This window comes from Aureimonas sp. AU22 (assembly GCF_001463745.1).
Classification (GTDB): Bacteria; Pseudomonadota; Alphaproteobacteria; order Rhizobiales; family Rhizobiaceae; genus Aureimonas.
Window position 1 is genome coordinate 1 of record NZ_BBWJ01000003.1, and the last position, 57671, is coordinate 57671.

The 57671-nt window shown below is 68.3% G+C and carries 51 protein-coding genes, 1 other RNA gene and 1 other annotated feature (1 of these 53 running past the window's edge); of the genes, 11 read left to right on the top strand and 41 right to left on the bottom strand.

Features of this window, described 5'->3' with window-relative positions:
- The coding region (locus tag AUL34_RS00215) for a helix-turn-helix domain-containing protein (protein WP_244492396.1) at positions 1-628 on the bottom strand (628 nt) is incomplete at its 3' end.
- Positions 629-734: 106 nt separating this feature from the next.
- Between AUL34_RS00215 and AUL34_RS00220 the strand changes: the two genes are divergently transcribed.
- Positions 735-1163, top strand: coding sequence for a VOC family protein (locus AUL34_RS00220; protein WP_061929425.1), 429 nt, complete (start codon positions 735-737; stop codon positions 1161-1163).
- 30 nt (positions 1164-1193) lie between these two features.
- Positions 1194-1553 (top strand): DUF1428 domain-containing protein, encoded by a 360-nt coding sequence (locus AUL34_RS00225; RefSeq protein WP_061929428.1) that lies wholly within the window; start codon positions 1194-1196, stop codon positions 1551-1553.
- A 4-nt stretch (positions 1554-1557) separates the two neighbouring features.
- Here the strand turns inward: AUL34_RS00225 and AUL34_RS00230 are convergent, their stop codons facing one another.
- Positions 1558-2589, bottom strand: coding sequence for a ligase-associated DNA damage response exonuclease (locus AUL34_RS00230; RefSeq protein WP_061929431.1), 1032 nt, complete (start codon positions 2587-2589; stop codon positions 1558-1560).
- A gap of 97 nt (positions 2590-2686) precedes the next feature.
- Between AUL34_RS00230 and AUL34_RS00235 the strand changes: the two genes are divergently transcribed.
- From AUL34_RS00235 to AUL34_RS00245, 3 genes are all read left to right on the top strand, one after another.
- The gene (locus AUL34_RS00235) at positions 2687-3601 is read left to right on the top strand and encodes a class I SAM-dependent methyltransferase (RefSeq protein WP_192845664.1); all 915 of its coding nucleotides are present in this window, start codon (positions 2687-2689) and stop codon (positions 3599-3601) included.
- Between the two features lie 89 nt (positions 3602-3690).
- Positions 3691-4368, top strand: a complete 678-nt coding sequence (locus tag AUL34_RS00240; protein ID WP_061929435.1) for a YitT family protein — start codon at positions 3691-3693, stop codon at positions 4366-4368.
- Positions 4369-4571: 203 nt separating this feature from the next.
- Positions 4572-7133 carry a ligase-associated DNA damage response DEXH box helicase gene (locus tag AUL34_RS00245; protein WP_061929437.1) on the top strand — a complete coding sequence of 854 codons (2562 nt, stop codon included), beginning with the start codon at positions 4572-4574 and terminating at the stop codon, positions 7131-7133.
- A gap of 123 nt (positions 7134-7256) precedes the next feature.
- Here the strand turns inward: AUL34_RS00245 and AUL34_RS00250 are convergent, their stop codons facing one another.
- Positions 7257-7643, bottom strand: a complete 387-nt coding sequence (locus tag AUL34_RS00250) for a helix-turn-helix domain-containing protein (protein WP_061929439.1) — start codon at positions 7641-7643, stop codon at positions 7257-7259.
- A gap of 71 nt (positions 7644-7714) precedes the next feature.
- Between AUL34_RS00250 and AUL34_RS00255 the strand changes: the two genes are divergently transcribed.
- Positions 7715-8698, top strand: coding sequence for an aldehyde reductase (locus AUL34_RS00255; protein ID WP_061929441.1), 984 nt, complete (start codon positions 7715-7717; stop codon positions 8696-8698).
- A 102-nt stretch (positions 8699-8800) separates the two neighbouring features.
- Here the strand turns inward: AUL34_RS00255 and AUL34_RS00260 are convergent, their stop codons facing one another.
- From AUL34_RS00260 to AUL34_RS00270, 3 genes are all read right to left on the bottom strand, one after another.
- Entirely contained in the window at positions 8801-10342 is a 1542-nt protein-coding gene (locus AUL34_RS00260) for a cryptochrome/photolyase family protein (RefSeq protein ID WP_061929444.1), read from the bottom strand.
- A 201-nt stretch (positions 10343-10543) separates the two neighbouring features.
- The gene (locus tag AUL34_RS00265; RefSeq protein ID WP_061929447.1) at positions 10544-11218 is read right to left on the bottom strand and encodes a hypothetical protein; all 675 of its coding nucleotides are present in this window, start codon (positions 11216-11218) and stop codon (positions 10544-10546) included.
- Between the two features lie 225 nt (positions 11219-11443).
- Entirely contained in the window at positions 11444-12928 is a 1485-nt protein-coding gene (locus AUL34_RS00270; protein ID WP_061929450.1) for a SulP family inorganic anion transporter, read from the bottom strand.
- Between the two features lie 238 nt (positions 12929-13166).
- Positions 13167-13219, bottom strand: a sequence feature (sul1 is cis-regulatory element that is thought to sense ions involved in sulfur or methionine metabolism; They are found in Alphaproteobacteria).
- 102 nt (positions 13220-13321) lie between these two features.
- Here AUL34_RS00270 and pdeM point away from each other — a divergent pair.
- Positions 13322-14059: a ligase-associated DNA damage response endonuclease PdeM gene (pdeM, locus tag AUL34_RS00275; RefSeq protein WP_244492397.1), complete on the top strand. Its 738-nt coding sequence runs from the start codon at positions 13322-13324 to the stop codon at positions 14057-14059.
- Between the two features lie 4 nt (positions 14060-14063).
- Here pdeM and AUL34_RS00280 read toward each other — a convergent pair whose 3' ends face one another.
- The 4 genes from AUL34_RS00280 to AUL34_RS00295 form a co-directional block, all read right to left on the bottom strand.
- Entirely contained in the window at positions 14064-14558 is a 495-nt protein-coding gene (locus AUL34_RS00280; protein ID WP_082653041.1) for a DUF3429 domain-containing protein, read from the bottom strand.
- Between the two features lie 6 nt (positions 14559-14564).
- Positions 14565-15368: a TIGR02186 family protein gene (locus AUL34_RS00285; RefSeq protein WP_082653042.1), complete on the bottom strand. Its 804-nt coding sequence runs from the start codon at positions 15366-15368 to the stop codon at positions 14565-14567.
- Positions 15365-16297, bottom strand: coding sequence for a sulfite exporter TauE/SafE family protein (locus AUL34_RS00290; protein WP_061929456.1), 933 nt, complete (start codon positions 16295-16297; stop codon positions 15365-15367). The genes AUL34_RS00285 and AUL34_RS00290 overlap by 4 nt, the downstream gene beginning before the upstream one ends.
- A 97-nt stretch (positions 16298-16394) precedes the next feature.
- Entirely contained in the window at positions 16395-20384 is a 3990-nt protein-coding gene (locus AUL34_RS00295; protein ID WP_061929459.1) for a peptidoglycan-binding protein, read from the bottom strand.
- Positions 20385-20649: 265 nt separating this feature from the next.
- Here AUL34_RS00295 and AUL34_RS00300 point away from each other — a divergent pair, with 265 nt between their 5' ends.
- Positions 20650-21132 (top strand): MerR family DNA-binding transcriptional regulator, encoded by a 483-nt coding sequence (locus AUL34_RS00300; protein WP_082653043.1) that lies wholly within the window; start codon positions 20650-20652, stop codon positions 21130-21132.
- Between the two features lie 183 nt (positions 21133-21315).
- Positions 21316-21522 carry a hypothetical protein gene (locus AUL34_RS22090; protein ID WP_061929463.1) on the top strand — a complete coding sequence of 69 codons (207 nt, stop codon included), beginning with the start codon at positions 21316-21318 and terminating at the stop codon, positions 21520-21522.
- 102 nt (positions 21523-21624) lie between these two features.
- Here the strand turns inward: AUL34_RS22090 and AUL34_RS00310 are convergent, their stop codons facing one another.
- Both AUL34_RS00310 and AUL34_RS00315 read right to left on the bottom strand, forming a co-directional pair.
- Complete coding sequence (locus tag AUL34_RS00310) at positions 21625-22503, bottom strand: 50S ribosomal protein L11 methyltransferase (protein ID WP_061929466.1); 879 nt, start codon at positions 22501-22503, stop codon at positions 21625-21627.
- Positions 22504-22552: 49 nt separating this feature from the next.
- On the bottom strand, positions 22553-23182 hold the full coding sequence (locus AUL34_RS00315; RefSeq protein WP_061929469.1) for an SCO family protein: 630 nt from the start codon (positions 23180-23182) through the stop codon (positions 22553-22555).
- 84 nt (positions 23183-23266) lie between these two features.
- Here AUL34_RS00315 and AUL34_RS00320 point away from each other — a divergent pair, with 84 nt between their 5' ends.
- On the top strand, positions 23267-23920 hold the full coding sequence (locus AUL34_RS00320) for a DapH/DapD/GlmU-related protein (RefSeq protein ID WP_061929472.1): 654 nt from the start codon (positions 23267-23269) through the stop codon (positions 23918-23920).
- A 184-nt stretch (positions 23921-24104) separates the two neighbouring features.
- Positions 24105-25106 carry a Tim44 domain-containing protein gene (locus AUL34_RS00325; RefSeq protein ID WP_061929475.1) on the top strand — a complete coding sequence of 334 codons (1002 nt, stop codon included), beginning with the start codon at positions 24105-24107 and terminating at the stop codon, positions 25104-25106.
- A 68-nt stretch (positions 25107-25174) separates the two neighbouring features.
- Here the strand turns inward: AUL34_RS00325 and AUL34_RS21720 are convergent, their stop codons facing one another.
- The 29 genes from AUL34_RS21720 to AUL34_RS00470 form a co-directional block, all read right to left on the bottom strand.
- Positions 25175-26032, bottom strand: a complete 858-nt coding sequence (locus AUL34_RS21720) for a 3'-5' exonuclease (protein ID WP_082653050.1) — start codon at positions 26030-26032, stop codon at positions 25175-25177.
- A gap of 135 nt (positions 26033-26167) precedes the next feature.
- Entirely contained in the window at positions 26168-28654 is a 2487-nt protein-coding gene (gene ligA, locus AUL34_RS00335; protein WP_061929478.1) for an NAD-dependent DNA ligase LigA, read from the bottom strand.
- A gap of 85 nt (positions 28655-28739) precedes the next feature.
- On the bottom strand, positions 28740-30413 hold the full coding sequence (gene recN, locus AUL34_RS00340; RefSeq protein WP_061929480.1) for a DNA repair protein RecN: 1674 nt from the start codon (positions 30411-30413) through the stop codon (positions 28740-28742).
- A gap of 148 nt (positions 30414-30561) precedes the next feature.
- Positions 30562-31497 (bottom strand): outer membrane protein assembly factor BamD, encoded by a 936-nt coding sequence (locus AUL34_RS00345; RefSeq protein ID WP_061929483.1) that lies wholly within the window; start codon positions 31495-31497, stop codon positions 30562-30564.
- Between the two features lie 140 nt (positions 31498-31637).
- A complete protein-coding gene (gene lpxC / locus AUL34_RS00350; RefSeq protein ID WP_061929488.1) occupies positions 31638-32579 on the bottom strand; it encodes a UDP-3-O-acyl-N-acetylglucosamine deacetylase in 942 nt (313 codons plus the stop codon).
- Positions 32580-32874: 295 nt separating this feature from the next.
- Positions 32875-34458, bottom strand: coding sequence for a cell division protein FtsZ (ftsZ, locus tag AUL34_RS00355; RefSeq protein ID WP_061929491.1), 1584 nt, complete (start codon positions 34456-34458; stop codon positions 32875-32877).
- 117 nt (positions 34459-34575) lie between these two features.
- The gene (gene ftsA / locus AUL34_RS00360) at positions 34576-35904 is read right to left on the bottom strand and encodes a cell division protein FtsA (RefSeq protein ID WP_061929493.1); all 1329 of its coding nucleotides are present in this window, start codon (positions 35902-35904) and stop codon (positions 34576-34578) included.
- The gene (locus AUL34_RS00365) at positions 35901-36800 is read right to left on the bottom strand and encodes a cell division protein FtsQ/DivIB (RefSeq protein WP_061929496.1); all 900 of its coding nucleotides are present in this window, start codon (positions 36798-36800) and stop codon (positions 35901-35903) included. Before AUL34_RS00365 ends, ftsA begins: the two co-directional genes overlap by 4 nt.
- A complete protein-coding gene (locus AUL34_RS00370) occupies positions 36788-37711 on the bottom strand; it encodes a D-alanine--D-alanine ligase (protein ID WP_061929499.1) in 924 nt (307 codons plus the stop codon). Before AUL34_RS00370 ends, AUL34_RS00365 begins: the two co-directional genes overlap by 13 nt.
- A 151-nt stretch (positions 37712-37862) precedes the next feature.
- Entirely contained in the window at positions 37863-38147 is a 285-nt protein-coding gene (locus AUL34_RS00375) for a PTS sugar transporter subunit IIB (protein ID WP_061929502.1), read from the bottom strand.
- Positions 38148-38163: 16 nt separating this feature from the next.
- Complete coding sequence (locus tag AUL34_RS00380) at positions 38164-38625, bottom strand: PTS sugar transporter subunit IIA (RefSeq protein ID WP_061929505.1); 462 nt, start codon at positions 38623-38625, stop codon at positions 38164-38166.
- Entirely contained in the window at positions 38622-40058 is a 1437-nt protein-coding gene (locus tag AUL34_RS00385) for a PTS galactitol transporter subunit IIC (RefSeq protein WP_061929508.1), read from the bottom strand. Before AUL34_RS00385 ends, AUL34_RS00380 begins: the two co-directional genes overlap by 4 nt.
- Positions 40059-40226: 168 nt before the next feature.
- The gene (locus AUL34_RS00390; RefSeq protein ID WP_061929580.1) at positions 40227-41135 is read right to left on the bottom strand and encodes a cation diffusion facilitator family transporter; all 909 of its coding nucleotides are present in this window, start codon (positions 41133-41135) and stop codon (positions 40227-40229) included.
- 61 nt (positions 41136-41196) lie between these two features.
- Positions 41197-42144, bottom strand: a complete 948-nt coding sequence (gene murB, locus AUL34_RS00395) for a UDP-N-acetylmuramate dehydrogenase (protein ID WP_061929511.1) — start codon at positions 42142-42144, stop codon at positions 41197-41199.
- A complete protein-coding gene (murC, locus tag AUL34_RS00400; RefSeq protein ID WP_061929514.1) occupies positions 42141-43553 on the bottom strand; it encodes a UDP-N-acetylmuramate--L-alanine ligase in 1413 nt (470 codons plus the stop codon). The genes murB and murC overlap by 4 nt, the downstream gene beginning before the upstream one ends.
- A gap of 31 nt (positions 43554-43584) precedes the next feature.
- Entirely contained in the window at positions 43585-44685 is a 1101-nt protein-coding gene (gene murG / locus AUL34_RS00405; RefSeq protein WP_061929517.1) for an undecaprenyldiphospho-muramoylpentapeptide beta-N-acetylglucosaminyltransferase, read from the bottom strand.
- A gap of 10 nt (positions 44686-44695) precedes the next feature.
- Positions 44696-45862, bottom strand: a complete 1167-nt coding sequence (gene ftsW, locus AUL34_RS00410; protein ID WP_061929520.1) for a putative lipid II flippase FtsW — start codon at positions 45860-45862, stop codon at positions 44696-44698.
- Between the two features lie 3 nt (positions 45863-45865).
- Complete coding sequence (gene murD / locus AUL34_RS00415; protein ID WP_061929523.1) at positions 45866-47260, bottom strand: UDP-N-acetylmuramoyl-L-alanine--D-glutamate ligase; 1395 nt, start codon at positions 47258-47260, stop codon at positions 45866-45868.
- A gap of 10 nt (positions 47261-47270) precedes the next feature.
- On the bottom strand, positions 47271-48353 hold the full coding sequence (gene mraY, locus AUL34_RS00420; RefSeq protein WP_061929526.1) for a phospho-N-acetylmuramoyl-pentapeptide-transferase: 1083 nt from the start codon (positions 48351-48353) through the stop codon (positions 47271-47273).
- 3 nt (positions 48354-48356) lie between these two features.
- Positions 48357-49829: a UDP-N-acetylmuramoylalanyl-D-glutamyl-2,6-diaminopimelate--D-alanyl-D-alanine ligase gene (locus AUL34_RS00425; RefSeq protein WP_061929529.1), complete on the bottom strand. Its 1473-nt coding sequence runs from the start codon at positions 49827-49829 to the stop codon at positions 48357-48359.
- Positions 49826-51274 (bottom strand): UDP-N-acetylmuramoyl-L-alanyl-D-glutamate--2,6-diaminopimelate ligase, encoded by a 1449-nt coding sequence (locus AUL34_RS00430; protein ID WP_061929532.1) that lies wholly within the window; start codon positions 51272-51274, stop codon positions 49826-49828. Before AUL34_RS00430 ends, AUL34_RS00425 begins: the two co-directional genes overlap by 4 nt.
- Positions 51275-51389: 115 nt before the next feature.
- The gene (locus AUL34_RS00435; RefSeq protein ID WP_061929535.1) at positions 51390-53114 is read right to left on the bottom strand and encodes a penicillin-binding protein 2; all 1725 of its coding nucleotides are present in this window, start codon (positions 53112-53114) and stop codon (positions 51390-51392) included.
- Positions 53111-53467 (bottom strand): hypothetical protein, encoded by a 357-nt coding sequence (locus AUL34_RS00440; RefSeq protein ID WP_061929538.1) that lies wholly within the window; start codon positions 53465-53467, stop codon positions 53111-53113. Before AUL34_RS00440 ends, AUL34_RS00435 begins: the two co-directional genes overlap by 4 nt.
- Positions 53468-53470: 3 nt before the next feature.
- Positions 53471-54508, bottom strand: coding sequence for a 16S rRNA (cytosine(1402)-N(4))-methyltransferase RsmH (gene rsmH, locus AUL34_RS00445; RefSeq protein ID WP_061929541.1), 1038 nt, complete (start codon positions 54506-54508; stop codon positions 53471-53473).
- Entirely contained in the window at positions 54505-54966 is a 462-nt protein-coding gene (gene mraZ, locus AUL34_RS00450; RefSeq protein ID WP_061929544.1) for a division/cell wall cluster transcriptional repressor MraZ, read from the bottom strand. Before mraZ ends, rsmH begins: the two co-directional genes overlap by 4 nt.
- A gap of 508 nt (positions 54967-55474) precedes the next feature.
- An RNA gene (gene rnpB, locus AUL34_RS00455) (RNase P RNA component class A) lies at positions 55475-55867 on the bottom strand.
- Positions 55868-55916: 49 nt separating this feature from the next.
- On the bottom strand, positions 55917-56459 hold the full coding sequence (locus tag AUL34_RS00460) for a lytic transglycosylase domain-containing protein (protein WP_082653046.1): 543 nt from the start codon (positions 56457-56459) through the stop codon (positions 55917-55919).
- Between the two features lie 191 nt (positions 56460-56650).
- Entirely contained in the window at positions 56651-57406 is a 756-nt protein-coding gene (locus AUL34_RS00465) for an N-acetylmuramoyl-L-alanine amidase (protein ID WP_061929548.1), read from the bottom strand.
- Positions 57403-57671: the end of a DnaJ family molecular chaperone gene (locus AUL34_RS00470; protein ID WP_061929552.1), read on the bottom strand. 448 nt of this gene lie beyond the right edge of the window; 269 of the gene's 717 nt are visible here — the last part of the coding sequence; its start codon lies off the right edge, out of view; the stop codon is at positions 57403-57405. Before AUL34_RS00470 ends, AUL34_RS00465 begins: the two co-directional genes overlap by 4 nt.

Sequence of the window (57671 nt, forward strand, 5' to 3'; positions counted from 1 at the left end):
CCTCGCGGTCGCCCTCCACCGCCAGCATGCCGGCATCGATCAGCGCCTCGAGATCCTGCCCGCCGTAGATCGCGGCTGCGACGGCTCGCGGCTCGCCCGCGAGCACGACGTCCGCTCCCTCAACCGATCCGGCATCGACCGTGATGCCACCCCCGTCGACGACCGCAAGAACCGTGTCGCGGCCGAGCCGGAAGCCGACGCGTGCCGCATATCCTTTCGCGCGCGCTCCGTCGAACATGGTCCGCAGCGACAGCATGAGCGAGGCCGCCGAAAAGCTGGCGCCCGGATCGTGGAACGGCGAGCGCGCGCCCCACCGCCCGACGACGCGGAAGATCGGCTCGGCCTCGTATCCCCATTCCGTCAACTCGTAGACCCGAGCGGCGGAGGGGGGCGGCAGTTCCCGGCGGACGAGAACGCCCGTCTCCTCCAGCCATTCGAGGCGCTGTGTCAGGACATTGGCGCTGATGCCCGGCAGGCCGGCCCGCAAGTCGCTGAACCGGCGGGGACCCGGCATCAGCTCGCGCATCACAAGAAGGGTCCATCGCTCGCCGAGGAGTTCGAGTGCATGAGCGGCCGCGCAGGCGTCGCGGTAGGGCCAGCGGCGGTCGGCGACGGACGCGGAGGGCATTCTAGTTATTTTTTCTGACTTCATGGTTGCAATTAATAACTCACTAGGTCAGGCTGGGTCAATCGAAACCGCATCGAGGGGATGCGGTCAGCCACGGAGCCGAGCCATGTCCACCCTGATCTTCGTCAACCTTCCGGTGAGCGACCTCGACCGCGCCGTCGCCTTCTACGAAGCGATCGGGGGCCGGAAGAACCCGCAGTTCTCCGACGACACGGCCGCCTGCATCGTCGTGTCCGAGACGATCCACGTCATGCTCCTGACGCACGCGAAGTTCATGCAGTTCTCGCCCCGCCCGATCGCCGATGTCCGAAGCGCGGTGCAGGCGCTGTTCTGCCTGTCGGCGGACAGCCGCGAGGCGGTGGACGCGCTGGTCGGCAAGGTGGACGCGGCCGGAGGCAAGGCGGATCCGACCCCGGCGGACGACTACGGCTTCATGTACGGCCGCTCCTACGAGGATCCCGACGGCCATCTCTGGCAGGTTATGTGGATGGACGTCGCCGCCATGCCCGCGAAACCCGAGATGGCCTCAGCCTGACGCCGCGCCATCCGACGAGAGGAGACCATCATGGCCTATGTCGAGGGATTCCTGGTTCCGGTTCCGGAAGCCAACCGCCAAGCCTATCTGGAGCTCGCCGCCCGCGCCGCGCCGCTGTTTCGCGAGTACGGCGCGCTGGAGGTCGTCGAATGCTGGGGTGCCGACATTCCGGACGGAAAGGTGACGGACTTCCGCCGTGCCGTGAAGGCGGAAGCGGGCGAGACCGTGGTCTTCTCCTGGATCATCTATCCATCCAAATCGGTGCGCGACGAGGCCGTGGAGAAGGTCTTCAAGGACCCGCGCATGGATATGGACGAGGCGACGATGCCGTTCTCCGGCCAGCGCATGGTCTTCGGCGGGTTCGACATGATCCTGAAGGACGCGGGCTGACGGCTCAGTCTCCCTCGTCCTCGTAGCCGACGAGGTGCAGCGGTCGGGCGCGCACGCCCTTCAGCGCGCACCAGCGCACGAGCGCTTCCTCGCGCCCGTGCGTCACCCAGACCTCCTGCGGCGCGATCTCGGCGATGGTCTCGACGAGCTCGTCCCAGTCGCAATGGTCCGACAGGATCAGCGGCAGTTCGACGCCGCGCTGGCGCGCCCGTCCGCGCACCCGCATCCAGCCGGACGCGAAGCACGAGACCGGATCGGGAAAGCGCCGGGCCCACTTGTCGGCGAAGGCGGAAGGCGGACCGACGATGACGGCCCCGGCGAACTCCGCCTTGGCGGCCCCTTCGGCGTCCTTGCCGCGCGCGATCGTGGCCGGGCGCAGCTCGCCGAGATCGATGCCCTCATCCTGATAGAACTCGCAGAGCCGCTTCAGCGCGCCGTGGATGTAGATCGGCTCGCCGTAGCCTTCCTCCCGCAGCATGCGGATGACGCGCTGCGCCTTGCCGAGCGCATAGGCGCCAACGAGATGGGCGCGCTCGGGAAACTGCTTTGTCGAGGCGATCAGCTTGCGCACTTCGCCCCGCGAATCGGGATGCCGGAAGACGGGAAGCGCGAATGTCGCCTCCGTGATGAAGACGTCGCAGGGCACCGGCTCGAAGGGCTCGGCGGTCGGGTCCTCGCGCCGCTTGTAGTCGCCCGAGGCCACGATCCGCATGCCGCCCCATTCGACGAGGATTTGCGCGGAGCCCAGCACGTGCCCCGCCGGATGGAACGACACCGTCACGCCGTTGATGGCGATCGGCTTGCCCCAGTCGGCCACCTGGCGGCTCGCCGCGAAATCCTCGCCGTAGCGCAGCGCCATGATGGCGAGCGTGCGGCGGGTGGCCAGGACCTTTTCGTTGCCCGGCCGCGCGTGGTCGGCGTGGCCATGGGTGACGAGCGCCTGGCTCACCGGCCGCACCGGGTCGATGTAGAAATCGCCGGGCGGGCAGTAGAGCCCTTTGGGGGTCGGGCGGAGAAGGTCTTCGAAGCGCGCCATGACGTCTCGAGATAGCGCCCTCGAACGCTCGCGAAAGCCCTTGCGCCAAAGGGCCCCGCCCCCGCATATGCGCGAGCCCCTCCATGGAACGCCGCCCTTGCGCCCAAGCCTTCACCGATCCGGCGACGACCTCGCCGACCGCCGCGCGGAATATGCGGAGGCCTATGCCAGGGCGGGCGACCATGCCGCCGCCGCCGACCTTATGGCGCAGGCCATGGAGCGCGCGCCGGACTGGTTGCTGGGGCGGGTGCGCTGGGGCGAGTTCCTGGCCGATGCCGGCGAGGCGGACGCCGCCGGCGCGGTATTCCGACAGGCTCTTCGCCAGGACGAGGCGGACCCCTACGGCGCGCGGCTGAAGCTAGCGCGCCTCGGCGCCGAGCCGGTGCCCGATGCGCCCTCGCCGTCGTTCGTCGCCGGCCTGTTCGACCAGTATGCCGACGGCTTCGAGGACGCGCTGGTGCGCCGTCTGGACTACCGCGTGCCGGATCTCCTCATGGCGCTGCTGCAGGAGGCTGCGCCCGAGGCGCGTTTTGCCGCCGCTCTCGATCTCGGCTGCGGCACAGGGCTGATGGGCGAGCGCTTGAAGCCGATCTGCCACCGGCTGGACGGCATCGACCTGTCGGCCGGCATGCTCGACAAGGCGCGCCGCAAGCGCCTCTACGATACACTGCACGAGGGGGACATCCTCGCGGCCCCACGCCTTCCCGCCGGGGCCTACGATCTGGTGACGGCCGCCGACGTCCTCACCTATCTCGGCGACTTGAGGCCCGTCTTCGCCCATGCGGCGTCCCTCCAGGGGCCGGGCAGCTGGCTCGCCTTCTCCACCGAGCTGGCAAGCGGCACGGACGGCTTCGTGCTTCGGCCGTCGCTCCGCTATGCCCACGCGCCGACCTACCTCGACGCAGCCCTCGCAGGGGCCGGGTATGCGATCGTGTCGCAAACGGCCGGAACGCTGCGCCGCGACCGCGGCGAGGCGATCGCCGGCACGCTGACCATCGCACGGCTGACGTGAGCGACGACATGGCTCCCATGCGAAAGCGGCGCTGGTCGACGCACGGCGGATGGATACTCTCCCGGCTTCGAGGCCAGCGGAGTGCGGGTTTGAGCGCCACCGAACTCACCGAAGACCGCCGCGAGCGCGAGACCACGCGCCGCGCCCACCGCTTCGGCTCCTGGGCCGCGACGGCGACGCGCCACAGCCCCTGGGAGGACGCGCTCGGCGTGATCGCCGGCGTCACCCTGACGGCCACCGGCATCGCCATCCTCGGCTCGCTCGGCTTCCTCACCGGCGGCATGGCGGGCCTCGCGTTCGTGGTTCACTACCTCACCGGCTGGAACTTCGGCCTCGTCTTCTTCGTCGCCAACCTGCCCTTCTATGCGCTGGCGATCGGGCGCATGGGCCGCGCGTTCACGATCAAGACGGCGTTCGCCGTGGCGCTCCTGTCGCTGATGACGGCCTTCAGCGGCGAGGTCCTGCGCTTCTCCTATGTCGACCCGCTGCTCGGCGCCTGCCTCGGCGGTTTGATGCTCGGCTTCGGCCTGCTTGCCCTCTTCCGCCACCGCGCCTCGGCGGGGGGCGTCGGCATCCTCGCCGTCTACCTGCAGGACCGCTTCGGCTGGCGCGCAGGCCTGACGCAGCTCGGCGTCGACCTCCTGGTGCTGGTGACGGCGTTTGCCGCGGTGTCGCCGACGGCCGTGACCTACTCCGTACTGGGCGCGCTGGTGCTGAACCTCTTCCTTGCGATCAACCACCGCACCGACCGCTATCTCGCCGTTTAGGAGCGGGTTTGCCCATTCGGCTGGGCATCTCACCGGTCCTTTTTCACGGTCGGCACGTCGGCGATACTCGCCGATGCCCCCGGCATCGACTGCGTTCGTCTCCTCCCGAACCGCGAAAAATTCCTCGGCGATCCGCTCCCGCTGAATGAGCAAACCCGCTCCTCAGCCTTGGCGAAAGGGCTCCGCGGCCTTACCTCCCCGGGGTGACAGCGCCGCTCTTCGCCCCGCCCGCCGCATTGCCCGGCTTCGACCTGCCCGAGCCCTTCCTGCGCTGGTTCGCGGAGAAGGGCTGGTCGCCGCGTCCGCACCAGCTCGACCTCCTCCAGCGCGCGGAGAACGGCGCTTCGGTCCTGCTGATCGCGCCGACCGGCGCCGGCAAGACGCTGGCGGGGTTCCTGCCATCGCTGGTGGATCTCTCGCGGCGCAAGAAGCGCAAGCCCGGCACGCGGCCGCCCGGCATCCACACGCTCTACATTTCGCCCCTGAAGGCGCTCGCCACCGACATCCGGCGCAATCTGGAGAAGCCCGTCGAGGAGATCGGCCTTCCCATCACGCTGGAAGCGCGCACCGGCGACACCTCGCAGTCCAAACGCCAGCGCCAGAAGCTGAAGCCCCCGGACATCCTGCTGACGACGCCCGAGCAGCTGGCGCTCCTGATCTCGTCGCCGGATGCTGACAGCTTCTTCTCCGACCTCCGCTACGTCATCTTCGACGAGCTGCATTCGCTCGTCGCCTCCAAGCGCGGCCACCTCCTGGCGCTCGGCCTTGCCCGCCTGCGGCGCTTGCGTCCGGCGATCCAGACGATCGGCCTGTCGGCCACGGTGACCGACCCGGACGAGCTGCGCGAATGGCTGGTGGCGCAGGAGCCGGACTCCTATCCGGCGTCCGATCTCATCGTGGTGGACGGCGGCGCCAAGCCCGAGATCACCATCCTGAAATCGCGCGAGCGCGTGCCCTGGCAGGGCCACATGGCGCGCTACGCGATGCCCGAGATCTACGAGGCGATCAAGGCGCACAAGACGACCCTCCTTTTCGTCAACACGCGCTCGCAGGCCGAGCTGCTGTTCCAGGAGCTCTGGCGCATCAACGAGGAAACGCTCCCGATCGCGCTCCATCACGGCTCGCTCGACGTCGCGCAGCGTCGGCGCGTGGAAGCGGCGATGGCGGCGAACGAGTTGCGCGCCGTGGTCGCGACCTCCACCCTCGATCTCGGCATCGACTGGGGCGATGTCGATCTCGTGGTGCATGTCGGCGCGCCGAAGGGCGCCTCGCGCCTCGCCCAGCGCATCGGGCGCGCCAACCACCGGATGGACGAGCCGTCCCGCGCCATCCTCGTGCCGGCCAACCGGTTCGAGGTGATGGAGTGCCAGGCGGCGCTCGACGCCAACTATCTCGGCGCACAGGACTCGCCGCCGATGCGCGAGGGCTGCCTCGACGTCCTCGCCCAGCACGTCCTCGGCATGGCCTGCGCCGCGCCGTTCCGATCCGAAGACCTTTACGCCGAGGTGACGACGGCTTCGCCCTATCGCGATCTCGACCGCGACACGTTCGACCGCGTGGTGGATTTCGTCGCGACCGGCGGCTACTCGCTCAAGGTCTACGACCGCTACGCCAAGATCCGCCTGACCGAGGACGGCACGTGGCGGGTGACGCATCCGTCCGTGGTCCAGGGCTACCGGATGAACGCCGGCACGATCATCGAGTCGGAAAGCCTCCTCGTGCGCCTCATCCGCGCCAAGACCAAGAGCGGCATGGCGCGCGGCGGGCCGGTGCTCGGCAAGATCGAGGAGAACTTCCTCGAGACGCTCGCCGTCGGCGACACGTTCCTGTTCTCCGGCCAGGTGCTGAAGTTCGAGGGCATCCACGAAATGGAATGCCTCGTCACCAAGACGCGGGACGACGAGGCCAAGGTCCCCTATTACGGCGGCCAGAAGTTCCCGCTCACCACCTTCCTCGCCGCCAAGGTGCGCGAGATGCTGGCCGACCCCACGCAATGGGGCGCCCTGCCCTCCCAGGTCGGCGAGTGGCTGGCGATCCAACGCGCTAAGAGCGCCATTCCCGGCCCGAACGACCTTCTGATCGAGACCTTTCCGAACGGCAACCGCTTCTTCATGGTGGCCTATCCGTTCGAGGGCCGCCTCGCCCACCAGACGCTAGGCATGCTGCTCACGCGCCGGCTGGAGCGCGCACGCGCCAAACCCCTCGGCTTCGTCGCGACTGACTACGCGCTCTCGATCTGGGGCCGTGCCGACCTCGGCGAGATGATCTCGTCCGGCAAGCTTTCGCTCGAGGAGCTCTTCGACGAGGACATGCTGGGCGACGACCTCGAAGCCTGGATGGCCGATTCATGGCTCCTCAAGCGCACCTTCCGCCAGTGCGCCGTGATCGCCGGCCTCGTGATGAAGCGCCAGCCGGGGCGCGAGAAGACGGGGCGGCAGATGACGGTCTCCTCCGACCTCGTCTACGACGTCCTGCGTGCGCACGAGCCCGACCACATCCTCCTGCGCGCCACCTGGGCCGACGCGGCGACGGGCCTCCTCGACGTGAAGCGCGTCTCCGACCTCCTCGCCCGCATCAAGCGCCACATCCTGCACAAGAACCTCGACGAGATCTCGCCCCTCGCCGTGCCCATCATGCTGGAGGCCGGCCGCGAGCGCATCGAGGGTGAAGCGCGCGACGACCTCCTCGCCGAGGCGATGGAGGAGGAACTGATCATCAAGGCGCTGGGCGAGATGACGGACTTCCGGTCGAACTATTTACGATGATGGGATGGCGAAGTTGGGCGGAAAGCGTCCTGTCCGCTTTGTAGCGAATGATGACGGAAGCGGCCTGCAAGCGGGACATCGGCAGATGAGGCCAAGCCGTTCGCGGCCGGGTGAGCCGCCTTTCTACCGCGGCAAGAGTTGCCCTTCGTATTTCAACGACCATTCCCGCAAGGTCTCGAATGTCGGCATGAGGTCGATCCCGGCCTGCGAGAGTTCATACTCGACGCGGGGTGGGATCTCGGCAAACGCTGTGCGGATGACGATGCCGTTGGCCGCAAGGTCTCGGAGCTGCTCCGTCAGCATGTGCTGGGTGATGCCCGGCAACAGACGACGCAGCTCGCCGAACCGCCTCGGGCCTGCCACGAGGCTGCACACGATCTCGATCTTCCACTTGCCCGTGATCGCCTGGATGGCGCGCTGGAACCGCATGACGTCGATCGGCTCGGGTCCCGTGCAGTCGTCGCAGTCGGTGCCGTATTTGCGGGGACTGACGATGGTCTGGTTTTCCATCCTAGGTCCGAGAATCCATCCTGGTTGATCTTCGTCATCTTAGCGGATTTCTTCGCCTCGAAGGAGATCCCATGAGTACAGTTCTCGTCACCGGCGGCACCGGGTTCCTCGGTAGCCACTGCATCCTGCAACTCCTGCGCGACGGCCACAAGGTGCGCACCACGGTGCGAGACCTGGGCCGGGAAAGACAAGCAAGGTCTACCCTTGAAGCCAACGGTGCCGCGAAAGACGCGCCTCTGTCCTTCGTGGCGGCCGATCTTCTGTCCGACAACGGCTGGATGGAAGCGGTGTCGGGATGCGACGCCGTCCTGCACGTTGCCTCGCCGTTTCCCGCGACGCAGCCCGACAACGCGGACGATGTCATCATCCCCGCGCGGGACGGCACCCTGCGAGTCCTTCGCGCGGTACGCGATGCCGGGGTCGGGCGTGTCGTGCTGACCTCCTCCTTCGCCGCGGTCGGTTACGGCCGGCAGCATCCGGGGCGGGACTTCGATGAAGGGGACTGGACCGAGGAGGACGCGCCGAACGCTCCCTACATCCGTTCCAAGGTCGTCGCCGAGCGAGCGGCCTGGGATTTCGTCGCGAGGGAGGGAAACGGTCTGGCCCTTAGCGTCGTCAATCCGACCGGGATCTTTGGACCTGCGCTCGGCGCCGATTACTCGGCCTCGATCGCAATGGTGAAGGCGATCCTCGAAGGACAGGTTCCCGGTCCGCCCGACATGGCCTTCGGTGTCGTGGACGTGCGAGACGTCGCGGATCTCCACCTGCGGGCGATGTTAAGCCCTCAGGCCGTGGGCGAGCGGTTCATCGCAGTTGCGGGTCCGGCGCTCTCGCTTCGAGACGTGGCGCGTCTCCTCTCGGAGCACTTTGGCGACCAAACCGACCGCATCTCGACGTCGCTTCTGGACGCGTCGTCGAGCGCGCAGGAGGGCACCCAGCCTCGGAACTCCAGCAGCGCAAAAGCGCGTCGACTTCTCGACTGGTCGCCGCGCCCGGCCAGCGAAGCGATCCTCGCCAGTGCCCAAAGCCTCGTCCGACTTGGCCTCGTCATATGAACGACCGCTTTTGGTAGCCGGTGAAAACGTCCCCGGTGGCGGACAAGGGTCGATATCCAATCGCTCTTTCACTGGACTACCGGTTCGACACATTCCGATGGTTCAGTAATCTCCCGCCGGCACCATTCCGTCCAGGAAACGCTCGGCGTCCTTTCGCATCGTGGCGACCTTGTCCTCGTCCATTCGTCCGAGCGTTGCGAGCGTCCGGTCCATGCGGTGGTTGCCGTCGAAGCGCTCGGCGTGGCGCGCCATGAAGTCCCAATAGAGGTAGTTGAAGGGACAGGCGTCCTCGCCCGTCTTCTGCTTCACGTCGTAGCGGCAGTGGCCGCAGTAGTTCGACATCTTGTTGATGTAGTTGCCGGATGCGGCATAGGGCTTGGTCGCGAACACGCCGCCGTCGGCATAGAGGATCATGCCAACGACATTGGGCATCTCCACCCATTCGTAGGCGTCGTGATAGACCACGAGATACCAGTCCTGCACCTCCTTCGGGTCTAGACCCGCGAGCAGGCAGAAGTTGCCGATCACCATCAGCCGCTGGATGTGGTGGGCGAAGGCGTTGCGTGCCGTCTCACCGATCGCCTGGGCGAGACAGTTCATCTCGGTCTCGCCGGTCCAGAAGAAGTCGGGCAGCGGGCGGCTCGCGCCGAGTTCGTTGCGCTCCCCGTAGCCGGGCATCTCGCGCCAGTAGACCCCGCGGATGAACTCGCGCCAGCCGATGATCTGGCGGATGAAGCCCTCGGCCGCGTTGAGCGGCGCCTTCCCGTTGCGATAGGCGGCTTCCACCGCCTCGCAGCACTCGCGCAGCGTGAGGAGCCCGCAATTGATCAGCGCGGAAAGATGCGAGTGGAAGAGCAGCGGCTCGCCCTGGCGCATCGCGTCCTCGTAGGCGCCGAAGTCCGGCAGCGCCGTCGTCACGAACCACCGGAGGTAGCGCGCGGCATCGTGGCGCGTGACGGGGTAGTCGAAGTCCTCCAGAGAGCCGAAATGGTTGCCGAAGCGGCGGGCGACGAGATCGAGTACGCCTTGCGTCGTCTCGTCGGGATCGAAGACCGGCCGCGGGGGAACCTCGATGCGCTTGGGCAGGGCTTTCCGGTTCTCGGCGTCGTAGTTCCAGCGCCCGCCTTCGGGCTTGCCGTCCTTCGTCATCAGGAAGCCGGTGCGCTCGCGCATGCGACGGTAGAAGGTTTCCATCAGCAGCGTCGGACCGTCGCCGGCAAGCTCCGAAAATTCCTCCCAGCCGCACAGGAACCGGTCGTCGGGGCGCAGCTCAACGGGCACGCCGAACTCCGCCTCCCAGCCGCGCATCATCTCCAGGACGCGCCACTCGCCCGGCTCGGTCACCACGACGCGGGCCACCTTGTGGCGCTTGAGCGCCTCGCCGAGCGCCTGCCCGAAGCTCGCGGCGCGCTGCTTGCCGTCGAGGCGGATGTAGTCGACCCGGATGCCCTCGGCCTCGAGCTCGGCCGCGAAATGGCGCATGGCCGCAAACAGGAAGGCGATCTTGCGCTGGTGGTGGCGCACGTAGGTCGCCTCCTCGTCGACTTCCGCCATCAGCACCACGTCGCCGGGCTCGATGTCGGCGAGGCTGGACACCCCGCGCGTCAGCTGGTCGCCGAGGACGAAACGCAGGGTGGGCTTCATCGCGGCGGCTCCTGGAACGCATCGGTCGGCGGATAAGGGAGTCGCTAAATGACGGCGCCGGTCGGGGCTTCAAGGGCGCGCGCGGGAAGGACGCAGGGCGAGAAGAGAGCTCATGTGCGGGCGATATCGGGGCTTATGCGGCAAGCGGGCCGCCGGGCTTCCCCTGTCCGGCCGGGCCATTGTCACAGAATGTCGCGACGCTCACCGGCCTGTCTTCGTGCCGAACCAGAGAACGTGCTTCGTCCCGCGCCCGCGACCGGCCTTGACGCGCAGTTCCTCCACCTCGAACCCGGCGCGGCGGAGGCGTGCGGTGAAGGCCGCGTCCGCCCCTTGCGACCAGATGCCGAGCACCCCGCCCGGGGTCAGCGCCTCAAGGGAAGCGGCGAGACCGGTCCACCCATAGAGCCCGTCGTTGCCGCTTCGCGTCAGGCCGTCCGGCCCGTTGTCGACATCGAGAAGAATGGCGTCGTAGACACCGCGCGCCCGGCCGATCGTCTCGGCGACATCCTCCACGGCGATGCCGACCCGCGGATCCGACAGCGTATTCCCGAAGACCTCGGCCATCGGCCCCCGGGCCCATTCCACGACGCCGGGTACGAGTTCGGCGACGGTGACACCGGCATCCGCCGCGAAGCTCGCCAGCGCGGCGCGAAGCGTGAAGCCCATGCCGAGGCCCCCGATCAGGATCCGCGCCGACGGGCGGGCGCCGATCCGCTCGGCCGCCAGCGTCGCCAAGGCCTCCTCCGAGCCGCTGAGGCGGCTGTTCATCAGCTCGTTCCCACCGATCATGATGGAATATTCCGAGCCGCGCCGCATCAGGCGCAGTTCGCCGCCGCCGGGGATCGACGCGGTGCCGAGCGGGACCCAGGGAATCAACGGGCAGCCCCTTCGGGGAGAGCGCCTTGGCATTCGGCTCGGGGTGGAAAGGCGGTCATGAGCGGGCTCGGTGTGGCATCTGACGGGTTCTCACGTAACGCGTCGGCCACAAGCCCGCGAGGGCTTTCAAAGGCATCGCGCGCAGAAAAACGCGGTCCCGGTCGGGACCGGCACTGTTCGCTTATGGTGGCCGGCACGAAGCCACGCTTCGCGCCGGCGCCGCTCTCAGTGCCCCGCCGGCATCTCCAGAGCGTCCGCCCGGTTCTGCACCGTCAGCTTGTCGACGATGGTCTGCGAGGCGGCGTTCAGCCCGACGACCTCGACGGCCGCGCCCGCCTTGCGGAACTTCAGCACCGCCTTGTCCAGCGCGCCGACGCCCGTAAGGTCCCAGATATGGGCACGGGACACGTCGATGGTGACGCGTTCCAGCGGTTCGCGGAAGTCGAAGCTTTCCAGGAACCGGCCGGCCGAGGCGAAGAACACCTGGCCCTCGACCACGTAGGTCCGCGCCTGCCCGTCGTCGGACGCCACGCTCGTGACGGCGAAGATCTGGGCGATCTTGGAGGCGAAGAAGAGGCCCGACAGGAGAACCCCCGCAAAGACGCCGAGCGCGAGGTTGTGGGTCCAAACCACGATCACCACCACCGTCAGCATGACGACGGAGGAGCGGCGCGGATGGGTGACGAGGCTCTTCAAGGAGCCCCAATCGAACGTGCCGACCGAGACCATGATCATGATGGCGACGAGCGCCGGCATCGGGATCACGGCGACCCAGTCGCCCAGAACCACGATGAGGAACAGGAGCGCGACGCCTGCGAAGAAGCAGGACAGCCGCCCGCGCCCGCCCGAGCGAATGTTGATGCCGGACTGGCCGATCATCGCGCAGCCCGCCATGCCCCCGAAGAAGCCGGTGGCGAAGTTGGCGATGCCCTGGCCGAAGCATTCGCGGTTCTTGTCCGAGCCCGTGTCGGTCAGGTCGTCCACGACCTGCGCCGTCATCAGCGATTCCAGGAGGCCGACCAGCGCGATGCCCACCGAGTAGGGCAGGATGATGCGCAGCGTCTCGAGGTTGAACGGCACGTCCGGCAGGAAGAAGACGGGCAAGCTCGACGGCAGCTGCCCCATGTCGCCCACCGTGCGGACATCGATCCCGAAGAGGAGCGCGGCGGCCGTGATCGCGACGATCGCGACCAGCGGCGACGGCACCGCCTTGGTGAGCCGTGGGAACAGGTAGATGATGGCGAGCGCGGCGGCGACCAGGACGTAGGTCATGGCAGGCACGCCGATCAGTTCGGGCATCTGGGCGAGAAAGATCAGAATCGCCAGCGCGTTGACGAAGCCCGTCATCACCGAGCGCGAGACGAAGCGCATGAGGTCGCCGAGGCGCAAGGCACCCGCCGCCATCTGCACGAGCCCGGCGAGCACGGTCGCGGCGAAGAGGTACGGAAGGCCGTGGTCGCGCACCAGCGTGACCATGAGGACGGCGGTGGCCGCCGTGGCGGCCGAGATCATGCCCGGTCGCCCGCCGAAGATGGCGGTGAGGACGGCGATCGAGAAGGAGGCGTAGAGGCCCACCTGCGGGTCGACGCCCGCGATGATGGAGAAGGCGATGGCCTCCGGAATCAGCGCAAGCGCCACCACGAGGCCGGAGAGCAGGTCGCCCCGGGCATTGCCGAGCCATTCGGCTCGAAGGTTTTCGGTCGAGAACATGGAGGAAACAACGAGGATCTGGACGACGTCGACGGCCCTTCATCGGGCGCGGTCGCGGGACCAAGAGCTTGTATCGGTATGACCCGGCGGAGGATCGGCGCGGGATTTTCGTCTCAGCGCGCGGCGCCGAACGCAGTCGATGCCGGCGGCATCGGCTGATATCGGCAACGAAGCGATGGGCGGAAAGCACCGCCGAGCCGAGCCGGGGACTTTCGAAACAGGCTCTCAGCGTCGTCTGGATTGGCCGAGGGATAGGCGCCCGGCATAGCCACCCGGCGCGCCGGGTCCATTGTGCGTTTCCTTCTTGTCTTGGCTTGCCGCGGGAATCAAGTACCGATCGTCGCACCGCCTTGCCTTCGCCGCCATTTTGGATTCGAAGAACGCATCACGAACATGGACGACGCAGACCGCATGAATATGATCCACCGGAGGATGCGCCAGGGCGAGGCGCCGGGGCTGGAGACGGCGCTGAACGGCGGGGCCGTGGTCTGCGATCCCTCGGGCGTACTGTTTGCGCCCGACGAGCGCCTGCTGGTGGTCTCGGACCTGCATCTCGAAAAAGGCGCGGCCTTCGCCCGGCGCGGCATGTTCCTGCCGCCCTACGACACCGACGCGACGCTTCTGCTCCTGGAGGCCGCGCTCGACCGCTACCAGCCCCATGTCGTCGTGGCGCTGGGTGACAGCTTCCACGACCGCTACGGCGCCGGCCTGATGCCGGGCGCCGCGCGCGATCGAATGCGCGCGGCGATGGCCGGGAGGGACTGGATCTGGATCGAGGGCAACCACGATCCCGATCCGCCGGAGGGCCTCGGCGGCATCTGCGCGGCCGAAGTGTCGATCGGACACTGGCACTTCCGCCACGAGCCGACCGCCGGCGCGCGGCCCGGCGAGGTGGCCGGCCACCTTCACCCGTCCGCGCGGGTCAGCGGCAACGGACGCAGCGTGCGCGGGCCGTGCTTCGCCAGCGACGGATCGCGCATGGTGATGCCGTCCTTTGGCGTGACGACGGGTGGGTTGAACGTTCTCCACCCCGCCTTCGCCGGCCTCTTCCAGATGGAAAGCGCCCGCGCCTACGTGATCGGCGCGGCGCGGATCTACCCCATCCCCTTCGGCGCGCTGAGCCGGGGCTGACTCGTCAATACGCGACGGGCTGGGCCGAAGCGTAGGCGATCACCGCAAGTGACAGGACGGCGCCCACGGTCAGAACCATGCGCAGCTGTGCGAACCAGGGCGTGGCGATGCGCCCTGCCCGGATCGCGGCGATGTCCCAGACGCCCTGCACCGCGAAGGCGACGGCCAGACCCACGAAGGACCAGGGCGACGGCAGGAGTGCACAGACCCAGGCGGCGAGCGCGGGCACGACCGACTGCGCCAGCGTCGTCGGGCTCTGCCGGTGCCGCTCGTTCAACGCGGCACCCCAGCGGATGCCGCCGAGGAACGACAGGATGATCGCGCCGTAGCACAGGACCACGAACGGCAGGTCCGGCAATGGGATGATCTCCGAGCCGGTGACGATCAGCCACGCGCCGACGACGAAGGGGACGAGCCCGGCAAGGCCCAGGACCCAGGCCGCGCGTACCATTTGCTCGGCCCGGCTGCGCGGCGGGGCGGCGGAAGCGTCGTCATGCATTTTCGATCAGTCCCGTTTGAAGACAATCCGGCCGAACCAGCCGGTGAACACCGCGACCGCAACCGCCAGCAGTCCGTAGAAGAGGCCGCTCGTCGCCGCGAAGCGGGATATCTGGCTCTCGATACCTGTCTTGACCACCCACAAATCTTCGGATCGTTCGCGAACGAAGACGCCCTCGCGAAACAGGATGGCACGCGCCACGTGGCGACCCACCGGCAGGTCGCTCGGAAGCTGGAGATTGGCGCGGAACAGGGTGGCGCTGACGAAATCGATGCTGCCCGTCGTCTGGGTGAACAGCCCTCCGCGTTCGCCGAGGCGCTTCACGGCCTGGCTGAACTCCGCCTTGCGTTCGGGGCGCACGGTGCGGATGCTCGGCGCCTCGAATTCGAGGTTCTCGACGCCGATGTCGAGCTGGCGCAGCGTCGTCGCCGGCGCGATGTCACGCAACGGACGGGTGGAGACGAGCGCATAGGAACTCGGTACGCCGTTGAAGCGCTCGGCGGCGCGGTTGATCCAAATCCCGACGGTGCGCTCCTTCTCGCGCACGACGATGTCGCGTCGCGGCCCTTCGAGGATCACCACGATGTCGTAGCGTCCCTGGCGCAGAAGGCGCTGGTCGGCATTGTCGAGCGCCCCGAACACGACGAGGCGCGAGCCGCCGAAATTGGTGCCGACCGAGATCATCTCCGTGGACAGGCCGATCTCGAAGGTCTCGGGGAGCGGGGGCGGTTGCGCCGGAACCTGCGCGTGCGCGCCGCCGGCCGACAGCGCCAGCGCGGCGGCGCAGAGGAACCCGTGCAGCCCCCTCACCCGCTTTCTCCGCTCGGAAGGGTGATGGAATAGGGTTCGGCGGGCGGCAGCACGAGTTCCACGAAGAGCCGTCCGGCCACCGCGAGGACGAGCAGAGCGAGCAGCGCGCGCAGTTGCTCGCCCCGCAGCTTGCGACCGGCCTCCGCGCCGAACTGCGCGCCGACGACGCCGCCGATCATCAGGAGGAAGGCCAGCACGACGTCGACCGTCTCGTTGGTGGCGGCCTGCAGCACGGTTGTGGCGGCCGCGGTCACCATGATCTGGACGAGCGAGGTGCCGATCACGACGCTCGTCGGCACGCGCAGAAGGTAGATCATGGCGGGCACCATGATGAAGCCGCCGCCGACGCCCATCACCGAGCCGAGAAGGCCGATCACGAAGCCGAGCCCGAGCACCGGCACCAGCGAGACGTAGAGCTTGGACCGCTTGAACCGCGTCTTGAACGGCAGGCGATGGATCCAGCCCTGATGGCCGCGCCGCCGGACCACGTCGCCCGAGCCGCCGCTGCGCACCCGGCGCATGGCGCGCAGGCTCTCGTTCATCATCAGGACGCCGACCGTGCCGAGCATCACGACGTAGAGCATGGAGACGGCGAGATCGAGCTGGCCGAGGCGTCGCAGGAGCGTGTAGAGCCCGACGCCGACGACGGATCCGCAGACGCCGCCGGCGATCAGCATGGCCCCGAGCTTCAGGTCCACGGTGCCGCGCTTGTAGTGTGCGAGCGCACCCGAGAAGGAGGCCGCGATCACCTGGTTCGCGCCGGTGGCGACGGCCACGGCCGGCGGAATGTTGTAGAAGATCAGAAGCGGCGTGATCAGGAACCCGCCGCCGACCCCGAACATGCCGGACAGGAATCCGACCGCCGCGCCCATCCCCACGATGACGAAGACGTTGACGGTAATCTCTGCGATCGGGAGATAGAAAGTCACGTGCCAGGGTTCCGCCGAGCCGATCCACCAGAACGGAAAAGGGGTCCGGACGTCTTGGCCCGAACCCCTCCCCCAAGTCAAACGATGCGGGCGCCGATCAGGCGTCCTTGCGGTCCAGAAGCGCGCGGATCAGCGGCTCGTCGATCTTGCCGGTGGCCGCCAGCCCCGCCTTGCCCTGGAACTGGCGGATCGCCGCCTCGGTGCGCGCACCGACCTTGCCGTCCGGCTGGCCGGGATCGTAGCCGAGCTTGATCAGGATCGCCTGCACGTTGCGGATGGCGCGGGACATGTCGACCGAGGCGGTGCTGCCGGCCGTCTCCGACCAATCGGCGGGCACGTCCACGGTGTTGGCGGCTTCTATGCGGGGCTCGGCCTTCCAGGCGGCGATCTCGGCGTCGAGCGACTGGCGCTGTTCGGCCGAGAGCGTCTTGCCGACCTCCTGCATCTTGGAGCCGGCGTCCTTGTCCCCGGCCCCGGCGACGATGCCAAACCAGCGGTAGGACTTGGCAAGGTCCTGCTCGACGCCGGCGCCCCGGGCATACAGGATGCCGAGATTGTACTGGCTGTCGCGCATGCCGTGGTCGGCGGCCTGGATGAACCACTTGGCAGCGTCCGCCGGCTCCGACTTGCCGTCGATGCCGGTGGCGTAGAGCACCGCGAGGTTGTGCATGGCGCGCACGTTGCCCTGCCCGGCGGCCAGAAGATACCAGTCGCGGGCCATGGCGGCGTCGCGGCCAACGCCGTTGCCCTTCTCGAACAGCGTCCCGAGGCTGTACTGCGCCGGGGCGAAACCGCGAGAGGCGGACTGGGCGAACCAGTTCAATGCCGCTGCCGGATCGCTTGGCCCGTTCCGGCCCTCCATCACGCGCAGCCCGATCTCGAAGAGCGCCTTCGGATCCTCGGCCGCGACCGCCTTGGCCAGCGCCTCGGAGGCGATGCCCTCGGGCAGCGCGGGAACCGGACCCTGCGCCGCCTGCGGAAGCCGCGAGCGAACGGAGGCGAGCAGCGGGCCGGCATCGGCGACGGCGGGCGCCGGCGCGATCTCGGCGGCCGCGGCCGGAACCTCCGGCTGCACGGCCTCGGCCGCCGGTGCGGGTATCGCCGCCGCCGTCTCGACCTGCCCGTCCATCGGCGTCGCCTCGGCCACGACCTCGTCCGTCGGGGACGCGGGCTCGGACACCATCGGCATGGCGGCCGTGGGCTCCGCCGCCGGAACGTCGGCGGCCAGAACCGGCTCGCTCGGCTCCGCCGCGGGCGGGACCTCGGCGGTGGCAGCGGGCGCCGGCTGATCGATCAGGGCCGCGACCTCATCCTCGGTCGGCACCGGCGCGGACGGCGTCACCGACGGTGCCTGCGCGGCAGCGGAGACCGTGGCCTCGTCGAGACCGGCCACCGTCTTTTCCTTCAGCATCAGCTGGTCGATGCCGAAGGGTACGGCCATCAGCGCCAGGAGCACGGCGCCGACGCCCATCAGGATGGGCTTGCGGCGGTTGGAAGCCGGCTTGCCCTTCAGATCCTCGCCGCGCTCCTCGCGGTCGCGCAGGGCCTCCGCCTCGGCGGCGGCGGCCATGGCGGCCTTGCGGGCGGCGGCGATGAAATCCGCCTTGGCCATCGGCTCCGGAGCCGGGTCCTCGCCGCGCTGCTGCTGGCGCACGCGCTCGATCAGGGCGGCGATGTCGGGCGCGCCGGAACCAGGCTCCAGCGGACGGTTGGCCTCGCGCGACACCAGGCTGTCGGACGGGTCGAGCTCGGGCGCCGCGAGGACCGCCGCCTTCGGGGCGTCCTCGTCCTCGTGTGCTTGCGTGCTTTCGGCGGCCTCGGCGGGCTCCTCTACGATCGGCGTCGGGCGGATGCGCTCCGCCAGGCTCACGGCGGTCTCCGCCTTCGCCTTGCCGCTGCGACGCGAGATGTGGCGCTGGAGAGCTGCGCGCAGCCCCCTTGCTTCCTCCTCGACCAAAGGCGCCGGCTGCACCGCGCGTTCGGCGAACACCGGCATCTCCGGAGCCGGCACGATTTCGGCGGCCGGCGGCGCGGCGGGAGCCGGCGCTTCGGTGGCGAGCGCGACGGGCTCCAACGTGGCCGGGCGCAGTACCGGGGCGGCGACGGTCTCCACGGGGCGACCGCGCATTTCCTGCTCGATCAGCGTCAGGCGCTCGACGATCTTGAGGAGTGTCGCATGCACCGCATCGAAGACGCCGAAGGTACGCTCGTCGCTCTCGCGGCACAGCGCCTCGAGATTGCGCATGTCCTGCGCCAGCTCCTGGACGAACCCGCTCTCGCGGCGCGCATCCTCGACCTGCATGCGGCGCACGGCCTCTTCGGCCGCCGCGCGAGCCGCCGCCACGACGTTGTCGCGGTTCTCGTCGAGCTGCCGCTCGATCGCATCCAGCCGCTGGACGACCAGGCCGGCGTCCTCGACGGATGCGCCCGGCGCACCGGCGAGGATCTGCGTCATGCGGGTGATCTGCGCTTCGAGCGCGGCGATGACCTCCGGGTCGACGACACGAACCGAGGCGGAATCCTCCAGGCGCTGCGCGATCGCGCTGAGGCGCTCCTCGAAGGCCGAGGTGTCGGCGCTGCCGGCGCTGCGGAACAGGCTCTCGACGCGCTCCGACAACGTATCGATCCGCTGGCCGAGATCTTCAGTGGGACGCGCCGCGCCGATGTCCTCGACGCGCTCGGCGAGTGCCGCGATCTGCAGCGACAGGGTCTCGGCGCCGCGTGCGTCGGCTAGACGGTCGATCCGTCCGGAGAGGTCTGCGACGCGCGCTTCGATGCGCTCCACCGGCGCCATGTCGATCTCGCCGGCCGCGCGTGCGGGCTGGTTCGCCAGGGCCTCGGAAATTTCCGCGAGGCGCTCTTCGATAAGGACGAACTGCGACAGGTCCGGCTCCCGAACCTCGCGCGTCAAGGTCTCGATGCCTTCCGCGAGGGCGGCGACACGCGCTTCGAGCTGTTCGATCTGCAGGAACTCGGGCATCTGCACGAGGGCCTGCTCGATCTCTTCCATGCGCCCGGCCAGGCGCTCGATGCCGGCTTCGAGCGCCCCCGAACCCAGACGTTCGGCCATCGCCTCGAAGCGGGCGTCCATGGCGTCCTTGCCGTTCTCGGCAACGATGGCGTCGAGCTTGTCGCGCAGGCCGTCGAGCTCGGTGCGGAGCACCTTGGCGACGGATTCTTCGGCCTGGACGCGGGCGGTGTCGAGATAGCGGGCCTCGAACTCCTCCCAGCGCTGCTGCACGGCGAGGACCTGGTCCTCCGTGGCGAGCGAGCGCAGCGAGGTGCGCAGGCGCTCCAGCTCCACCTTCAGGTTTCGCTTGGCCTCGGTGTCCAGCGCCACGTGCTCGGAGATGCGCGTCTCGAACTCGTCCCAGCGACGCTTCACCGCCTCCAGAGACTCCTCACGCGCCATCTGGCCGACCATGGCCGCAACCGCGTCGAGATCGCCGCGCAGCGCTTCCAGCGAAGCCTGATCGGCGGTGCCGGCGGTCAGCTCGGTCAGCGACTCCATGATCTCGAAGATCTCGGCGCCGATCCGTTCCGGCGCGTCGCGCTCGGCGATCATCTCCTTGAGATCGGCAAAGGAGGTCTGGAGCTCCTTGATCCGGCCGTCGGTATCGACGCCGACGCGGCTCTGGATGTCGCCGCGCAGGAGCGTCAGTTCGGCGGCCAGGTCCTTGATCAGCGCGATGGAGGCGTTCTGGAGCTGCAGCTGTTCGACCTCGGCGGCGATCGTGCCGATTCGCCGACCGGCGGCGGCGCGGCGACGCGGCGCGTCCTCTTCCGAGGCGAGAGCGCTCTCGACCGCGACGTTGGAAACGGCGGCCGTCAGCGAGGGGCGGCGGGCGCGGCGCGCTTCCGCGGCCAGGCGCAGCTTCTCGCTGGCCGACAGCTCGGCGCGCTCGGCCGCGCCATCCGGCGCTCGATCGGCGGGGGGTGCGGGGTTCGTGGCAGGCTTCGTCGAGGACAGGCGGCTGAGGCGCTGCTCCAGGTCTTCCAGCGTCTTGCTGAGCGACGAAAACGACGCGTCGGAAGCTGCCGGCATATCTTCCGCCCGTTGCCTCACCTTGGCTTCGTTCTGCGACATGTCCCGCTCCTTCCGCTGCCCGCCGCCTGTCTGCGGGCGCGACCGCTTTGCCAAGTTCACGACCAGAAGGCTTAACGAGGGGTTAAGCCATGGTCCTTTGGTTAAGGATTTAAAAACCTAAGCGGGAGCGAGGCTGGATTCGATCCGGTCTAGGCTTGCGAAGCCGGGGACCGCGCCGGTAAATATTTTTGTTGGGGCAGGCTTACGAAATCGCTGACGCCGTTAAATACACCTGTAGTTATATTCGGGTGATGAGTGAGACATCATGAAGCATCCGCAGATGGACGATTCCAGCGACGACGGAGACAGGCGACTCGGCATCTCCGAGCTCCTCGCCTGCGACCCGGAAGGGTCGCATGCGGGTGAACACGACAATTTCCGGATCGGCGATCTGGCGCGCGAGTTCGGCGTGTCGCTGCGTACCCTGCGGTTCTACGAGGATCGCGGCCTGCTCCAGCCGGAACGGCAGGGCACGACCCGCATCTATTCCCGGCGCGACCGCATGCGCCTCCGCTTGGTGCTGCTGGCAAAGCTCCTCGGCTTCTCGCTGACCGAGGCCAAGCAGATCATCGACGTCTACCATTCGCCCGACGGCCCGCGAAAGCAGCTCGAGGTCGCGCTCCAACGCATGACGGAGCAGAGGGTCGTGCTGCTCGATCAGCGGCGCGAGATCGACGAATCGCTCCAGGCCATGGAGGTGGCGCTCGACCTCGTGCGCGATCGTCTCGGCCGCGCGGATAACAACTGATCTCGCCCGTCGTCACGTCGGTTTCGATCCGACCCGACGAGTATGAATGAATGATGAAGAAGTCCGATCATTTGCCGTGCATCTTCGATGGGGGACCTATGCACGGGACGGGATAGCTCATCATGACGCGATGCAGCATATAAGCGTTCAGGGAGCCGTAGAAAGAAGTCCCAAGAGGTTATCATGATCAACGTCCGCACCGAACGTACTGGGTCCTTCCCGGCCCAAATCGGCGCCACCGCACGCCGTCCGGGGGCCGACCGGTCCCGCCCGTCCAGCCGTTTCGCGCACGGCACCGCCCGCCCGATGTATCTGGAGACCGAGCCGATGACCCACATGGTCTCGCGCCGCGGATCGATGTTCGAGGCCAGCGCGCCGCAGCGCCCCTGAAGGCTTGCCCGGTCAGCGGGCGAGACTCCCATGCGATTTCAGAAGGGCTCGGCCGATGGCCGGGCCCTTTTTCATGCGGGGATGTTCCCGTCGGGGAAGCGTTCAGACCGCCCCGGCCCGGTTGCGGCAGAGATGGAGCGTGACCCATTCGCCCCGACGCAGCGTCCGGCGGTGGAACAGGCCCTGGATGCGGTAGGCCGAAAGCACCGCGTCCCTCTGCCGCTCCAGGATGCCCGACAGGACCACGTCGCCGTCGGCCGACAGGTGGCGCGCCAGTTGCGGAGCGAGCTGCATCAGCGGGCCGGCGAGGATGTTGGCGATCACAAGATCGAACGGCGCCGCGCGGCGGAACGCCGGCGAGCCGAATCCCGTCGCCGTGGCCGTCTCGACATAGCGGGAGACGCCGTTCGCGCGAACGTTCTGCCGCGCGACGGCGATCGCCACCGGGTCGATGTCCGTCGCCAGGACCGGGCGCCGCGCCAGCTTGGCGAAGGCGATCGCCAGCACCGCGCTGCCCGTTCCCAGGTCCAACGCGTTGCGCGGCCTGCGCCGCCGCACCACGCTCTCGATCATCGTGAGGCATCCGGCGGTGGTCCCGTGATGCCCCGTCCCGAAGGCCTGACCCGCCTCGATCTCGATGGCGAGGTCGTTGGGCAGGACCTTGTCGCGGTCGTGCGCCCCATGGACCAGGAAGCGCCCGGCCCGCACGGGCTTCAGCCCCGCCAGCACCTCGGCCATCCAGTCGATGTCCGGCAGGTCCTCGCGCACCGGCTCGGCATCGCCGAAAGCCTCGCGCACCGCCGTCTCGTCGACGGTGTCGGCGTCCTCGAAATAGACGGACGCCTCGAACAGTTCGGCCTTTTCGTCGACCTCGGAGAGGGAAACCGGCCATCCCTCGTCGGCGAACCGGGCGTCGAGCCGATCGAAGAGCGCCTCGGCGGGTGTGCGTCCCGAACGCGTGTAGAAACGGACCTGACCCACGACGACCTCACTTCCTCGACATCGATGGCGGCACGGCCGCCCCGGCTCCTCACAGCGTGACGAGCCGCTCCAGTTTGCCCTTGGCGGTCTCGGGGTTCTCGCCGTAGGCGATGGTTCCGACGAAGCGTCCGGCCCGATCCAGGAGGATCACCGACGCCGTGTGGTCCATCGTGTAGTCGTCGCCCTGCGGCACCTTCCTGGCATAGGCGCCGTAACCCTTGAGCATGGCGGCGACATCGTCCGGCGTGCCGGTGACGGCCGTGATATCAGGCGACAGGGCACCGACATAGGTCTTCAGGATCTCCGGCGTGTCGCGCTCCGGGTCGACCGTCACGAAGACGATGCCGAGATCCTTGCCCTCTCCCTTCAGCGCCTTCTGATAGCCCGACAGTTCATAGAGCGTCGTCGGGCACACGTCCGGGCAGTGGGTGAAACCGAAGAACAGCGCGGTCGGGCGCGAGCGCAAGGCGGCCTCGGTGACCTCCGCGCCGTTCTGGTCGGTCAGGCGGAACGCGGTGCCGTAGGGCTCCGCGCCCTGCGTCACTTCCTCCATCTCCGCGCGGCCGAAGGTCCAGACGAGGACGAGGAGCGCCAGCACGGCCGCCACCAGGAACCAAAGCGCGTAGCGCAGCACGGGCAGACGGCGGCGCCCCCTTTCGCGCGGAGTCGGATCGGTCATGTCGTTGCTCCTTTGTCGCGGTCTCGGATACATGATTGCTCCGCCGCCTCCAAGGCCGCGACGACAAGGGGACCGGGGGCGGGAATGAGCGAAGCGGGATCGGGCAGCGAGGATCTGCGGTTCCGGCCGGACGAACCACGCATCCACCCGAGCGCGGAACTGAAGGGGACCCGCCTCGGCCGCCATTGCGACATCGGCCCGCGCGTGGTCCTGCGCGACGTCGCGGTCGGCGACTATTCCTATTTCGAGCGCGGCAGCGAGGCGACCCACGCCGACATCGGCAAGTTCTGCTCGATCGCGGCGCACGTGCGGGTCAATGCGCTGGAACATCCGGTGGAGCGCGTCACGACGCACAAGATCAGCTATCGCCCCAACGAGTATTTCCGCTGGCACGGCGTCGACGACGCTTTCCGCGAACGCCGGCTGCAGCGCCGCGTCGAGATCGGCCACGACGTCTGGCTCGGCCATGCCGCGGTGATCCTGCCGGGTGTGACGATCGGCACCGGCGCGGTGGTCGGCGCCGGCGCGGTGGTGACGCGCGACGTCGCGCCGTACACGATCGTCGCGGGCGTGCCGGCACGCCCCTTGCGCGCCCGCTTCGCGCCGTCGGTGGCCGAGCGGTTCCTGGCCCTCGCCTGGTGGGACTGGCCGAAGCCGAAGCTCTTCGACGCCATATCGGACATGCAGACGCTTTCGCCCGAACATTTCCTCGCCCGTTGGGAGGCCACGAGCGACTGAAGACGATCGTGTCCTCGGCGATGTCGGTGGACCTCGTCTTCCCACGAACCCCGCAGCCAGACCCGCCCTGTCGAACTTGTGATCGCCCGCCGCGCTCCACTTCGGCGCGAATCCTTTCCAGCGGCGATTGCGGCCTCCTATATGAGGTCCAAGGAATATCGGCATACCGGAAGGATCGATCACGATGGGCAGCTCGGCCAAAATGCGCGGCATGGCTTTGATGGGCGTGCTGGCGCTGACCTTCTCGCTGGCGGCGGTGGACTTCGCGGAAGCGCGCCGCGGCGGCAGCTTCGGAAGCCGTGGGGCGCGCACCTACCAGTCCGCGCCTGCCACGAACACGGCGCCCTCGGCCGCGCCGGTGCAGCGTTCCATGACCTCGCCGAACGCGGCGGCCCCTGCGGCCGGCGCTGCGGCGGCGGCGCGTCCCGGGATGCGCTCGGGTATGTTCGGCGGTGGCTTCGGCGGGGCGCTGATGCGCGGTCTCGTGATCGGCGGCCTGTTCGGCCTCCTGATGGGCACCGGCTTCGGCGGTATGGCCGGCATGCTCGGCTTCCTCGTCCAAGCGCTGCTGATCGGCCTCGTGGTATGGTTCGTGGTGCGCATGTTCCGTCGCCGCTCCGGCCAGACGGCGATGGCCGGTGGGCGCCCGAACGAGGCGGGCAACAACCGGACGATGTACGAGGGTCTCGGCCAGCGCGGCCCGCAGGGCGGTCAGGCGGCAGGCGCCCGTGGCTATGCCGGTCCGCAGGCGGCTGCAGCGGCTTCGAGCGCTGCGGGCGTCGACCAGCTACGCATCACGGCCGCGGATCTCGACATCTTCGAGAACCGCCTCCAGACGCTGCAGGACGCGTTCACCCGCGAGGACTACGCCAAGCTCCGCGAGATCACGACCCCCGAGGTCGCCTCCTACCTCTCCGAGGAACTCGCCACCAACGCCTCCAAGGGCATCCGTGTCGAGGCGCGCGACGTGACGCTGCTTCAGGGCGACGTCGCCGAGAGCTGGAAGGAAGGCTCGCGCGAATACGCCACCGTCGCGATGCGCTATTCGATGGTCGAGACCATTCGCGACCGCGAGACCGGCGCGATCCGGGAAGGCGGCAACGCCCCGGTCGAGTCCACCGAGGTCTGGACCTTCCTGCGCGACTTCAAGGACGAGTGGAAGCTCTCCGCGATCCAGGAAGCCTGATCGCGAGGCCACCACACCGCATCCACAGGCCCGCCGGTTCCCGCGAACCGGCGGGCTTTTTTGTCCCCTCAGGCCGCGCCGCGCACGGGGGCGGCGAACAGGGTTGTGAGCGCCCGCTCGATGTCGGGGGTCAAACCCATCACGGCGCTGAGATCGCCGAGGCGCAGCGCCGCGCGGTGCTTGCAGTCGGAGCGGAAGCGCGAGGCGGGGCAGGTGCAGGCGAGACGCATGTCCCCTCGCCCGCCTCGCACGACCTCGATTTCGTAAGGCGTGCCACGGCTCCCCGCTACGCGAAAGTTGAGACGCCCGGTCGCAGCCTCGCCACGCGCCGCCATGGCGCGGGCGGCAATGCCCCCGGCCCGCGGCGGGGTGCTGGCCGAGACCGGCTTGGCAAGCCCGGAAGTGTCGGCGAGATCGACGATATCGCGTGCCCCCGCATGCCGCACGCCCTCCAGCGCGATCGTGGCGCATGCGAAGGCGTCCTCGCCGGCATCATGATGCCGGAAGGTGATGCCGAAGCGCGTCGCCAGGGCCGACAGCTTCTTGCTCGGCTCCTCCGGCCAGAGCCGGCGCGCCATCGCGACTGTGCAGAAGGAGCGGAACTCCGGCAGCGCCAGGCCATGATGGGCGGCGGTGCGCTTGAGGACCGTCATGTCGAACGAGGCGTTGTGGGCCAGCACCAGCGCGCCATCGAACACCGGGGCGATCTCGCGCCAGACATCGGCGAAGCTCGGCGCGTCGAGCACGTCCTCCGGCCGGATGCCGTGCACGCGGATGTTGCCCCAGTCGAAGCGAAGCTCCGGCGGACGGATCAACGTGTGGAAGCGCCGCGTGACGGCACCGCCCTCCACGAACGCCAGACCGATCGCGCAGGCGCTGACGGGGCTCTGGTTGGCGGTCTCGAAATCGAGGGCAACGACGGTCATGCGCATCCGAAAAAGGGGCGCACCATGCGCCGTGGCCTCCGACGCCCCCTCCGGCTTGCGCAACGGCGCATGGACGGCGGACGAAGCCCGCCCGACCGTCCCCCGCGAGATCTGATGGAGACAGCCCCGGTTGAATCAGGCTTGCGCGATCAGTGCAAGCCAGTCGTCCTCCGAGATCACCTTCACGCCGTGCTTCTGCGCGTCCGTCAGCTTGGATCCCGCTCCCGGTCCGGCCACCACAAGGTCGGTCTTCTTCGACACCGACCCGGACACCTTGGCACCCAGCGCCTCCGCCCGCTCCTTGGCTTCGGCCCGCGTCATCTTTTCCAGGGTCCCGGTGAACACCACCGTCTTCGAGCGGACGGGCGAGGAAGCCGGAGGCGGCGCGGCGCGCTCGTTCGTGGTCGTGACCCCGGCCGCCATCAACGCTTCCACCGCTTCACGGTTGTGCTGCTCGTCGAAGAAATGGATCAGCGACAAGGTCGCCACCGTGCCGATGTCGCCGTCGCGCGTCAGCGCGAGGAAGGCATCGCCGGGTGCGCCGGCCTTGGCCCGGCGCAACGCATCGGCAAACCTCTCGGCCTCCTCACCGTAGCGTTCGCGCAGAACCACGCGCTGGTTCGCCTTGAGGCCGAGATCGGCGTCGCGCAGAGGGTTCCAGTGGGGATCGGCGAGCTTGGCGTCGTCCACCGCCATGAGCCGCTCGAAGGTGGTGCCCCCGATCGTGCGCAGCGCGCTGAGCTCCGCCCAATCCTCCCCCGGTTGGCCCGCACGAGCGGCATCGATTCCGGCGACGAAGGCCGGCACGTCCTCGAAATGCTTTGCCAATGCCTTGGCCGAGCTTTCGCCGATCTCGGGGATGCCGAGCGCGAAGATGAAGCGGTCGAGCGACACCGTCCTGCGCGCTTCGACGGCCGCCAGGAGATTGTCGATCGCCTTCGTCGTCTCGCCCTTCCTGGCCGCCTTTGCTGGCTCGGCCTTGCCTTCCGCCTGTCGACGGGCCTCGGCAAGCGCACGTCGCCGCGCCTCGATCGCCTCGCGCAGCGCTTCGAACTCGAGCCGGAAGATGTCGGCCGGCTGGCGTAGGAGGCCGGCGTCGAACAGTTCCTCCACGAACGTCTCGCCGAGGCCCTCGATGTCGAAGGCGTTGCGCGAAACGAAATGCTTCAGCCCCTCCTTGGCCTGCGCGGGGCAGGTCATCGCCGCCGTGCAGCGCCGCACCGAATCCAGCCGTCCGGTGCGCGGATTGATCTCGCGCTCGGCCTTGGAGCCGCAGATCGGGCAATGGTCGGGGTAGCGGAAGGGCTCGGCGCCCTCGGGACGCTTCTCGATCACGACGTCCACGACCTGCGGGATGACGTCGCCCGCGCGCTGGATCACCACCGTATCGCCGATGCGAACGTCGCGTCCGCCACGGATCGGCTGGCCGTCGGCGTCGCGCCCGGCGACATAGTCCTCGTTGTGCAGCGTCACGTTGGAGACGACGACCCCGCCCACCGTCACCGGGGTCAGCTTGGCGAGCGGCGCGAGCTTGCCGGTGCGCCCGACATTGATGACGATCTCCTCCACCGTCGTGGTCGCCTGCTCGGCCGAGAACTTGTGCGCGATCGCCCAGCGCGGTGCGCGCGAGACGAAGCCGAGCTCGCTCTGCGCGTCGAGGTCGTCCACCTTGTAGACGACGCCGTCGATGTCATAGCCGAGCCCCGCCCGCGCCGCCTCGATGCGGCGGTAGTGCTCGATCAGCCCGTCGACGGTCTCCAGCCGCTTCATCAACGGCTCGTCGTTGCCGAACTGCGGCACCGTGTTCGTCTGGAACCCCATGTCCTGAAGCGCGGCGACGACCTGCGTCTGCGTGGCGCCGGGCAGTTCGCTGGTCTCTCCCCAGGCATAGGCGAAGAAGCGCAGCGGCCGCGACTTCGTCACGCTCGCGTCCTTCTGGCGCAGCGATCCCGCGGCGGCGTTGCGCGGGTTGGCGAACTGGCGCGCGGCCTTCGCCCCCTCGCCCTCGCCGGCTTCCGCCAGCAGCCGTGCGTTGAGCGCCGCGAAGTCCGCGTGGGTCATGTAGACTTCGCCGCGCACCTCGAAGACCGCCGGGGCGAAACCCCTCAACCGGTCCGGGATGTCGTCCAGCGTGCGCGCATTGGCGGTCACGTCCTCGCCCACCTGCCCGTCGCCGCGCGTCGCGGCTGAGACGAGCCGGCCCTTCTCGTAGCGCAGGGACAGGGAAAGCCCGTCGATCTTGGGTTCGGCCGTGATCGCGAGCGCGGCATCCTCGCCAAGGCCGAGGAAGCGACGCACGCGCCGGGCAAAGTCGGCCACGTCCTCGTCGGAGAAGGCATTGTCGAGCGAGAGCATCGGCACGGCGTGCCGGATCTTCGCGAACTTCGCGGAGGGAGCGGCGCCGACCTTCTTCGCGGGCGAGTCCGCCCTCGCCAGATCCGGGAAGCGCGCCTCGATCGCCGCGTTGCGCCGGCGCAGGGCGTCGTATTCCGCGTCGGTGACCGTCGGCGCGTCGTCCTCGTAGTAGCGCCGGTCGTGCTCGGCCATCTCGCGCGCCAGCCGCTCCAGCTCGGCGGCGGCCGCCTCTGGGGTCATCCGGTCGAGATCGGGAAGGTCGGACATGGCTGGCTCGGCTCAGGAGGATCGATCGGGCGTTACACCGATTCTGGAGCAGGCCGGCGAAAAATCCCGTGACGCTTCGCCGTCCTCAGTTGGGATGGCCGATCAGCCGCGCGGCGGCCGCGCGCGCCTCGTCGGTCACGATGTCGCCGGCCAGCATGCGGGCGATCTCCTCACGCCGGGCGGATACGTCGATCGTCGCCACGCGCGTCGACAGGCGCTCGTCGCCGGGCTGGACTTCGGCCTTGGAGATCAGGAGATGCGTCGTCGCACGCGCCGCGACCTGCGGCGCATGCGTCACCGACAGGACCTGCACCCGCGAGGCGAGCCGCGCGAGGCGCCGTCCGATCGCATCGGCCACCGCACCGCCCACACCCGTGTCGATCTCGTCGAACACGAGGGTCGGAGCGGAGCCCTTGTCCGCCAGCACCACCTTCAGCGCCAGCAGGAAGCGCGACAACTCGCCGCCCGAGGCGACCTTCATCATCGGCCCGGCGCGGGTGCCGGGGTTGGTCCGCACCCAGAACTCGGCCGCGTCGATGCCGGCCCCCGTACGCGCCTTCGGATCGGTCGCGATCTCCACGATGAAGGCCGCGCGCTCCAGCTTCATGTCGGGAAGCTCGCCCATCACGGCCGCCTCCAGATGACGGGCTGTCTCGTGGCGCTTCACCGAGAGGTCCGCCGCCAGCTGGTCGAACGTCTCGCGCCGTGCAACGACCTCGGCCTCCAGATGGCCGAGGCGCTCCTCGCCGGCATCCAGCTCGGCGAGATCGCCCATCATCTTGGCGGTGAGATCGGCGAGATCGTCCACCGCCACGTTGTACTTGCGGCCCGCCGCGCGCAGCGCGAAGAGACGCTCCTCGCACTTCTCCAGCGCGCGCGGGTCGAACTCGAGCGTGCGCAGCGCGCCCTGCAGGCTCATCTGCGCGTCAGACAAGGCGTCGAGCCCTGCTTCCAGACGCTCGATCGCCTCGTCAAGAAGACCCGGCAGTTCGTCCTTCTTGCGATCGAGCCGGCGCAGAAGACTGCCGAGACCGGGAATGGGAGACGCCGGACCGGACAGCTCCTCGTGCGCGTCGTTGACGTCGGTCGCGATCTTTTCCGAGCGCATCATGCGCTGGCGCTCTTCGGCGAGTTCCTCTTCCTCGCCCGCCATCGGCGAAAGCTCGGAGAGCTCCTCCACCGAGGCGCGGAGATAGTCGGCCTCGCGCGCGGCGGCCTCGACGCGGGCGCGGTGGCGCGACAGCTCGCCCTCCGCCTTGCGCCAGTCGTCGAAGGCGCGGGTGACCGCCATCGCCTCGAGCGTCAGCCCACCATATTCGTCGAGCAGGAGCCGGTGCGCCTCGGGGTCGACGAGCGCGCGGTCGTCGTGCTGGCCGTGGATCTCGACGAGCGTAGCGCCCACTTCCTTCATCAGACCGACGCTGGACGGCCGGTCGTTGATGAAGACGCGGGTGCGTCCGTCCGCGCTTTGCACGCGCCGCAGGATCAGGTCGCCGTCGTCGTCGAACCCGTTGTCCGTCAGGAGCCTGCGGGCCGGGTGCGCGGTCGGCAGGTCGAAGACGGCTGAGACCTCCCCCTGCTTTGAGCCGTGGCGCACGAGACCGCCGTCCCCTCGCCCGCCGAGCGCGAGCGATAGGGCGTCGAGCAGGATCGATTTGCCGGCGCCGGTCTCGCCGGTGAGCACCGACAGGCCGTCGTTCAACACGAGGTCGAGCCGGTCGATGAGGACGATGTCGCGGATCGAAAGGTGAACAAGCATAGGGGAGAAGGGCTAGACCGGCTCGCGCAGAATGGCAATCGCGAAGATATGGATGCCCCGGCGCCGTGAGAAGGGCAGGCCGCGCCGGGCCGCCGCGGAAACGAAAAAAGGCCGGACGATGCCGGCCTTTCCTCGAATGCTGCGGTGGTTACGAACGCGCGGGCGGGTTCAGCACCGTCCGCTCGGCCTGGGCGCGGTTGCCCGCCGGCGTGCGGTCGGCGCCGGTGATGGCGCGCGTGGCGTTCGAGAACCAGGAGGTCGCTCCACCCTGGCGCGGCTGCAGGCCGTTGGACTGGAGCAGCGCGTAGGAGTCCTTGTACCACTCGGACTCCGGGAAGTTCTGCCCGAGGACCGAAGCCGAGGCCTGCGCTTCCTGCGTCAGCCCCATCGCGTAGTAGCTCTCGGTGAGGCGCGCCAGCGCCTCCTCGACATGCCGCGTGTCGGGATAGGTGTCGACGACGTTCTTGAACCGGTTCACGGCGGCGATGTATTCGCGCCGTTCCTGATAGTAGCGCCCGACCTGCATCTCCTTGCCGGCCAGCTGGTCCTTGGCGATGCGCAGCTTGGTGCGTGCGTCCTCGGCGTATTCCGAATCGGGATAGCGGTCCACGACCTCCTGCATCGCCTGCACGGCGCGCGCGGTGTCGGACTGGTCGCGCGTCACGTCCGGCATCTGGCGGAAGTAGGACAGGCCGATGATGTACTGCGCGTAGGCCGCGTCCTCGGAGCCCGGATAGAGCTGGAGGTAGCGACGGGCCGAGGCGACGGCCTCGTCGTAGTCGCCGGTGCGGTAGCTCGCGAACGCGCGCATCACCAGCGCCTTGCGGGCGAATTCGGAATAGGGGTGCTGGCGGTCGATCGCCTCGAACTTGGCGCTCGCTTCCTTCAGCCGGCCACTCTCGAGGTTGGCGAGGCCCTGGTTGTAGAGCGTGTCGGCCGGCTCGGTCTGCGACGCGAGCGCCAGGGCGTCGATATCATTGTCCTTCGAGGACATGCACCCCGACAGAAGGAGACCGGACGCGGCCACGGCCAGTGCCATCGGCACGACCGGAAAGCGGCCGGACAGCGGCATCTTGATTCCCATCGAACTCGTTCCCCCTGGCTTTCCCGGACCGGCGCAGACTGCCCGAACGGGACACCTTCCTAGCCAACGTCCCGCATCGCGACAACGCTTCACGACAGGCCAAGGCGCCTTTTTTAAGACTTTCGGTGGCGTTGGGCCGATCAGAGAACCTGAGGTCCGAGCGCGGGCACCGCGATCGCCGCCATGCCGACCTGGCGCATCGGCTCCATACGGCGGCCGGAGACCTCCACCACGGCATGGGCCGCCGGATCGTTCAGGAGCGCCTGCAGGGCGAGCGCGTTCAAACGATGCCCGCCCTTGTAGGAGCGGTAACAGCCGAGGACGCGCGCGCCAGCCAGAGCCTGATCACCCACCGCATCCAGCGTCTTGTGCCGGACGAACTCGTCGGGGTAGCGCAGGCCGGCCGGATTGATGACGCGGTCGTCGTCGCCGATCACCACCGAATTCTCGAGCGAGGAGCCGAGCGCGTGGCCCGATGCCCAGAGACGCTCGACGTCCTTCATGAAGCCGAAGGTGCGGGCGCGCGCGAGTTCGTCGCGAAAGAGGCTTGGGCTCAGGTCGGCGCAGAACCGTTGACGGCCGATCGCAGCCGTGGCGAAATCGATCTCGACCTCGAAGCGCGTGCCCTCGTGGGGACGATACTCGGCAAAGCCGCCGTTCAGCTCGACGCGAACGGGCTTGAGCACCTTGATGAAGCGGCGCGGCGCGCGCTGGGCGACGAGCCCGGCCGACTCGATGGCCCGCACGAACATGTCCGAGCCGCCGTCCATGATCGGAATCTCGTTGCCGTCGATCTGCACGACGACGTTGTCGACGTCCATCGCGTAGAGGGCGGCCATGATATGCTCGATCGTCGCCACATGGGCGCCACGACGGTCGCCGACGATGGTGGACAGATCGGTGGACGTCACGTTGGCGGAAACGGCGGCGATCTCATGCACGAGGCCGGACGCCTCGAAGACGTGGAACACGATGCCGGTGTCGGGCTCGGCCGGATGGAGCGACAGTTCCACCAGCGTGCCGCTGTGAACCCCCACGCCCTCGAAACCGATACGCGCTCCGATCGTGTGCTGGTTGACCACGTGATACTCATCCTTATACCGGCCCGCCGCTCGCGAAAGGATCGCGCTCCAGGCAGGAGAACTCTTCCCGGCTTCCGGATGATCCAACGGGGATTCCGTATGCGCACGCGAAGTGTCTGAAACTGTCACAAAATTTAGGTCCTAGCCGAAATAAGGCCAAATCACGCTTTCTTACCCAGTGTTACCGCAATGCAGCTTAACGCTTCATTTACGATAACGAATTCAAAGCCTTAAACAGAAAGGCCCGCCCTCTTTCGAGGGCGGGCCACACCGGATGGCGGTGAGTTTGTGACCGTCAGTTCGACTGGCGGCGCAGGAAGGCCGGAATTTCGAGCTGGTCTTCCTCGCTCGGCTGGCGAACCTGGCTCTGCGGACGAGCCGCGGAGTCGGCCGCCTGGCGGCGCGGCGCGTACGGGCTCGCCTCGGCCGGACGGCGCGTGGCGGCCGGGCGAACCGGGTCGGCAAGCACCGCCTCGTCTTCCTCACGACGCGACAGGCCGGTGGTCAGGCGACGCAGAAGACCCATCGGGCCCCGCTCGTCGCCCGCCGCCTCGACGCCGGCGCTGCGGCGCTCGATCTCGGCCTGTACCACGGGCGGGAAATCTTCCACGCGCGGCATGCGGGCCTGGGCGGGCTGCTGCACCGGCTGGCGCGGCGCCGGGGCGCGCGGGGCGACCTGCGCGATCTCGGCTTCGAGGGCGGCGGTGAAGTCGTCCTCGATGTCGGCCAACGCCGGAGCCGGCTGGTAGACCGGCTGCGGCGCGACCGGGGCCTGCGCGACCGGGGCCGGAGCCTGCATGATCGGGGCGGGCTGAGCCATCTGCACGGGGGCCGGGGCCGGCTGGACGGCCGGGCGAGCGGCGATCGCAGCGGCGGCGCGCGCCTCGGCGGCGTGGCCGTAGACTTCCATCGCGGCCTTGTCGATGCCCGTGGCGACGACCGACACGCGGATCACGCCCTCGAGGTTCTCGTCGAACGTGGCGCCGAGGATGATGTTGGCGTCCTGGTCCACTTCCTCGCGAATACGGGTCGCGGCCTCGTCCACCTCGAAAAGCGTGAGGTCACGCCCGCCGGTGATGGAGATGAGAAGGCCCTTGGCGCCCTTCATCGACGTCTCGTCGAGGAGCGGGTTGGCGATCGCGGCCTCGGCGGCGGCCATCGCGCGGCCCTCGCCGGACGCCTCGCCCGTGCCCATCATCGCCTTGCCCATCTCGCGCATCACGGAACGCACGTCCGCGAAGTCGAGGTTGATCAGGCCTTCCTTCACCATCAGGTCGGTGATGCAGGCGACACCGGAGTAGAGCACCTGATCGGCCATGCCGAAGGCATCGGCGAAGGTGGTCTTGTCGTTGGCGATGCGGAAGAGGTTCTGGTTGGGAATGACGATCAGCGTATCGACGTTCTTCTGCAGCTCCTCGATGCCCTGCTCGGCGATGCGCAGGCGACGCTGGCCCTCGAAGTGGAAGGGCTTGGTCACGACGCCGACGGTCAGGATCCCCTTCTCGCGGGCCGCGCGCGCCACCACCGGCGCCGCACCCGTGCCCGTGCCGCCGCCCATGCCGGCGGTGACGAAGCACATGTGCGAGCCGAGGAGGTGATCGCAGATCTCGTCGAGCGACTCTTCGGCGGCCGCACGGCCGACCTCGGGCTGCGAGCCGGCGCCCAGCCCCTCGGTCACCGCGACACCCATCTGGATGACGCGCTCGGCGCGCGACGAGCGCAGCGCTTGCGCATCGGTGTTCGCGATCACGAACTCGACGCCCTCGAGTCCGGCGTTGATCATGTTGTTGACGGCGTTGCAGCCGCCGCCGCCCACACCGAACACGGTGATCCGCGGCTTCAGCTCGGTGATGTCCGGCTTCTGCAGGGTGATGCTCATCGTGGTTTCCCTTTGTGTCTGGGCCGGTTCGCCGCGCGGCCTTTGGGTCTTATGGTCCAGTGCGCGGCGCGCACCGATTTCTAGGTTCGGGGTGACGAGCTTCGCACGCGAAGCTTGTCAGAAACTCTGCCGGAGCCACGAGCCGAAGCGGCCGACGCGCGTACGCGGATCGAGCGCGAAGTCGATCATCGACTGCTCGGGGACGTGTTCGGCGGCCGCGACCTGCGGATAGATCAGGAGACCGACCGCCGTTGCGAAGGCCGGGCTCTTGTTGGAAGCGGACAGGCCGGCGACGCCGACCGGGCGGCCGAGCCGCACGTTTCGGTTCAGGAGCGAGCGCCCCGCTTCCGAAAGGCCGGCGAGCTGCGAGGCGCCGCCGGTCAGCACCACGCGCTTGCCGATGACATGGCCGAGATTGGAGGCGGCCAGCCGGTCGCGGATCAGCTCCAGCGTTTCCTCGACGCGCGGGCGGATGATGCGCGCGATCAGCGAGCGCGACACCTGCACCGGCTGCTCGTGGGCCTCGTCGCCGAGCGGCGCGACGGACACGGTGTCGCCGTCCGCCATCAGGCTCGGCAGCGCGTTGCCGTGCATCACCTTCAGCCGTTCGGCCTGCTCGGGCCGGATCGAAAGGCCGCGGGCAAGGTCCATGGTGATGTGATGCCCGCCGAGCGCCACGGCGTCGGCATAGGCGAAGTGGCCGTTCTGGAAGATCGAGATCGTGGTCGAACCCGCACCCATGTCGATGCAGGCCGAACCCATCAGCGCCTCGTCGTCGACAAGGGTTGAGAGGCCACTCGCATAGGGCGTCGCCACGAAGGCTTCGACCACGAGATGGGCGCGGTTGATCGCGGCCTCGAGGTTGCGCAGCGGGGTTTCCTCGGCCGACAGGATGTGAAGCTCGGCGCCGAGTTCCGCGCCGGTCATGCCGACTGGGTTCTCGAGGCTCCCCTCCCCGTCGAGCGACAGGTCGAACGGCACGCGGTGCAGTGCGACGCGGCCCTCGCGCAGGGGATGGCGGGCGGCCTGGTTGAGGACGCGCTTAAGGTCGAGTTCGCCGACCTCGGCGCCTTCGACGGCCGCGCGGGCCGAGCCGCGCAGGCTCTTCAGGCGCCCGGCGCAGACGGAGACGATGAGCGACTCGATGGTCAGCCCGGCCATGCGCTCGGCGGCGTCCACGCAGAAGCGGATCGACTTTTCGGCTGCTTCCAGATCGACCACGACGCCGGACTTCACGCCGCGCGAACGCTGGTGGCCGATGCCGATGACCTCGACGACGTGGGTGCGGCCCGGCAGGACCTCGCTCTCCGGCCGCGGCTTCAGGCGCGCGATGAGGCAGGTGACCTTGGAGGAGCCGACGTCGAGCACGGAGATCGTGCGTACGCGCTTGTCCGAAGGCTTCTTGATGCGAGGCAGTTCGTCGGTGGACTTGGAGAAGAGGCTCATACCGGCTTTTCCTTCTGAGCCTGCTTCCAGAGCTTGTCGCGCTCCTTGAGGACCTTGTCCCAGCGCGTCTTGGCGGCCGGGGTGAGCTTGACGACCATCCGGTCGGCGAGGCGCATGTCGACCGAAACGATGTCGCGGGCGAGAAGCCCCTCGTTGCGGTCGACCCGCATCACGGTCGCGGCCGCCTCGATCGGGTCGAGTTCGGGCAGGCGGATCACCACGCCGTTGTCGAGACGCAGATCCCAGCGACGGTCGCCGACGCGCACATAGGCCTTGATCCGCTGGTCGAGTTCGGGAACCAGCGCCATCTTGTCGAGGATATCGGCGGCCTCACGCGCCGCGCCCGGCCCCACCACGAAGGGCAGGTCGGTGAAGCGGGTGGTGGCGTAGGGCACGATCTCGCGGCCGTCGTGATCGACGATCCACAGGTCCTTGTCCCGCTGCCAGAGCGCGAAGGGCTGCTTCTCCACGAGCGCGATCTTCACGCGGTTCGGATATTCCTTCTCGATCGTCGCGCTCTCGATCCAGGGCATCGCTTCGATCGCCTCGCGCGCGGCCGTCACGTCCAGCGCCGGCAGCGTCTGCGCGCCGGTCATCCAGAGCGTCTGGAGGACGTCGATCTCGCTGGTCTCCGAGTAGCCGGTGACGTCGACCGTATCGATCGACAGGCCGAGCGGCTCTGCGACGGCATCGATCACCGCGGTCTGATGGCCGCCGAGCACCATGCCGTAGACGGCGGTGGAGCCGAGCAGGCCGACCGCGAGCGTGCGGAAGCGCGGAAGCGGCATCTCGCGCACGTTCTTGATCCAGACCACGGTCCGGCGACCGAGGCGCTGGATGCGCATCACGACCGGGCTGACGCGCTGGAACATCGGGGCGTCGTTCAGCGACCGCATGAGGCGTCCCTCACCATCCAGGACAGGAGCTCGCCGAACGAGTGGCCGGCGACCTTCGCGATATCGGGCACGAGCGAGGTCGGCGTCATGCCGGGCTGGGTGTTCACCTCCAGCCAGACCAGCTCCCCCTTGTCGCCGAAGCGGTCATCGTAGCGGAAGTCCGAGCGCGACACGCCGCGACAGCCGACGGCGCGGTGTGCGGCGAGCGCCGCCTCCTGCACGCGCTTGGCGATGGCGGGCGGAATCTCAGCGGGGATCACGTGCTGCGAGCCACCCGGCAGATACTTGGAATCGTAGTCGTAGAAGGCGTGGCCCTCGGTCGTGATCTCGCAGACGGGCAGTGCCACGTCGCCCATCACGGCGCAGGTCAGCTCGCGCCCCGGCACGAAACGCTCGACCATCACCTCTTCGCCGAAGGTCCAGTCGGCGCCGTGCAACTGCTGCGGCGGGTGCTCCTGGTCGGCGCGGACGATCAAAACGCCGAAGGACGAGCCCTCCGCGATCGGCTTCACCACGTAGGGCGGCGCCATCACATGGAATTTCGCGACCGCACGGCGGTCGAGGATCTTGTGCTCGACCACCGGGACGCCGGCGGCCTTGGCGATCGTCTTGGCCTTGACCTTGTTCATGGCCAGCGCCGAAGCGAGGACACCCGAATGCGTATAGGGGATCTGCAGGAACTCCAGGACGCCCTGGATCGTGCCGTCTTCGCCGAACGGGCCGTGAAGCGCGTTGAAGGCGACATCGGGCGCAAGGTCGCGAAGCACCGCCGCCACGTCGCGGCCGACGTCCACGCGGGAGACGCGGAAGCCCTCCGCCTCCAGCGCGTCGGCGCAGGCCTTGCCCGACGACAGGCTCACCGGCCTTTCTGACGAGAAGCCACCGAACAGCACTGCGACATGCGAGGTCATCGACCGGGAATCCCATCCATTGAAGGCTGGGATCATTCATCGCTTGGAGATGGTTAAGCGATGGTTAACCGACCGTGGCGAAAGCAAGAAAATCGTAAGGCCGTTTGGAGAGACGGCGTTAACGAACCGGCTCCCCTGCCCGCTTCCGCCCTCAGGCGCGCAATGCCGCCTCGATATCGTCGAGCACCTTGTCGCGGCCAATGCCGGTGAGGAACGGAAGGCCCTTGAAGGTGGGGCGGCCGAGATCGTCGGGGACCGGCGTCGTGGCGACGATGACGTCGGCATCGGCGGCAAGGCCGCGCACCTCGGTCGCCTTGCACTGGCGCACCTCGACCGGAATGCCGCGCTCGGCCATCGCCTCCTCGATCGCGACCGCCACGACGGTGGATGTGGCGACGGCGGTGCCGCAGGCGATCAGGACAGTCTTGCGTTGCATGGGACGCTCCTTGTTGTCAGTGGCCGAGGGCTTCGAGAACTTCGTCGGCAGTCCCGGCCCCGGCAAGGCGCCGGAGACGCTGCTCGTCCGCGAGCGTCCCTATCACCGCCTGCAGCAGCGGGATCTGCTCGGCCTTGTCGCGGATCGCCAGCGCGAAGATCACGCGCACGTCGAGCCACAGGTCGGGGTCGTCCATGGAGCGAAAGCGCACGGGCTCGGGAAGGATGGCGAGGCCCACCGCCGCCTGCACCACGTGCTCCGGGTCGGTGTGAGGGATCGCGGCGTTCAGGTCGCCGAGCGGGAGGCCGGTCGGCATCGCCTCCTCGCGCGCCCGGGCTGCCGGTCCCCAGCTCGCATGCACGCAGCCGATCTCGCGCAGGCGTTCCGCCAGGAGATCGATCGCCGCCCCGCCGTCGCCGACCGGAACCCCGATCAGGATGGCGCGGCGGTCGAGGTAGCGACGCAGAAGATCGGTCACGTGCGACGCGCCATCGGCGGCGCGACCACCGGCACGGCGTCCGGCAGGGGATCGTCGGCCCCTGCGAGCCGCTCCATGCGGCGTGGCGCGGCGCGCCAGGCCAGCAACAGCGCTGCCACGCCGCAGAGAACCAGAAGCAGGCCGACGAGCCCGAACATCTCGGTGAGGCGGATCACGATCCAGGGAATGTAGAGGAACCCGTCCACGACGCTGGTGATGCCGGTGGCGTTGGCGGGGATGGCGAAGCCCGAATTGGCGGCGGTGGCCGTCATCAGCGGCGACAAGGCCATGCCGACGTAGAAGCCGACGATGAGCGTCACCGTTCCGATCACGACCATGCGGAAGACGTTGCCGTTGACGATCGGCGCGGCCATCGCGACCACGAAGGGGATCACCGCGAGATCCGCGAAGAGGATGATGCGGTTCCCGGGAAGGATCAGCGACAGCACGATCGCGACCGGCACCAGGATCAGGGACGAGGCGATCGCCGCCGGATGCCCGATCAGGATGGCGGAGTCGAGACCGACGTGGATCTCCCGGTCGCCGGCCCGCTTCTGCACGAACTCGCGCGCGGCCTCCGAAACCGGGATGAGGCCTTCCATGAGGATCTTCACCATGCGCGGCAGCAGCAGCATCACGGCCGCAAGGCTCATGCCCGTCTGGAGGCTCTTGGTGATGACGGTGCCTAAGTCGGCGGAACCGGCATAGGCGACGAGGCCGAGCACGAGGCCGATGATGAGGCCCATGACGATCGGTTCGCCGAAGACGCCGAGCCGGCGCTGCACGGTTTCGGTATCGACGCGGATACGATTGATGCCGGGAGTGCGGTCCATGATCCAGTTGAGAGCGATCGCGAGCGGCACGATCTGGGCGGAGGCCAGATGCGGCACCGATACACCCGGGACGCCGTAGAAGCGCTGGACGCCCTTGGCGGTCCAGTCGGCCAGCACGAGAGCGAGAGCGGCCATCAACGCGGCGGCCAGAAGGCCGTAGCCGAGGCTCCCCGTCGCGGCGACGACGAGCGAGCCGACGAAGGCGAAGTGCCAGAAGTTCCAGACATCGACGTTGAGCGTGCGCGTCAGCCCCGAGAACAGGAGCGCGACGTTTACCAGGATGCCGATCGGGATCACCCAGAGCCCGACCGACGACCCGAAGGCGATCGCCGCCGCCGACGGCCAGCCGACATCCACGATGTCGCGCTGCATCCCGGTGTTGGTGACGATCGCCTGCGCCACCTCGCCGAGCGTCGTCAGCATCAGGCCGAGAACGAGGTTGATGCCGATGAAGGCGATGCCGATGGTCAGGCCGGCGCGGAAGGCCCTGCCGGGCTTGGCGCCGAGCACGAGCGCGATCACGAAGATGATGATGGGAAGGAGCACGGTCGCGCCGAGCGCGTCGACGACCCCCTTCAATGCGGCTAGAATCTCAGCCATCGTTGGTCCCCCCTCGGCAGACGGGCGAGACAGAATCTTCAGTCGTTCGGTTCTCGCCAGACCGCGAGTGTGAACACCTGTCTAGTGTTTTTGCAACTTGTTCCTTGCGGTCCGATCGAGGCGCGAACAGCCGCTCATGACGGCGGGCGCGCTGGAAGCGCACGGACCTCAATCCACCCATTTCTCATCCGCCGTGAACGCAACCGTCAGCCAGCGGTCGCGCGGGGACCCGCCGATCGCCGCGCCGATCTCCTCGCGCACGCGATCGAAGTCGGCAAGCGTCTGGCGGGGGTGGTCGATGGGCACGACGAAGTGGAGTTCCATCATGCGCGAACGCCCGACCTTGGCGACATAGGTGCGCACATCCGCGTAGCCGTGGCGACGCACGGTTTCGGCGACGATGGTGCGCACGCGGATGTCGAGTTCGGGCGGGGCGACGAGGAAGATCTCCTTCAGCGCCTCGAACACGGTGCGCAGCGGCACCGGGACGAGGCAGAGCGTGAGGACCGCCAGCACCGCCGGATCGACATACGGCGTCCAATGCTCGTAGGCGCCGCCCTGGAGAAGGGCGGCGATCATGAATGCGGCGAGAAGCGCCGCCGTGATGAGGCCGGCCATCGCCCAGCCCTTCACGTCGAGGGCAAGAAGCTCGGACCTGATCTCCCGGTTCTGCCGCCGACCGATGAGGAACATCGCAAGGCAGATGGCGACGATCACTGCTGCATAGGCGATGGCCCAGCCGAATTCGAGCGCGCGGCCGCCCGACAGCAGCGTGGCGACCGCGTTCACGAAGGCGTAGGCCGACAGGAGGGTCAGGAGGCCGCCGTTGAATAGGAGCACGATGGGTTCGAGATGCCAGAATCCCATCTGGAACCGCCCCGAGGTCTGGCGCGCGATGAGACGCGAGACGAGAAGCGCCATGCCGGTCATCGCCGCGTCCACCACCGAGAACATGCCGTCGAAGGCGATGGACAAAGAGCCCGACAGGATGCCGAAGCCGACGCCCGAAGCCCCGACGACGAGCGTGGCGGCGATCGAACGTTTCAGCGCGGATTGTTCAGCGGTTTCAAGGGTCATGGTCTGGCTCGCGACATTCGTCGCCCGGTCATAGGCCTTGCGCGGCCGCGCGGCGAGACCGTCAGGGACGGAACGGCTCGACGGCGGCACCGGGAGCGAAACGGCCGAGGCGCTTGATCTCCCATTCCAACAGGATGCCGCTGGTCTCGAAAACGCGCCGCCGCACCGTCTCGCCGAGAAGCTCGAGGTCGTGGCCGGTGGCGTCGCCGACGTTCAGCATGAAATTGCAGTGCAGCGCCGACATCTGCGCACCGCCGATGGTCAGCCCCCGGCAACCCGCCCGATCGACTTCCTTCCAGGCGGAGGTGCCGGGTGGGTTCTTGAAGGTCGAGCCGCCGGTCTTCTCCCGTACCGGCTGGACCGTCTCGCGGTGGTGCTGCACCTCGTCCATCGCGCGGCGAATGTCCTCGCGGTCCGTTTCTGGCCCCTCGAAGACGGCGGACACGAAGATCAGGTCCTCCGGCGCGTCGGCATGGCGATAGGAGAAACCCATCTCGGCCTTGGAAAGCACATGCGCCCGGCCCTGCCGGTCGAGCGAGCGCGCCTCCACCAGACGGTCGGCCGTCTCGACGCCGTTGGCCCCGCCGTTCATGCGGATCGCGCCGCCGACCGAACCGGGAATGCCGTGCAGGAAATGAAAACCGCCGAGTCCGGCCTCTAGCGCCACTGCCGCCACGCGCTTGTCGCTGGCCGCCGCGCCCGCCCGAATGCGCCCCTCCCCGACCGCCTCGACCTCGCCGAAGCCCTTGGCCGGCAGCCGCAGCACCACGCCGCCGACGCCGCCGTCGCGGATCAGAAGGTTGGAGCCGATCCCGACGACGGTGAGCGGTACTTCGGCCGGCAGGGCTGCGAGGAAGGCGGCGAGGTCCGCCTCGTCGGCCGGCTGGAACATGAGGTCCGCCGGGCCGCCGGTGCGGAACCAGGTGATCTTGGAGAGGTCCGCCGCGGCCTGCAGCTTGCCGCGAAGGCCGAGGGCAGGATCGGACAGCGCGGCGAAGAGTTCGCTCAAGCCTGCCGCCCCAGCGCCTCGAGTTCCTTCGGCAACGCATAGGCCCAGGTGGTGATCGAGCCGGCGCCGAGGCACACGACCATGTCGCCGGCTTCCGCCACGCGGTGCACGAGCGGCGCGAGTTCCGCCGGCCCGTCGATGAGGCGTGCGTCCCGGTGCCCGCCGAGACGCAGGCGCTCCGCCAGCATGACCGAATCGACGCCCTCGATCGGCTCCTCGCCTGCCGAGTAGACCGGCGCGAGGATCACCGTGTCGGCGTCGTTGAAGCAGGCCGCGAAGTCGGCGAAGAGCGACTGGAGGCGCGTGTAGCGATGCGGCTGCACCACTGCGACCACGCGGCCCGACGCCGCCGAGCGGGCCGCCGAGAGGACGGCGCGGATCTCGACGGGGTGGTGGCCGTAGTCGTCGTAGACGTCGATGCCGAGCGCGTTGCCGGTATGCGTGAAGCGGCGCTTGACGCCGCCGAAGGCGCCCAGCCCCTTGCGGATCGCCTCCTCGCCGATGCCGATGCGATGGGCGACCGCCACCGCCGCCGTGGCGTTGGAGACGTTGTGCCGGCCGGGCATCGGCAGCACGAGGTCCTTCATCGCCGTGGTCGCGCCGGTGATGCGGTCGCGGATCGTCACGTCGAAGGTCGAGCGCGGTCCTTCGGCGCGCACGTTCTGGAAGCGCGCGTCGGCCTGGAGGTTCTCGCCATAGGTGATGATGCGGCGGTCCTCGATCTCGGAGACCAGCGTCTGCACCTCCGGGTGGTCGAGGCACATCACCGCGAAGCCGTAGAAGGGCACGTTCTCGATGAAGGCGCGGAAGGCGGCGCGCACCTTGTCGAAGGTGCCGTAATGGTCGAGGTGCTCGGGATCGATGTTGGTGACGACCGCGACGTCGGCCGGCAGCTTCAGGAAGGTGCCGTCGCTCTCGTCGGCTTCCACCACCATCCACTCGCCCTCGCCCATGCGGGCGTTGGTGCCGTAGGCGTTGATGATGCCGCCGTTGACGACCGTCGGGTCCATGTTGCCGGCGTCCAGCAGCGTCGCGACCATCGAGGTCGTCGTGGTCTTGCCGTGCGTTCCGCCGATCGCGATCGCCTGGCGGAAGCGCATCAGCTCGGCCAGCATCTCGGCGCGGCGCACGATCGGCAGCAGGCGCTCGCGCGCGGCCGACAGCTCCGGATTGGAGCGCTTGATGGCGGTCGAGACGACCACGACCTCGGCCAGCCCCAGGTTCTCCGCGGCGTGGCCGATATGGACGGTGACGCCCTTCTCGCGCAGGCGCTGGACGTTGGCGTTCTCCGAGGCGTCCGAGCCCTGCACGGTGTAGCCGAGGTTGACCAGCACCTCGGCGATGCCGCTCATGCCGATGCCGCCGATGCCGATGAAATGCACCGGGCCGATATTGGGCGGCATCTTCATGGCCGGCTCCTCTGGTCTTCTCGTTGAATGGTCAGCGTGTCGCGGCGTCCGGCATAGACGCGACGAGATCGGCTAGCAACCGCGCCGCTTCCGGTATGCCTTGCGAGCGCGCGGCAAAGGCCATCGTCTCCGCCTTGTCGGGATCGTTGGCGAGCATCGTCGTCAGGCCCGCCAGTCGCTCCGGCGTGAGATCCGCCTGCTTGGAGACCACCGTCCCGCCGGCCTGCTGCAGCCGCGCGGCGTTGGCGGCCTGATCGTGGTCGAGCGCGTGGGGGTACGGCACCAGGATCGAGGGGCGGCCGATCACCGAAAGCTCCGAGACGGTAGAGGCCCCTGCCCGGCTGACGACGAGATGGGCCCCGGCGATGCGGCCGGCCATGTTGGTGAAGAACGGCGAGACCTCGGCGGGAATGCCGAGCTCGCGATAGGCCGCCACCACCTTCGCCTCGTCCTCCGCCCGCGCCTGCTGGGTCACGCGCAGCCGCGCGCGCAGAGCCGGAGGCATCAGCTTCACAGCGGCCGGCACGGCGTCGGAGAAGTAGCTCGCTCCCTGGCTGCCTCCGAAGACGACCAGCTCGAACGGCTCGCCCTCGTGGCTTCGGCGATAGGGCGTCGTCGCCGCATCGAGAACGGCGGGCCGCACCGGATTGCCGGTGACGGTGATCTTGGCCGCGATCGCGCCGTCCGCATCGGACTGCGGGATGCCGGCGGCGATGCGGCGCACGCGCTGGCTGAGGAACTTGTTGGCCCGTCCCATCACGGCGTTCTGCTCGTGGATCGCGGTGGGAAGCCCCAGCTGCACTGCCGCCATCATCGGCGGAATGGTGGGATAGCCGCCGAAGCCGATCACGGCGGCGGGCTTCACCCGCTTCATCAGCGCGATCGCGCCGCGGTATCCGGTCCAGAGCTTCGTTCCGGAGCGCAGGATGGCGAGCGGGTTCTTCGAGCCGAAGGTCGCCGAAGGCACGACATGCGTCTCGTCGGCCGGGAAGCTGCCGGCATAGCGGCCGGCGCGTTCGTCGGTGACGAGATGGACGCCATGGCCGCGCGCGCGCAACTCGTGCGCCAGGGCCTCGGCGGGAAACAGGTGGCCGCCGGTCCCGCCGGCGCATAGGAAGATGGGTTTGTTCATGATCGGCTTCTTAGCGCGCGGGATACGGCGCCTGGAAGGCGAGCGTGCGCTCCACGAGGCGGTCGGTCTGCGAAACGTTCTCGGCACGCTTGCGCGTCAGCGCCAGCACGAAGCCAGCCGAGATGGCCACCGCCATCATCGACGAGCCGCCGTAGGAGATGAAGGGCAGCGTCATGCCCTTGGCCGGCATCAGGTGCAGATTGACGGCCATGTTGATGATCGACTGGAGGCCGAACAGCATCACGAGGCCCGAGATGGCGAGGCGGTTGAACGTGTCGCGCTGATGGAAGGCGATGGAAAGGCCGCGCATCACCACGAAGCAGAAGACCGCCGAGAGCGCCATGCAGGAGACGATGCCGAACTCCTCGGCGATGACGGAATAGGCGAAGTCGGTATGGCTGTCGGGCAGCATCCGCTTGATCGTGCCCTCGCCGGGGCCCTGGCCGAGCCAGCCGCCCGACAGGATCGCCTCGCGCGCGGTGTCGGTCTGGTAGGTATCGCCCTCGCCGGTCATGAAGCGGTCGATACGCGAGGCGACGTGCGGGAACACCGTATAGGCGCCGACGAAGCCGACCATGCCGACGCCGCCGAGCAGGGCGATCCACACCCACGACAGCCCGGCCATGAAGAACATGCAGCTCCAGGTGGCCGAGGTGAGGATGGTCTGGCCGAGGTCCGGCTGCGCCACGAGGAGCGCGGTGACGACGAGCAGCAGCATGATCGAGAACAGGTTGCCCGGCACGTCCGGCCGGCGCGAGCGCTCGGCGAAGAGCCAGGCACAGACCACGACGAAGGCGGGCTTCATGAACTCCGAGGGCTGAACGGTCAGCGGACCGAAGTCCATCCAGCGCCGCGCGCCCTTCACTTCCATGCCGAAGAACAGCGCCATCACCATGACCACCAGCGAGCCGGCGAGCATCACGATCGACATGCGGCGAATGCCGCGCGGGGTCAGAAGCGAGGTCGCCAGCATCACGGCGATCGAGGGAAACAGGAAGAAGGCGTGACGCTTGACGAAGTGGAACGGTTCAAGCCCGATCTTCTCGGCCACCGGCGGGCTCGCCGCGAAGGACAGCACCATGCCGCCGATCATCAGGATCAGGAATGCGGCCAGGAACCAGCGGTCGATGGACCACCACCAGTCCGTGATGAGGCCCTTCTTGGCGCGGCTCGACATGGCTCAACCCTTCGAAGACGGTTCGGTCGCGGGCAGCGCGGCCACAAGCTGGCGGAACGTGTCGCCACGCACCTCGAAATTCCGGAACTGGTCGAAGCTGGCGCAGGCGGGCGACAGGAGGACGACCTCTTCCTTCCCCGTCAGGCCCGCGTCGCGCGCCGCATCCTCGACCGCGACGTCCAGGGTACCCGATATTTCGTAAGGAATTCGTTCACCAAGAGCGGCGGCGAAGGCCGGAGCCGCCTCGCCGATCAGGTAGGCTTTCGCAATGCGCCCGAACAAGGGCTCGAGCGAGGCGATACCGCCCTCCTTCGGTAAGCCGCCTGCGATCCAGTGGATGCGATCGAAGCTTCCGAGGGCGGGCGCCGCGGCATCCGCGTTGGTGGCCTTGGAATCGTTGACGAAGAGGACTTGGGCCCGCCGCCCCACCTCCTCCATGCGATGGGCGAGCCCCGGAAAGGACCGGAGCCCCGCCAGGATCTCGTCGTCGGCAAGGCCGAGCGCCAGAAGGGTCGCGACGGCGGCCGCCGCATTCTGCCCGTTGTGACGGCCCCGCAGGGAGCCGATCCCGTCGAGCGAAAAGCGCCGGACGACGGAGCCCCCTTCTGCGACCTGGATCTCGCCGCCCTCGAAGAAGACGCCGTCGTTCAGCGCGCGCTCCTTCGAGATGCGCACCACGACGTTGCCCTCGCTCTCGTGCCAGTCGGCAATCCCCGAGCAGTAGTCGTCGTCGATGCCGATCACGGCCGTGCCCGCTTCCTGCAGGAGCCGCGCCTTGATGGCCGCGTAGTTCTCCATGGTGCCGTGGCGATCGAGATGGTCGGGGGTCAGGTTCAGAAGGATGCCGACCGTCGGCGCGATCGAGGGCGCGAGGTCGATCTGGTAGGACGAGCACTCGACCACGTAGAAGCGGTCGGGCCGGGGCGGCTCCAGCGTCAGGATCGCGACGCCGATATTGCCGCCGAGCTGCGTATCGCGGCCGGAGGCCTTCAGGCAGTGCCCGATCAACGCAGTCGTGGTGGACTTGCCGTTGGTGCCGGTGATGGCGACGAAGGGCGCGCGGGGCGTCGAGGTCTCGCGCTCGCGCGCGAAGATCTCGATGTCGCCGATGATGGGAACGCCTGCCCCGTTGGCGAGGTCGGCGGCCCAGTGGGGCTTGGGATGCGTCAGCGGCACGCCGGGCGAGAGCACCAGCGCCTCGACGGCGGACCAGTCGAGGTCGTGCAGGTCGCCGGTCGCGATGCCCTCGGCTCGCGCCGCCTCCACGCTCTTTGGATTGTCGTCGAAGGCGACGAGCCGTGCACCGCCCGCCTGCAGCGCGCGGGCCGTCGCCAGCCCCGAGCCGCCCAGGCCAAACAGGGCGACGGTGCGATCGGTGAACGTGTGCGCGGCGATCATCGCGGCGACCTCAGCGCAGCTTGAGGGTGGAGAGGCCGACGAAGGCCAGGAGCAGCGCGATGATCCAGAAGCGCACAACCACCTGGCTCTCGGTCCAGCCGAGCTTCTCGAAATGGTGGTGGATCGGCGCCATGAGGAAGACCCGGCGGCCGGTCATCTTGAACCAGCCGACCTGAATGATCACCGACAGGGCCTCGATCACGAAGAGCCCGCCGATCACAGCGAGCACCAGCTCGTGCTTGGTGGCGACCGCGATGGCGCCGACGAGGCCGCCGAGCGCCAGCGAGCCCGTGTCGCCCATGAAGATCGCGGCCGGCGGCGCGTTGAACCAGAGGAAGCCGAGCCCCGCCCCGATCACCGCGCCGCAGACGACCGCGAGCTCTCCCGTGCCCACCACGTAGTGGATCTGCAGGTAGTTCGCGAAGTTGGTGTTGCCGGCGAGATAGGCGATCAGGCCGAAGGCGGCGGCCGCGATCATGATCGGCATAATCGCGAGGCCGTCGAGCCCGTCGGTCAGGTTCACCGCGTTGCCGGCGCCCACGATCACGAAGGCGGCGAAGGCGGCGTAGAACCACCCGAGATCGATCAGGAGCGACTTGAAGAAGGGGATGGAGAGCGAGCTCGCGAACGAGCCCTGCTGCGCCAGGATCACCATGACGCCCGCCGCCAGCGCGATCGCGAACTCGAGGCCGAGACGCGACTTGCCGGAGAAGCCCATGTGGCTCTGTTTCGTCACCTTCAGATAGTCGTCGTAGAAGCCGATCGAGCCGAAGCCGATCGTCACCAGCAGCACCATCCAGACGTAGATGTTGGAGAGCTCCGCCCAGAGCAGCGTCGCGACGAGGAAGCCGGACAGGATCATCAGCCCGCCCATCGTCGGCGTGCCGGCCTTCTTGAAATGCGTCTGCGGGCCATCGGCGCGGATCGGCTGGCCCCGCCCCTGGCGCACGCGAAGATTCGCGATGATGGCCGGCCCGAACAGGAACACCACGATGAACGAGGTGATCATCGCCCCGCCGGTGCGGAAGGTGATGTAGCGGAAGACGTTGAAGAGCTGCGCGTCGTCGGCGAGCGTGGCGAGATAGGACAGCATGGATCAGGCTCCCTGGCCGAGATCGGAGGGGGCGGCGCTGCCGGAGGCCGCGGGAGCCGGGGCCGAATGGATGCGGATCAGATCGTCCACGATCTTGGAGAAACCGATGCTCTTCGAGGCCTTCGCCATCACGACGTCGCCGGGACGAAGATGCCGGACGAGGCTTTCGCGAAGCTCATCGGGGCTGGCATGCCATTCGTGCCTCACCAGGCGCTCGAGGCCGGCGTCGAGGCCCTTCATCTCCTCGCCTGCGAGCAGGACGAGATCGGGATGGGCGTCGAGGATCGGACCGGCGAGCTCCGCGTGGAGGTCGGCCGAGAACTCGCCGAGTTCCAGCATGTCGCCCATGACGGCGATGCGCCGTCCGCTCGGTCCGGGCGCGGCTTGCGCCAGGAGCGCCAGGGCCGCGCGCATGGAGGCCGGGTTGGCGTTGTAACTCTCGTCGATCAGCGTCCACTCGCCGCTGCCGTCGCCGAGCGGCAGCACGTGTCGCTCGCCCCGCCCCTTGCCCGCGCGCCAGGAGCCCAGAGCCTTTGCCGCCTGCTCGACATCGGCGCCGAGAAGGTCCGCCGCGCCGAGCACGGCCAGCGCGTTCTGGACGAGATGCCGGCCGCCGGAGCCGAGCTGGACCTCGACCTGCGCTCCGTCGATCCTTGCCACGATGCGCGAGCCGGTGACCGACGGGCGGAAGCCCGCGAGCCGATAGTCCGCCCCCTCCTCCTCGCCGAAGGTGGTGATGCGCGTGACGCCCGCCGCCTGAGCCGCCTGCATCAGGTAGGCTGTCATCGGGTCGTCGGCGTTCAGGACCGCGGTTCCGCCGGGCACGACGCCCTCGAAGATCTCGGCCTTGGCCTCGGCAATATGCTCCAGGCTCTTGAAGAAGCCGAGATGGGCGGCCGCGATCAGCGTGACGACGGCGACATGCGGGCGCACGAGCTTCACCAGCGGCCGGATCTCGTCCGGGTGGTTCATGCCGATCTCGAACACGGCGAAGCGCGTGTCGGCCGGCAGCTGCGCGAGCGTCAGCGGCACGCCCCAATGATTGTTGAACGAGGCTGCGGAGGCATGCACCGTGCCTTGCGCGCCGAGCACGTGGCGCAGCGCGTCCTTGGTCGTCGTCTTGCCGACGCTGCCGGTCACGGCGACGATGCGCGCCTCGGACCGGTGGCGCGCGGCGCTGCCGAGAAGCTCCAGTGCCTTGAGGACGTCGTCCACCACCACCATCGGCAGACCGACGGCTCCGAGCGCGGGAAGCTTCTGCTTGGAGACCACCAGCATGGAGGCACCGGCGGCGGACGCCTGGCGCAGAAAGGCATGGCCGTCGAACGCATCGCCCTTGATGGCAAAGAAGGCGTCGCCCGGCTTCAGCGAACGGGTGTCGATCGAAATGCCCGTCACCGCCTCCGGCAAGGCGCCGATCGGTCGTCCGCCGGTGGCCGCCGCGAGTGCGGCGCCGGTCCAGAGCGGCGCGCTCATCGTGCGGCCCCTGCGATCGCGGCCCGCACCTCTTCGTGGTCGCTGAAGGGCAGCGTCGCGCCCGCTGCGGTCTGACCGTTCTCGTGGCCCTTGCCGGCGACGATCACCGTATCGCCCGCTCGCGACAGCTCGACCGCATGACGGATCGCGGCGCGTCGGTCGCCGATCTCTTCGGCGGCGGGAACGGCGGCCAGGATCTCGGCGCGGATCTCGGACGGCACCTCGGAACGCGGATTGTCGTCCGTCACGATCACGATGTCGGCGAGGCGTCCCGCGATCTCGCCCATGATCGGTCGCTTGCCGCGATCGCGGTCGCCGCCGCACCCGAACACGAGGACGACGCGGCCGGTGGTGAACGGGCGCACGGAGGACAGGACATTCTCCAGCGCTTCCGGCTTGTGCGCGTAGTCCACGAACACCGGGACGCCGTCCGCCGTGGAGCCGGCGAGGTCGAGCCGTCCGGGCGCGCCCTTCAGGTGCTCCAGGGCGGGAAGCACGTCGTCGACGTTGCGCCCGGTGGCGATGGCAAGACCGGCGGCGACCAGCGCGTTGGCCATCTGAAACTCGCCGGCCAGCGGCAGAACGATACGGTAGAGCTTGCCGGCGGCCTCGATCTCGGCGATCTGCCGATGGCGCTCGTGCTCGAGCCGCTTGAGCTTCAGGAACCCACCGTTGGCACCGACGGTCATCACCGTCGCGCCCGCGAGATTGGCGGCTTCCGTCGCCGGGCCGGACCACCGGTCGTCGGCGTAGATCACCGCCGGCGCGCCCTTGGGCAGCAGCGTGTCGAAGAGGCGCATCTTGGCGCGGAAGTAGTCCTCCACCGTGGGGTGGTAGTCCATGTGGTCGCGGCCAAGATTGCTGAAGCCCGCCGCACGAAGGTTCACGCCGTCGAGCCGCCGCTGGTCGAGACCGTGGCTGGAGGCTTCCATCGAGGCATGCGTGACGCCCTCGTCGGCGAGTTCCGCCATCAGCTTCGCCAACGCGACCGGCTCGGGGGTGGTGAGCGATCCGTATTCGTCGCGCGTCGGCGAAACCACACCGGTGGTGCCGATCGAGGCGGCCTTCAGGCCGCACAGGGTCCAGATCTGGCGGGTGAAGGCGGCGATCGAGGTCTTGCCGCTGGTGCCGGTGACGGCGACGACATGGTCAGGCTGACGGCCATAGAAGCGGGCGGCCATGCGGGCGAGCGTGCGCCGGGCATCGCCGGTGCGAAGGGTCGGCACCGAAACCGTCGCCTCGACGCCGGCCGGCAACAGGACCGCCGCCGCACCCCGCGCCACGGCGTCGCCGACATAGGCCGCGCCGTCGCCCTTCGAGCCGGCCAGCGCCGCGAACAGCACGCCGGGCCGAACCTCGCGCGAATCGGACGTCAGGCCGGTGATGTCGACCGTCTCATCCTTCGCGCCGGTGGCGAGGTCTTCGGCGAGATCGCAAAGCTTCATTTACCATCTTCCGCATGTCACGGAAAAGCCGGCGGGTCCGCCGCCGGCTCGTCCGGGTTCGTCCTATCCGCCCGTCGTGTAGAGCACGAGGCGAGCCTGTTGAAGCATTTTGACGTCAGTAGGACACGAGGAGCGACTTGCCCGTTTCCCCGAAGTCCGGCTTCACGTCGAGGAACGTCGCAGCGCGGCGCACGATGTTGCCGACCATCGGCGCGGCATTGTAGCCGGCCGTCGCCGCGTACTTGCCCTCTTCCTTCTTGGGCTCGTCGATGATCGAGAGCACGAGATAGCGTGGTTTCTCGATCGGGAAGGCGCCGACATAGGCGTTGAAGCGCATGTCCTTGGAGTAGCGCCCGGCGACGACCTTCTCGGCCGTGCCCGTCTTGCCGCCGACGTGGTAGCCGGGCGGGTTGGCGCTCTTGCCCGAGCCCGACACGCCGTTGATCTTGAAGATCTCGCGCATCTCGGCCGAGGTCTGATCCTTCAGCACCTTCACCTTGATCGCGTCGGCCTCTTCCTTCGTGCGCGGCAGGAAGGTCGGCGGCACGTACCAGCCGTCGTTGACGATGGCGGCCGCGGCCGCCGCCGTCTGCAGCGGCGTCGTGGACACGCCGTGGCCGAAGGCGATGGTCATCGAGTTGATCTTCTTCCACTGCTTGGGCTGGGAGGGCATCGCCGTCTCCGGCAGTTCCGTCTTGACGCGCGACAGGAGCCCCATGCGCGTCAGGAACTCCTTGTGTCCCTCGATGCCGACGAGGTCCGCCTCGCGCGCCGAGCCGACGTTGGAGGAGTACTCGAAGATTTCGGGCACGGAGAGCGGGCGGCCCTTGCCGTGGAATTCCTTAATGGTGAAGCCGGCGACGCGGAAGGGCGTCGTCGAGAAGACGTCGTTGTAGCGCACGAGACCGGAGTCCAGCGCCATCGCGGTGGTGAAGATCTTGAAGGTCGAGCCCATCTCGAACGTGCCGGCCGAGATGCGGTTGAGATTCTCCTTCTTCAGCGCGTCGGCCGGGAAGTTCGGATCGTAGTCGGGCAGCGACGCCATGGCGATGATCTCGCCGGTCTGGATGTCCATGACGAGGCCGCCGGCGGCGATCGCCTTGTACTTGGCCATGGCAGCGACCAACTCGTCGCGCACGATGTGCTGCACGCGCAGGTCGATCGACAGCTTCACCGGCTCCAGCTTGTCGTTGCCGGCAAAGCCCAGCGAGCTGAGGTCGCGGAAGCCCGCGTCGTCGACATACTTCTCCATGCCGGCGATGCCCTGGTTGTCGACGTTGGTCACGCCGACGATGTGGGCTGCGGTCGGGCCGCCGGGATAGAAGCGCTTCTTCTCGGTCCGGAAGCCGATGCCGGGAATGCCGAGCGCCATGATCTCCTGCTGCTGGCGCGGCGTCAGCTCACGCTTCAGCCAGGCAAACCCCGCCTTGGACGAAAGGCGCGCATGGAGAACCTTCGGATTGAGGTCCGGAAGCACGGTGAGGAGGGATTCCGTCGCCTCGTCGGCGTCGACGATGCGGCGCGGCTCGGCGAAGAGCGAAGCGGTCTTGATGTCGGTCGCCAGCACCTCGCCGTTGCGGTCGATGAGGTCGGGGCGCGTGATCGGCCCCTGCCCCGCCGCCGAGCGATAGGTGTCGTTCGGATCGGACTGGGTGCCAAGATAGACGAGACGGCCGCCGATCACGAGGTAGATGGCGCAGAACAGGCCCGTCGCGATCAGGAAGCGCGGCTTGTTGCGCGGCGCCTCGACGCGCCGGCGGCGGAGCCCCGTGGCTGCAACCGGCGGCGTCGCGCCGGGTGCCTTGGCGATGGTGGAAAGAAGGGTCCGCAGCGCTTTCATCGAATGCGTCCCTGGCTGGCGGAAGCGATCTTGGAAGCGTGCGCGGCTTCTTCCGGCGCCGGCGGAGCAGGCACCGCCGGAAGCTGGTTGGGCTCCACGATCTGCTGCGGCTCGACCGGCTTCAGCTCGAGCACGGCATCGAAGTTGCGTGCGAGCGCCTCCAGGCGGAACGGCTGGTTCAGGAGGCTCCAGTCGGCCTCGAGAAGCTGCATCGTCTCGCGCTCCTGCGCGATCTTGCGATCGAGCAGAAGGACCTCGTGCTCGAGGGATTCGGCCTGATACTTCTGGCCGAAGGTCCAGGTCGCAGCGACGAGGACGATGGCGACGAGGAGGACGTCGAGCGTCTTCAGCATGGTTCAGGCAGCTCCGGACGGCGGCAGGTCCGCAAGGGATGGCAGATCGACGAAGGCCGTCGCCTCCGAGTCCCGCCGGGGCGGCAACGCGGTTCGGACGGCGGCCCGCAACTTGGCCGACCGGGCGCGGGGATTGAGAGCGATCTCCCCCTCGTCGCCGGTTACGGCTTTGTTGCGAGCGTCGAATGTGACGTCCCTATGCTGAACATCCGGTAAATGGCGCGAACCTGACGCCGCCTCGGAGCGGTCGCGCAGGAAGCGCTTCACGATGCGATCCTCCAGCGAATGGAAGGTGACGACGACGAGGCGCCCGCCGGGCTTCAGAACATGCTCGGCGGCGACGAGCGCGCGCACGAGTTCGCCGAGCTCGTCGTTCACGAAGATGCGCAGCGCCTGGAAGGTGCGTGTCGCGGGATCGATCCGGTCCTTGTGCGAGCGGCCGACGACCTTGCCGATCAGCCCCGCGAGATCAAGGGTACGCTCGAACGGGCGCTCGGTGCGGCGCGCCTCGATGGCGCGCGCGATGCGGCCCGCCTGGCGCTCCTCGCCGAGAAAGTTGAGGATGCGCGCGAGATCGCCGACCTTCAGCCGGTTCACGACATCGGCCGCGCTCGGCCCCGATCGGCTCATGCGCATGTCGAGGGGCCCGTCCTTCTGGAACGAGAAGCCGCGATCCGCATCGTCGATCTGCATGGAGGAAACGCCGATATCGAGCACCACGCCATCGAAGGGAGGCTCGCCGCGCTCGGCGGCAATGGCGCGCAGATCGCCGAAACGGCCGGGATGCAGCGCAAGGTTCGGATAATGATCGAGCAAGGGCTGCGCCCCCGCAATGGCGGTCGGATCGCGATCGATGCCGAGAACATGGGCCCCGCGGTCAAGCAGGGCCGCCGAATAGCCGCCCGCTCCGAACGTGCCGTCCACGAAGCGCTCGCCCGGCTTGGGGTCGAGCGCGGCGAGAACGGGGTCGAGAAGCACCGGAACGTGGCGGACCGGTCCGCCACCGGCCGGCACGAAGGCCTGGCCGTGGTCCGCCATCATTCCGGTGTACTCTCGAACGCGCCTCGGCCCTGGCGACGCGCGGTGAGCCGCGCCCTCGCTTCCGCCCGATAGGCCTCGAACTGGGATGGCTCCCAGAGTTGGAAGAAGTGGTTGCGCCCGACGAAGACGACGCGATCCTTGATGCCCGTATGCGAGCGGATGAAATCGGAAACCATGATCCTCCCCTCCCCATCGAACTTCAGGAATGCCCCGTCGCCATAGGCGAAGAGCGACATGTCGGCGTAGTCCTCGCCGAACGGATCCTCGGCAGCCATTCGCGCCTCGTAGCGCTCCAGGAGATCCATGCCGCCGACGTCGATCGCCGGATGCCCGATCGCATGGAGAGCGTAGAGGTCCCGAACGCCCCGCGCGGCCAGAACCTGGCGGAAATGAGCTGGGACCGACACGCGACCCTTGGCGTCAATGTTGTTGATCGCGTTGGAAAGAAATCGTTCCACCCGTCGCGAACCCCGACCTCGCCTCTATCCCGACCCTCTCATCCGCCTGCCGCTCCACCCGCTCGCGGCACACGGATACCCCACCGAACAACCAAGGGTTGCGCAGTTTGCTCGATCTCGAATGGACCGAACGGGCGTCGGATGTGCGTAGAAATCGGTGCTGAACAAGCGTTCGAATCTGGGGTTTGGGATACCATGGGCGGATATGGGGGTCAATGGGAATGCGTCCCCCAGACCTGCCAGCCGGACGCTACGTCAAGCAGGATTGCGCTCGGAAAAACCGAACGTTCTCAGATGGTTAATAATCTGTGTACGGGGCCGACCGAGTTCGCCGCGTTGCAACAAAGCCGCGCAGAAAATGTTTGCGAAACAGGGGGTTGTCGCGGCCTTGCTTTAGGCCAAAAGCCAGCGAAATATCGTCTGGCTATCGATTTCCGGTCGTTGGCATCGCGGACCGCCCGTCACCCGACGGTTGCGGTGGGAAACCATCCCATTGTGGACAGGGTCGAGGGCCAGCCGGCCTGTAAGCCGGGTTCTGTGCGACGGCAAAAGCCGTGCGGCGACCATTCCTCTGGGACGCCGCTCGCGCGGCGCCTCAAGCAACCTACCCGGACGACTGGCCCGGAGCGGGCCGGCGGTTTCCCGCCACGTCGTCCCTATTCGGTCTTGCTCCCGGTGGGGTTTACCATGCCGCGACCGTTGCCGGCCGCGCGGTGGGCTCTTACCCCACCCTTTCACCCTTACCCCGCGGCCCGAGGGCTGCGAGGCGGTCTGCTCTCTGTGGCACTGTCCCTGGGGTCACCCCCGCCGGGCGTTACCCGGCACCGTTCCTCCTTGGAGCCCGGACTTTCCTCCCCCGCCGCCTTTCGACGATTGCGGGAGCGGCCGCCCGGCCGGCTGGCAGGGCGCGGTGTCGCCCGGACACCAGGTCCTGTCAAGGGAGGCCGCGATCAGAGGGAAGCGAGCACCGTCTTGACCTTCTCGCAATAGCGGGCCGAGGTCGGGTTCATGCGCTTGGAATAGTGGCCGGCATTGTACTTCAGGATGGTGCCGCAGAGCGTGCCGCCCCCGCGACGCTCGGCACCCGCCAGATACTTCATGCCGTACTTGATGTTGACGGCCGGGTTGTAGAGCGCCTTGGCGTCACCGTCGAAACCCATGTCGCGCGCCGTGGCGGGCTTGATCTGCATCAGCCCGATCTCCCCGGCTCGCCCGGTCACCTCGACCCGGTAGTTGCTCTCGACGGAGACGATGGCATGAGCAAGTTCCAGAGGCACGTCGTTGGCCGCGGCCTCGCGGGCGATGATGTCGGCGAAGGGGCGCCCGGAAAGGGTGTCGTCGGAGTCCTCGGCCGCGTCGGCCGGCTTCTGCTCGGAAATGGATGGTTCGGCGACGGGCGCCAGGGACGTGGATGAAGCGGTATCGGCTTGAACGGCAGAAATCTGGGCAAGCAGAAGCGTCGCGGCGCAAGCCGCGGCAGGCAGTCGGTTCATTTTGGTTCCGTGGATTGTCGGCGCGCACGTCGAACGGACGCGCGGCCGTCCCCCTCATGAGCCGCCCGGATACGCGGCGGCGATGACGGCTGAGCTTTTGCAGGAGCAATCGACCGCCAATGTGTCGGCTCGATCACGGAACATTAACGAATGAAATAGTTCGGGACGACCGTAAGTCGGCCATATATCCTTCAGCCGAGGGTCGGCAGGCTCGTCAGCAGACGGTGAAGGGTCGTGATCGAACCCATGTCGGCGATGCCGTCGACACGGCTCGGCCGGAAATGCCTCTGAAAGGCAAACGTATTCGAACGCGTTGCCTCATCGAAGGTTCCGTTGATTTCCTGCAGATATCCGTAGGCTGCCAGAAGGCCCTGGTAGGCCTCCACGGGCTGACCTCGATCGCCCAGCGTCAGGAAGCGCCCGCCAGTGGCCTTCGCGGGCTCGGTCCAATGGCCAACCCCCGATCGGAAAAGTTGATCCCAGGGGAACAGCTCGCCGGGATCCTCCTTGCGTGTCGGCGCGACATCGGAGTGTCCGAGCACGTTGCGTGCAGGAATTGCCCAGCGCGCGACACAATCGCGACACAATCGAATAACCGCATCGATCTGCGCGGCGGGGAAGGCGCGGTAGCCGTGCTCGTGCCCGGGATTGACGATCTCGATGCCGATCGAGCGGGAGTTCACATCGTCCCGCCCACGCCACCACGAGACGCCCGCGTGCCACGCACGGCGCTCCTCCGGCACGAGCTGGACGATGCGGCCGTCCTCTTCGACGAAATAGTGGGAGGAGACCTGCGCCTCCTCACCCGACAGCCGTTCCAACGCCGTCGCGCCGCTTTCCATGCCGGTGTAGTGCAGGAGCAGGATCTCGGGTCTGGCACCGCCGCGCCGGGCATCGTGATTGGGCGCGGCGATGGTCTCGGTGACGACGGAACTGTCCGGCCTCATGTCATCGCGACCCGGCCGACCAGCGACCAGGCGGCATTGATCGCCTTCATGCGCTCGGTCGCGATCGCCATGAACTCGTCCGGAACGCCGCGCGCCGCGAGGCGGTCGGGGTGGTTCTCCTTGACGAGTTCGAGATAGCGCCGGCGGATCGCCTCCGGCGGATCGGTGGGGCGCACCCCGAGGACGGCGAAGGCCCCCTCCGGTCCGCTCTGGATATGGCGCGCCTTGACGCCCTCGAACTCGGTCTCCGTCATTCCGAAGATCT

Coding starts and splice junctions, on each gene's coding strand:
- AUL34_RS00220 (WP_061929425.1), top strand. CDS start 735: ATGTCCACCCTGATCTTCGTCAACCTTCCGGTGAGCGACCTCGACCGC.
- AUL34_RS00225 (WP_061929428.1), top strand. CDS start 1,194: ATGGCCTATGTCGAGGGATTCCTGGTTCCGGTTCCGGAAGCCAACCGC.
- AUL34_RS00230 (WP_061929431.1), bottom strand. CDS start 2,589: ATGGCGCGCTTCGAAGACCTTCTCCGCCCGACCCCCAAAGGGCTCTAC.
- AUL34_RS00250 (WP_061929439.1), bottom strand. CDS start 7,643: ATGGAAAACCAGACCATCGTCAGTCCCCGCAAATACGGCACCGACTGC.
- AUL34_RS00255 (WP_061929441.1), top strand. CDS start 7,715: ATGAGTACAGTTCTCGTCACCGGCGGCACCGGGTTCCTCGGTAGCCAC.
- AUL34_RS00260 (WP_061929444.1), bottom strand. CDS start 10,342: ATGAAGCCCACCCTGCGTTTCGTCCTCGGCGACCAGCTGACGCGCGGG.
- AUL34_RS00270 (WP_061929450.1), bottom strand. CDS start 12,928: ATGTTCTCGACCGAAAACCTTCGAGCCGAATGGCTCGGCAATGCCCGG.
- pdeM (WP_244492397.1), top strand. CDS start 13,322: ATGGACGACGCAGACCGCATGAATATGATCCACCGGAGGATGCGCCAG.
- AUL34_RS00280 (WP_082653041.1), bottom strand. CDS start 14,558: ATGCATGACGACGCTTCCGCCGCCCCGCCGCGCAGCCGGGCCGAGCAA.
- AUL34_RS00295 (WP_061929459.1), bottom strand. CDS start 20,384: ATGTCGCAGAACGAAGCCAAGGTGAGGCAACGGGCGGAAGATATGCCG.
- AUL34_RS00300 (WP_082653043.1), top strand. CDS start 20,650: ATGAAGCATCCGCAGATGGACGATTCCAGCGACGACGGAGACAGGCGA.
- AUL34_RS22090 (WP_061929463.1), top strand. CDS start 21,316: ATGATCAACGTCCGCACCGAACGTACTGGGTCCTTCCCGGCCCAAATC.
- AUL34_RS00315 (WP_061929469.1), bottom strand. CDS start 23,182: ATGACCGATCCGACTCCGCGCGAAAGGGGGCGCCGCCGTCTGCCCGTG.
- AUL34_RS00320 (WP_061929472.1), top strand. CDS start 23,267: ATGAGCGAAGCGGGATCGGGCAGCGAGGATCTGCGGTTCCGGCCGGAC.
- AUL34_RS00325 (WP_061929475.1), top strand. CDS start 24,105: ATGGGCAGCTCGGCCAAAATGCGCGGCATGGCTTTGATGGGCGTGCTG.
- AUL34_RS21720 (WP_082653050.1), bottom strand. CDS start 26,032: ATGACCGTCGTTGCCCTCGATTTCGAGACCGCCAACCAGAGCCCCGTC.
- ligA (WP_061929478.1), bottom strand. CDS start 28,654: ATGTCCGACCTTCCCGATCTCGACCGGATGACCCCAGAGGCGGCCGCC.
- recN (WP_061929480.1), bottom strand. CDS start 30,413: ATGCTTGTTCACCTTTCGATCCGCGACATCGTCCTCATCGACCGGCTC.
- AUL34_RS00345 (WP_061929483.1), bottom strand. CDS start 31,497: ATGGGAATCAAGATGCCGCTGTCCGGCCGCTTTCCGGTCGTGCCGATG.
- ftsZ (WP_061929491.1), bottom strand. CDS start 34,458: ATGAGCATCACCCTGCAGAAGCCGGACATCACCGAGCTGAAGCCGCGG.
- ftsA (WP_061929493.1), bottom strand. CDS start 35,904: ATGAGCCTCTTCTCCAAGTCCACCGACGAACTGCCTCGCATCAAGAAG.
- AUL34_RS00365 (WP_061929496.1), bottom strand. CDS start 36,800: ATGCGGTCGCTGAACGACGCCCCGATGTTCCAGCGCGTCAGCCCGGTC.
- AUL34_RS00370 (WP_061929499.1), bottom strand. CDS start 37,711: ATGACCTCGCATGTCGCAGTGCTGTTCGGTGGCTTCTCGTCAGAAAGG.
- AUL34_RS00375 (WP_061929502.1), bottom strand. CDS start 38,147: ATGCAACGCAAGACTGTCCTGATCGCCTGCGGCACCGCCGTCGCCACA.
- AUL34_RS00385 (WP_061929508.1), bottom strand. CDS start 40,058: ATGGCTGAGATTCTAGCCGCATTGAAGGGGGTCGTCGACGCGCTCGGC.
- AUL34_RS00390 (WP_061929580.1), bottom strand. CDS start 41,135: ATGACCCTTGAAACCGCTGAACAATCCGCGCTGAAACGTTCGATCGCC.
- murC (WP_061929514.1), bottom strand. CDS start 43,553: ATGAAGATGCCGCCCAATATCGGCCCGGTGCATTTCATCGGCATCGGC.
- murG (WP_061929517.1), bottom strand. CDS start 44,685: ATGAACAAACCCATCTTCCTATGCGCCGGCGGGACCGGCGGCCACCTG.
- ftsW (WP_061929520.1), bottom strand. CDS start 45,862: ATGTCGAGCCGCGCCAAGAAGGGCCTCATCACGGACTGGTGGTGGTCC.
- murD (WP_061929523.1), bottom strand. CDS start 47,260: ATGATCGCCGCGCACACGTTCACCGATCGCACCGTCGCCCTGTTTGGC.
- mraY (WP_061929526.1), bottom strand. CDS start 48,353: ATGCTGTCCTATCTCGCCACGCTCGCCGACGACGCGCAGCTCTTCAAC.
- AUL34_RS00425 (WP_061929529.1), bottom strand. CDS start 49,829: ATGAGCGCGCCGCTCTGGACCGGCGCCGCACTCGCGGCGGCCACCGGC.
- AUL34_RS00430 (WP_061929532.1), bottom strand. CDS start 51,274: ATGAAGCTTTGCGATCTCGCCGAAGACCTCGCCACCGGCGCGAAGGAT.
- AUL34_RS00435 (WP_061929535.1), bottom strand. CDS start 53,114: ATGAAAGCGCTGCGGACCCTTCTTTCCACCATCGCCAAGGCACCCGGC.
- AUL34_RS00440 (WP_061929538.1), bottom strand. CDS start 53,467: ATGCTGAAGACGCTCGACGTCCTCCTCGTCGCCATCGTCCTCGTCGCT.
- rsmH (WP_061929541.1), bottom strand. CDS start 54,508: ATGATGGCGGACCACGGCCAGGCCTTCGTGCCGGCCGGTGGCGGACCG.
- AUL34_RS00460 (WP_082653046.1), bottom strand. CDS start 56,459: ATGAACCGACTGCCTGCCGCGGCTTGCGCCGCGACGCTTCTGCTTGCC.
- AUL34_RS00465 (WP_061929548.1), bottom strand. CDS start 57,406: ATGAGGCCGGACAGTTCCGTCGTCACCGAGACCATCGCCGCGCCCAAT.